Source organism: Nonomuraea sp. NPDC003727 (assembly GCF_053586935.1).
The window spans coordinates 1-55750 of record NZ_JBSFNE010000004.1 but is presented as its reverse complement, the minus strand read 5'-3'; the positions used below and the strand labels follow the sequence as shown (position 1 = coordinate 55750).

The following is a 55750-nucleotide window of genomic DNA, read 5'->3' as shown; positions in this document are numbered from 1 at the left end:
CCCGGCCTGGCGGAGAAGTACGAGCAGCGCGACCCCAAGACGCTCGTCTACACCATCCGCAAGGGCGTGAAGTTCCACAGTGGCGCCGAGCTGACGGCCGACGACGTGGTGGCCAGCCTCAACCGGCACCTCGACGAGAAGATCGGCTCCTACTGGATCTCCAGCTACCGCAACGTCGAGTCGATCACCAAGACCGGCCCGATGGAGGTGACGGTCAAGTTCACCAGGCCCGACGCGCTGTTCAACCTGGAGATGGGCGCCTCCCCCGGTACGGTGGCCAGCGCCGCCTCGCTCAAGGCGAAGGGCAAGTCGTTCGGCACCGCCGACGGGGGCCTGGACTGCACGGGCCCGTTCAAGCTCGGCACCTGGACCAAGGGACAGTCGATCCAGCTGGACCGCTTCGCCGGCTACTGGGGCGACAAGGCCAAGGCCGGCAAGGTCACCTTCACCTTCGTGGCCGACGCGGCCGCCAGGACCAACGCCCTGGTGACCGGCGAGGCCGACGGCAGCTGGATGGTGCCGGCCGCCTCCGTCGCCCGGCTGCGGTCCTCGGGTGCCGGGACCGTCTACGGCGGCCCCAACCTGACCACCGCGAACCTGATCGTCTCCGACCTCAAGAACGGCACGCTCGCCGATCTCCGGGTACGGCGGGCGCTGTCGCTGGCCATCGACAGGCAGGGCCTGGCCAAGGCGGCCTTCGGCGACTACAGCAGCCCCTCGCTCGTGCCGGGGCCGGTCGAGTCCTGGCGCAACGCGGCGGCCAAGCCGTCCGCGCCGGCCGTCACGCGGGACGTGGAAGGGGCCAAGAAGCTCATCGCCGAGGCCGGGGCGCAGGGCAAGAAGATCGTGATCGGCACCTCCAACACGGGTCCCGAGATGTCGGTGATCTCCAACGCCGTGCAGGCGGCGGCCCAGGAGATCGGCTTGTCCGCCGAGGTGCGCACCGTCGCCCCCGACGCCTACACCGCGCTGTTCTCCGACCCCGAGGCGCGCAAGGGGATCGACCTGTTCCCGACGTTCTGGTACCTGTCGGCGACCGACCCGCTGGAGCTGTACGGGCTGTTCGAGACCGGGCAGTTCGAGAACTACGGCGGCTTCTCCGACCCCGCCTACGACAAGCTCGTCGAGGCGGCCCAGGTGGAGTTCGACCGGGTCAAGCGGGCCCAGCTGACGGCCAAGCTCCAGGACACCGTCGCCACGCAGCTGCCGTGGATCCCGCTGGCGGACCTCGACAACGTGATGTTCCTCGGCAAGCGCATCACGGGCGCGCCCACCAGCATCTCCTACCTCTACTACCCGTGGGCCGCGGACATCGGCGCGGCGGGCTGATGGCGCGCTTCCTGCTGCGGCGCCTGGCCGGGATGGCCGCGATCCTGGGGGCGGCCTCCTTCCTGGTGTTCGGCGCTCTCCAGCTCGCGCCGGGAGACCCGGCCAGCTTCCTGCTCAGCGGCCGTTCGGCCACGCCGGAGGCCATCGCCGCCATCCGCGCGCAGTACCGGCTCGACGACCCGGTCCCCGTGCAGTACCTGCACTGGATCGGCGGCGTGCTCACCGGCGACTTCGGCCGCTCGGTGCAGTTCCGCTCCGACGTCGGCGGGCTGATCGCCGCCCGCGTGCCCGTCACGCTCACCCTCATCGGCATGGCCTTCGCGCTCACCATGGTCCTCGGCCTGGCGTTCGGCGTGTGGAGCGCGATCAGGCCCGGCCTGGTCGACAAGTCGGTGCTGGTGGGCAGCTCGGTCGCGGTCGCCACCCCCTCGTTCGTGCTGGGGTTCGTGCTCATCGCGGTGTTCTCGGTGAACCTCGGCTGGTTCCCGTCCATCGGCGCGGGCGAGGGCCTGGCCGACCGGCTGCACCATCTCACGCTGCCCGCCGTCGCGCTCGCCCTCACCTTCGCCGGGGTGCTGGCCCGGGTGTCGCGCACGGCGATGATCGACCAGCTGGGCCAGGAGTACGTCACGGTCGCCCGCGGCCGGGGCGTGCCCGAGCGGGCCATCGTGCGCCGGCACGTGCTGCGCGGCGCCATGACCGTGACCCTCACCTACGGCGGCCTGCTCGTTCCCGGCCTGCTGGTCTCGACCGTGCTGGTGGAGACCACCTTCGGAGTCAACGGCCTGGGCCAGCTGCTGCAGTACTCGGTGACGGTCAAGGACTTCCCCGTCGTGCAGGCGCTGACCCTGCTGACCGTGGCGGTGTTCGTGGTCACCAACCTCGTGGTGGACCTGCTGGCGCCGCTGGCCGATCCCCGCGTCCGCCTGGGAGCGAGGACCTGATGGAACAACTCGTCGTCAGACCCGGCCTGCGTGGCCTCACCGGCCGGCTCAAGGGCGGCGGCCTGCGGACGGCGGCGCTGGCGGTGATCGCGCTGCTGGTCGTGGCCGCCGTGCTGGCGCCGCTGGTGGCCCCCGCCGACCCCGACGCGGTGGACCTGTCGGCGGTGCTGGCCGGACCGAGCGCCGACCACCTGCTCGGCGCCGACGCCTCCGGCCGCGACCTGCTCTCCAGGGTGATCTACGGCGCGCGGACGGGTCTGCTCGGGCCGCTGGGCGTCGTGGCCCTGTCCACGGTGCTCGGAGTCGCGATCGGGCTGGCCGCCGCCTGGCACGGCGGCTGGATGGACACCGCGCTGTCGCGCTCGATGGAGCTGGTCTTCGCCTTCCCCGGCCTGCTGCTGGCCATGCTGGTCGTCGCGATGTACGGCCCCGGCCAGCTCGGACCGGTGATCACCCTCGCCGTGGCGTACACGCCGTTCGTCGGCCGCATGGTGCGCGGCGTGGCGCGAGGGGAGATGGGCCGGCCGTACATCGCCGCCTACCGGGCGCTGGGATTCAGCGGCCTGACCATCTGCCTGCGCCACCTGCTGCCGAACATCGCGCCGGTGATCCTCGCCCAGTCCACGATCAACTTCGGCTACGCCCTGCTCGACCTGGCCGGGCTCGCCTTCCTCGGCCTGGGTGTGCAACCGCCGGCCGCCGACTGGGGAGCCATGATCAACGAGGGCCAGTCCGCCGTCCTGCAGGGGGCGCTCGGCCCGATCCTCGTGCCCGGCATGGCCATCGTGCTCAGCGTGATCGCCTTCAACATCGTCGGTGAGAGCCTCGCCGACCGCGTCTCCAGGAGGTGACCATGCTGGAGATCGACGACCTTTCGGTACGGCTGCCGCGCACCGCCCGCCCGGCGATCGACCGCATCTCGCTCACCGTGGCCGAGAACGAGACCGTCGGCCTGGTGGGCGAGTCGGGGTCCGGCAAGTCCCTGACCGCGCGGGCCGTTCTCGGCCTGCTGCCGAAGGGCGCGCGGACCTCGGGCGAGATCCGCATGGACGGCGCCGACGTGCTGTCGATGTCGCCGGCGGGGCTGCGCCGCCACCGGACCCACGCGGCCGCGATGATCTACCAGGACCCGCGGGCGGCGATCAGCCCCTTCCGGCGGATCGGCGACTTCCTCGCCGAGATCCTCCGTGAGGAGATGGGCGCCAGGGCGGCGCGTGCCCGCGCCGTCGAGCTGCTGGGCATGGTCGGCCTGCCGGAACCCGAGCGGCACGTGCGCCAGCATCCGCACGAGCTGTCCGGCGGCATGCTCCAGCGGGTGGTGATCGCGGCGGCCCTGGCGGGCGAACCTCGGCTGCTGCTGGCCGACGAGCCGACCACCGCGCTGGACGTGACCACCCAGGCCGAGATCATCCGGCTGCTGCGCGAGCTGCGCGCCAGGACGCGGACCGGGATGCTCTTCATCACCCACGACCTCGAGCTGGCCGCCATGATCTGCGACCGCGTCTACGTCATGTACGCGGGCCGGGTCATGGAGACCGGGCCGACGCGGCAGCTGTTCGCCAAGCCGCGCCACCCCTACACCGAGGGCCTGCTGTCGGCCACGCCGCGCGTCAGCGACCTGGGCACGCTGCCGCCCCCGATCCCCGGACGCCCGCCGGACCTGCTGTCGGCGCCGCCCGGCTGCCCGTTCGCCCCGCGCTGCCCGCACGCCATGGACTCCTGTACGGCCGCCGCCCCGCTCCTGGTGGACGGGGTGGCCTGTGTGAAGGCGGAACCGTGAACATCGACCTCGAGGTGCGCGGCCTGAGCAAGCGGTACGGCGCGTTCACCGCGGTGGACGACGTCGGCTTCGACCTGGCGACGGGCGGCTCGCTCGGCCTGGTCGGCGAGTCGGGCTCCGGCAAGACCACGACGGCCAGGCTGCTGCTCGGGCTGGAGCGCCCCGACGCGGGCACGGTGCTGGTGGCGGGCCGGCCGCTGGCCTCGCTCGGCCGCAAGGACCGGGCGAGGCTGATCCAGATCGTCTTCCAGGATCCCCTCGGTTCGCTCGACCCGCGCCTCACCGTCGAGGAGTCGCTGGCCGAGGTGCTGCGGCTGCACTTTCCCGGCGAACCGCACGCGGCGCGGACGGCCGAGCTGCTCGAGCAGGTCGGCCTCGGCCCGCGCGAGGCGCGCGCGATGCCCAGGGAACTGTCGGGCGGGCAGCGGCAGCGCGTCGCCATCGCCAGGGCGCTGGCCGTACGGCCCAAGGTGCTGGTGCTCGACGAGGCCGTGGCCGCGCTCGACGTGTCGGTCCAGGCGCAGATCCTCGGCCTGCTGGCCGAGATCCGCACGGCCGGCGACGTCTCCTACCTGTTCATCACCCACGACCTGGCCGTGGTCGGCTGCGTCACCGACCACGTGGCCGTCATGAGGCGCGGCCGGATCGTCGAGTCGGGGCCGACGGCGCGGGTGCTGACCGCGCCGGAGCACGAGTACACGCGGCTCCTGCTGGACTCCGTCCCGCGGCCCGCCTTCTGAGGAGAGTCATGGAAATGCTGTGTTACCTCTCGGCCACCGAGGCCCACGCCCTGATGTCCAGGCGTGAGCTGTCGCCCGTGGAGCTGCTCAACGCCGTCATCGACCGGGCGGAGGCGGTGGAGCCGCGGATCAACGCCTTCACCGAGCGCCTGTACGAGTCGGCGATGGAGCAGGCCAAGACCGCCGAGACCGCCTACCTGAACGGCACCGCCAGGCCGCTCGAGGGCATCCCGGTGGCCGTCAAGGAGGAGCAGCCCATCGAGGGCCGCACCCACGAGGAGGGCTCGCTCCTGCTCCAGGGCATGATCTCCGAGGAGACCCACCCGGTGGTCAGCCGGATCGCGCAGGCGGGCGGCATCATCCACGCCAGGACCACGACGCCCGAGTTCAGCTGCGCCGCCTTCACCCACAGCAGGCTGTGGGGCGTGACGCGCAACCCGTGGAACCTCGACTACTCGCCGGGAGGCTCGTCGGGCGGCTCCGGCGCCTCGCTGGCCGCGGGCACCTCGCTGCTGGCCACCGGTTCCGACATCGGCGGCTCCATCCGCATCCCCGCCTCCTTCTGCGGGGTGGTCGGGTTCAAGCCGCCCTTCGGGCGGGTGCCCGCGCTGCCGCCGTTCAACCTCGACCAGTACTGCCACGACGGGCCCATGGCGCGCACCGTCGCCGACGTCGCCCTGCTGCAGAACGTGATCGCCGGGCCGCACCCGTGGGACGTGGTCTCCATCCGGCCCAAGCTGGAGCTGCCGCCGCTCACCGGCGACGTGCGCGGGATGCGGATCGCCCTGTCGACGACACTCGGCGACTACCTGGTGGAGCCGGACGTCGTGGCCGGCACGCTGGCCGCCGCCGAGGCGCTGCGGGCGGCCGGGGCGGTCGTGGAGGAGGTCGAGCTGCCCTGGACCAGGGCGCAGATCATGGCCGCCGCCGACGCCCACTTCGCGGGCATCTTCGGCGCCGGGATCGGCGAGCTGGCCGCCGAGCACGCGGACCTGCTGTCGGACTACACGCGGCGCTTCGCCGGCACCAAGCCGGAGCTCAGCTTCTACCAGGGCATGGAGCTGGAGGGCCTGATCTACCGGCCGCTCGGCGAGCTGCTGGAACGGTTCGACGCGCTGCTGTGCCCGACCACGGCCGTGCCCGCCTTCCCTGCCGAGCACGACGGCGGCCCGCTGCCGATCAACGGCGAGCTCGGCCACTACATGCTCGGGGTGATGACGATCCCGTTCAACATCGCCAGCCGCTGCCCGGTCCTGTCGGTCCCGTCGGGGCGGGCCGCCACCGGCGTGCCGACCGGCGTGCAGGTCGTGGGCCGCACCTACGACGACGTCACGGTCTTCCAGGTCGCCGCCTGCCTGGAAGCCGCCCTCCCCGGCATCGGACGGCCCGCCGTAGCCTGACGCTCTGATCGCCGGGGGATGCCGGGGGATGTCGGGGATGGCACGCGGGCCGGGTCAGCCGGTGGTGGGGACGAACTCGGGCTGGTCGAGCACGCGCAGCCAGCTGCCGTCCGGCTGGCGCCTGACGACCTGGGCGCGGGCGCCGGCCCCGTCCCTCGGCGCGGTCGAGGTGAGGGCGACGTCGCCACTGACCAGCGTCGGCAGCGGCGTCTCCGGCTCGAAGCGGGGACGGCCGGCCAGCACCTTCTCCCACAGGGCGCGGATGGCCTGCCGGCCCACGGTCTGGCCGCCCGGCGGGTAGGCCAGCACCGCGTCCTCCTCGTACAGCGCGGCGACCCCTGCCGCGTCACCGGCGTTGGAGCGCTCGACGAACAGGCGGGTGATGTCCTCGGGCCGCATGGCCTTCTCGTATTCCGTCATGGTTCCAGCCTCGCGACGCCGTCTCCAGAAGTCCAACAGCTGGTTCTGATGGGATCTAGAATCAGCAGTTATGGAGTTGCGGCAGCTGGAGTACTTCGTCGCGGTCGCGGAGGAGCGGAGCTTCACCCGGGCGGCCGAGCGCGTGCACATCAGCCAGTCCGGGGTCAGCGCCCAGATCCGCCGGTTGGAGCGCGAGCTCGGCGCCGAGCTGTTCGACCGCTCGGCGCGCGTGGCGAGCCTGACCGTCGCGGGCAAGGCCGCGCTCGACCACGCCCGCGCGGCGCTCGCCGCCGCCGGCGCGGTCGGCCAGGCGGTGGGCGAGGTGACCGGCCTGATCAGGGGCCGGCTCACGGTCGGGATGGTCGTCGGCTGCACCGTCACGCCGCTGTTCGACGCCCTGGCGGCCTTCCACCGGGAGCATCCGGGTGTGGAGATCTCGCTGCTGGAGGACAACTCCGCCCGGCTCGTCGAGGGCGTGCGCGAAGGCGGCCTCGATCTGGCCCTCGTCGGGACCGCGGCCGCCACACCTGACGGGCTGGACGCGCTGACCATCGTCAGCGAGCGGCTCGTCGCGGCCGTCCCGGCCGGGCACCCCCTCACGCGGCTGCGCCGGCTCACCCTGCGTGACCTGGCCGCCCACCCGATCGTGTGCATGCCGCCCGGCACCGGCCTGCGCGCGGTGCTCGACCAGGCCTGCGCCGCGCAAGGCCTCGAGCCGGTGATCACCCTGCAGGCAGGCGCCGCGGACGCCATCGCCGATCTGGCGGCTCGCGGGCTCGCCGTCGCCGTCCTCAGCCAGTCGATGGCCGTGCCGTACCGCGACCGGCTCGCCGCCCTCACCATCGACGACGTCGAGACGCCCGCCCTGCTCGCCCTGACCTGGAAGAGCCCGCCCGCCCCGGCGGTGCGCGCGTTCCTCCCCCACGGCAGGCGAGCCTTCCGCTGACACCCCGGATCAGGGACGTACCATGCCGAATGGTACGGTCACGCAGTAACGATCTTGGGGCTGATCCCCACGGGATCGCCTCCTCCACCACGAGAGGGGTCGGGCCATGCGGCTGATCGCTGCGGCGACCACGACAGGCACAATCCAGGGACACCTCGACGACGGCGTCGCGACGTTCAAGGGCATCCCCTACGCCAAGAGCCCGTTCGGACCGCTGCGCATGGCGGCCCCGCAACCGGCGGATCCATGGGACGGCGTCCGCGACGCGACCAGCTTCGGACCGCGACCGCCCCAGCCGGCGATCCTGCCCGGCATGCCGCGATGGAGCTCCGCGGACGGGCTCGACTGCCTGACGGTCAACGTCTGGACGCCCGACCCCGGCGGCGCGGGCCTGCCGGTGATGGTGTGGATCTACGGCGGCGCCTACCTCACGGGCGCGACCGACTTCCCCGAGTACGACGGTGCCCGCCTGGCCCGCGAAGGCGTCGTGGTGATCAGCGTCAACCACCGGATCGGCATGGAGGGGTACGGGCAGGTCGACGGCGCCCCCGCCAACCGGGGCCTGCTCGACCAGGTCGCCGCGCTGCGCTGGGTCCAGGAGAACGCGGCGGCCTTCGGCGGCGATCCAGGCAACGTGACCGTCTTCGGCGAGTCGGCGGGGGCCGGCGCGATCGCGTGCCTGATGGCGATGCCCGCGGCGGCGGGGCTGTTCAGGCGCGCGATCGCGCAGAGCGTGCCGGGGGCGTTCTTCACACCCGAACTCGCCTCCGGCATCACCGCGGCGATCATGGAAGGGCTCGGCGGCGGCTCGCCGTACGACGCCGCGCCCGAGGACCTCGTCGAGAGCGCCGGCGCGCTCATGATGGCGCCCGGACGTGACGATCCCGGGCGCTGGGGGCCGATGGCGTTCCTGCGGATGCCCTTCGCGCCGGTCGTCGACGGCGAGGTGCTGACCACCACGCCGTGGGAGGCGCTGTCGGCCGGGGCCGGGCGGGACATCGAGCTGGTCGTGGGCTTCACCAGGGACGAGTTCCGGTACTTCCACACGCTCGGCGGCGGAAGGACCGGCGACCTCGGCGCCGCCATGAGGACGCTCGCGCCCGCCGGCGCGGAGGCCGCCTACCGGGCCGCGCGCCCCGAGGCGACGGCCGAGGATTTGTACGTGCTGCTGATGTCGGACTGGCTGTTCAGGATGCCCAGCGCGCTGCTGGCCGACGCGCACCAGGGGCAGGTGCACGCCTACGAGCTGGCCTGGTCGCCGACGGGGATGGGCGCCTGCCACGGGCTCGACGTGCCGTTGACGTTCGGCACCCTCGACGCCCCGCTCGCGCTGATGCTGACGGGCGGCTCCCCCGAGGGCGAGGGCCTGTCACGGCAGTTCCGCACCGCCTGGACCCGGTTCGCGGCCGGCGGCGACCCGGGCTGGGCCGCCTACGACCCGGTGAAGGCCACCACCCACGTGTTCGACGTCGACCCCTCGGACGTCTCCGACCCCGAGGCGCCCTCGCGGGCGCTCTGGTCGCAGCGCGGCATCCAGGTCATCGGCTAGCTCCGGGACCGCCCGGCGCCGGCGCCCCGAGCCCGTCGGTCACGCGCGCTCCCCCGGCATCCCCGCCGTGACCTAGTGACCCATCACGGGACGGGCGCCGGCGGAGGGCACCGGCAGGTGCTCGCGGATGAGCAGCCAGCTCGCGGCCAGGACCCACGCGGCCGTCAGCAGGCCCGGCAGGATCAGCGTCAGCGGGCCGTCCGGCCGCAGCGCCCCGCTCCCGCCGCCCACCAGGATCGCGGCCAGCAGCCTGACCGCGGCGACGGCGACGGCGAACCAGGCCATCCACACGGGGAACGCCCGGGTGCGCATGATCGCGGCGGCCATGGCCGCGAACAGGCCCGCGACGGCGATCCCGGCGATCCCGCCCATCACCGTCAGCGCCGTGTACGGCCCGGAGGCGATGGTCAGCAGCGCCGGGTTCGCGGTCATGGCGTAGGTCATGCCGGCGAAGACCGACACGCCGATGAACCCGATCGCGGTGACGAGCACGAACCCGGCCAGCACCAGGGCGGGGGTGTCGCTGCCCTCGTCGGCCTGGCGGAAGGCGGTGGTCAGCGCGACGCCGAACCACAGGAACAGCATCAGCGCGACGGCGAAGAGCGTGGCCGCCGCGAGGATCTGGGCCCGGTAGCCGGCCAGGTATCCGGCGATCGTCATCGTCGGCTCGGTGATGCTCGGAGCGTTCCCCATCACCAGCCGGCCGACGGCCCCGACGACCAGGGCACCGATACCGGCCAGTCCGCCCCATCGCAGCTCGTGACTCTTGTTCACGGCAACCACCTCCAGTTTCGATGATTCGTCCGGTTTGTCCCTGGGCTCAAGAAGCGTGGGGGCATTTTTCGCCGACCTTTGCGCGCACGCGTGGAGGGGCCTTCCCCGGGTAGTGTCGAAGGACGGCAACGATGGTCCGTCCACCCGAAGCCGCAGGTAGCCTTGCCGATGCGGCTGCGGGCCGAGCCGGCGGCACGTTGTCGGCCAGTGGTGCGTGGATCGTTCCAGGTTTCTCCCCGGCCGCCTCTGCGACTGATGGGAGAGGTGCGTGTCCAAGGCGACTGGCAGACGATCGGCGGTGCTCGCCGCCCTCATGGCCACCGGTCTCGCGCTGGCCACCGCTCCGGTCGCCGCCGCGGCCGCCGGCACGCCGAGCGTGAGCGCGGGCGGGGGCGCGACAGGCGCGGCCGCGAGCGCGGGCGGGAGTCCTGCGGGCGCCGCGAGCGCGGGCGGGAGTGCCGCGGGCGCGGTGAGCGCGGGCACCGCGGGTGCCGGCCGTCCCGCGATCATCGGCGGGCGGCCCGCCACCGAGAGCTACCCGTTCATGGTGTCCTTCCAGCTGAAGGAGCTGCCGAAGCACCACTGCGGCGGCGCCCTCGTCGCCGCCGACTGGGTCGTCACCGCCGCCCACTGCAAGGGCCTCATGAAGCCGGGCAGGACACAGGTACGGATCGGCTCACTCGACCGCGAGGTGGGCGGGGTCGTCACCAGCGTCAAGCGCGTCGTCACCTACGGCGACAGCGGCGGGTACGGGGACGGGATGCCGATGGCCGCCAGATCCGACATCGCGCTCGTCCAGCTCGACCGGCGGGTGAACCTCGCGCCCGTCCGCATCGCCGCCGAGCCCGGCGAGGTCGGCGAGCCCAGCCGTGTCATCGGCTGGGGCATGACCTGCGAGGACAGGAACGACAGCGCCTGCACGAGCACGCGGTGGCTCCAGGAGCTCGACACCGTGCGCGTGGCCGACGGCCGGTGCGCCGACCTCGGGGGAAGCGGCGAGCTGTGCATCGGCGAGCGTGACGGGCGGGCGGCCAGCTCCTGCCACGGCGACTCGGGAGGCCCGCTGATCCGCCGGGTGGCCGGCCGGTGGGAGCTGGTCGGCGCCACCTCGCGCGACGGCGACGACCTGGGCGAGCGCACGGACGGCCATGCCGGCTGCTCCACCAACCCCGAAGGCGGGCCGGGGGTCGGCATCTGGACGGACGTGACCCACTACCGCGACTGGATCGCCGACACCGTCGAGGGGTCCGCCCCGCTCCACGACGCCTCCTGAACCGGCCATCGACCGGGATCTCCGGGTGACCGGCGGCCCGCCGGCCCACCGGGTGACTGGTGGATCGGCGGGTTGGCGGGTGACCGGTGGATCGGCGGGCTCAGGCCGGCGCCGGCTCCTCGACGAGGGCGACGCGCACGGCGGAGGGGTCGCCGCCGGACAGCGGGATGGCGAAGACCGCCGTCCGCGCGCCTGCCGCGTAGCTGACGAACCGCAGGCCGTCCTCCTCCCAGACGTCCTGGACGTCCGAGGTGAGCCGCGCGGACGCCGTGCAGTAGGCGGGACTCCGGTAGAGCAGGCGCAGCGAGACCTCCGGCGGAATCTCCCGCCCGTCGGGGACGGCGAGCGGCTTGCGCAGCCGTACGAACAACTGTCGCAGGGGTGTGAGCCAGTGCCGGTCCAGCTCCGGCGACAGGACGAGAAGCGCGACCGCCTCGGCCAGGCCCAGCAGCAGGAGCGGCGGGTCCGGCCGGAACGGCGGCGCCGGGATCGCGGCGAGGCTCATGGCGAGCAGGAGCCCGGCACGGGCGAAGCCGCGCACGTTCACGGGCTGGGCGTGGGCGCCGAGGCAGCCGCACGAGGAGGCGGGGGCGGCCACGGCGGCGTAGCCGAGGTAGGCCAGGAACCCGAGGGAGAGCGCGGCGGCGGCCGTGCCCTCCCAGGGGGAGGCCGGCGGCAGGAGCAGCGCGGCCGCCACTGCCAGCTCCGCCAGCCCGACGAGCCGGAGCAGGGGGATCGCGCGCGCCGGGCCGACCAGCCGGGCCAGGGCGGTCTGCCCGGCCTGCGATCGCATCCGTCGGGAGAACAGTTTCAGCACGGCCGCCCAGGCGAGGAAGGCGGCGATCACGTACGGCTGCAGCGCGGCGATCCCTTGCATGTGTCGCTCCTAGTGCGGGGAGAAGCTAGTGCGGGGAGAAGACGGTGGCGATGTCGGCCTCGTTGGTGTCAGGGCGCCAGGCGCCGAGGATCTGCACGTGCTGACCGACGCGGAGCAGCGACAGGTCCGCCGAGGCGGGAGCGTCGGAGTGGATGGCGACCGACCTGCCCGGCACGACGTGGCAGAGGATCTCCTTGCCGTGGTGGTCGAGGTGGATCTTCTCGCTGGTGATGTTGGTGATGTGGCCCTTGATGTTGATGATGTTGAGCCACACCGACTCGGCGGCGAGCACGCCGTCGGGCATGCGGACGCCTCTGGCGTAGAGGCCGTCGCCCGGCTTGGCCTGGTCGAAGCCGACCGGGCCGAGCTTCCACAGGCTGGTGCCGTCGACGACCCTGATGGAGTGGAACACCAGGTTCGAGCCGAGGACGAGAAGGGTGTTGTCCTTGATGGAGCGGATCCGGCCCTCGGCGAAGTCGGGGTCGGGGGTTCCCGGCTCGACCTGCGGTGCCGCCGCGCCGAAGGCGGCTTCGGCGCCGAGCGATCCCATCGCGGTGGCGGCGACGACGGTGGCGCCGCCGCCGAGCACGGCGGACTTGAGCAGTTGCCTTCTGCTGGTCATGGCGTGCTCCCTAGGCGGTCGAGATCTCGCACGGCCGCAGGCCGGTGGACAGGCTGGCGATCCGGCTGTAGGCCGCGGGGGTGAGGTCGATCAGCCGGTTGCTGGCGCAGGTCGCGCCGCAGCAGCTGCGCTCACCGCAGAACAGGTCCGTCTGTGGGCCGCAGTCGGCGATGGAGGTGATGACGCTGGCGCCGCCGCACAGCGACGTGGTCTGGTGGCGGAATCCGCAGGTCCGCCGGGACAGGGAGTCTCCGCACACGTCCGGGCGGGTGATCGCCCAGCAGGCGTCGGAGGTGTTGGGCCATGCGTGCTGCAGGCTGCCCGAGTTGCAGGTGCCGCAGGCTCCCCTGCCGGTGGTGCTGCACGGGCCCCAGGCGGTCCCGCAACAGAACCAGGAGACTTCTCCTTGGACGGGGCCGAGTAAGTCGACGGGCGGGTCGGTGGGCTTGCTGCGCGCCATGCGCGTCCTCCTTGGGGTGGGCTCCGACGGTCCCCCGATGAGAAGGTGCAGCGGTACTGAAACTTTCCGACTTGATCTATCAATAGCATGTAAGTAAGTTTCGTCAATCCCCCTGTTGTGGCGGGTTCCACCGGCGTGACGGAGTCCCTTCAGCGACGGGCGCCTGCGTCTATAGCCTGAACCCGTGCGAATTGGGGTGAATGTTCCGAACTTCGGACCCGGCACCGATCCCGGCATGCTGCGCAGCTGGGCGCAGACCGTCGAAGGGCTCGGGTTCGACCTGCTGATGGTCTCCGACCACGTCGTGGTGACGCCCGACGTGGCCGCGCAGTACCCGGCGCCCTTCTACGAGCCGTTCACCACGCTGTCGTGGCTGGCCGGGATCACCACCAGGGTCACGCTCGGCACGACCGTGCTGATCGTGCCGTACCGGCATCCGCTGGTCACCGCCCGGATGGCGATCAACCTGCACGACCTGAGCGGCGGGCGGTTCGTGCTCGGCGTGGGGGTGGGCTGGGCCCGGCAGGAGTTCGAGGCGCTCGGCGTGCCGTTCGACAGGCGAGGCCGGCTGACCGACGAGTACCTCGACGTCATGCGCGCCGCCTGGGAAGGGCGTGACATCCCGCTCTGGGTGGGCGGCTCCAGCGAGGCCGCCCAGCGGCGGGCCGTCAGGCTCGGCGCGGCCTGGCATCCGCTGCGGTACCCGATGGCGCGGCTGGAGGAGTCGGTCGAACGGCTGGCGGCGCTGGCCGCCGAGGAGGACCGCCCGCTCCCCGCGCTGGTTCCCCGGATCGCGCTCGACCTGTCCCCCCGCGCGGGGAACCGGCTGGCGGGCCAGGGAACGATCGAGCAGGTGGCGGCCGATCTTGAGCGGTTGAAGGCGCTCGGTGCCGAGGCCGTCGTCCTCGATCCGTTCAGCGGGGACCCGGAGGAGACCCGGCGGCCCGAGCGGGCATGGCGTGACCTCGCGGCGGTCGCCGCGATCAGGCGGTAGCCGATCCGGGACGAGAACGAAGGAGCGACATGACCGGCGACGAGGAGACGCCGCCCCCGCGCGCCATGGGGCCGCTGTACGCCGCGGGGTTCACCACCGCGTTCGGCGCCCACGCCATCGCCGCCAACCTCGGCGGCTTCAGCGCCGACGCGGTGACCTCACTGCTGATGCTCGGCGGCCTGCTGGCCCTGTACGACGGGGCCGAGGTCGTGCTCAAACCGGTCTTCGGCACGCTCGCCGACCGCGTCGGGGCGCGGCCCGTCCTGCTCGGCGGCCTGATCGCCTTCGCCGCCGCCTCCGCGCTCTACGCGGTGGCCGACAGCCCCGGCTGGCTGTGGGCGGCCCGCCTCGGCCAGGGGGCAGCGGCCTCCGCGTTCTCCCCATCCGCCGCCGCCCTGGTCGCCCGCCTCAACCCGGCCGCCAAGCACGGCCGCGCCTTCGGCGGCTACGGCTTCGCCAAGTCCGTCGGCTACACCCTCGGCCCGCTGATCGGCGGCGTCGTGGTCTGGGCGGGCGGGCTGTCGCTGCTGTTCGCGGTCACGGCCGGGCTCGCGGCCGCCGTCGCGCTCTGGGCGGCGCTGGCCGTCCCCGCCGTGCCGCCGCTGCCGCGCGCCCGCCAGACCGTGCTCGACCTGGCCAGGAGGCTGTCCGCGCCCTCCTTCCTCGGCCCCACCGCGGCGCTCGCGGGCGCGAGCGCCGCACTGTCGGTCGGGGTCGGCTTCCTGCCGGTCTCCGGCGCCGCGGCCGGGCTCGGCACCGTGGCCACCGGCGCCGCCGTCTCCGTGCTGGCCGCCTGCGCCGCCGTCGTCCAGCCGGTCGCCGGGCGCGCCCTCGACGCGGGACGGCTCGGCCTGCGCGCCGGACTGCCGGCCGGCCTGCTGGTCACCGCCGCCGGGCTGGGCTGCGCGATGCTGCCGGGGCTGCCCGGACTGCTGTCCGGCGCGGTCCTGGTCGGTGCGGGAACGGGGCTGATCACCCCGCTCGGGTTCGCCGCCCTGGCCGCCGCCACCCCGCGGGAACGGCTCGGCCAGACGATGGGGGCGGCCGAGCTCGGCCGCGAACTCGGCGACGCGGGCGGGCCGCTGCTGGTGGCCGGCGTCGCGACCGCCTCCACGCCGGCGTACGGCTTCGCCGCCCTGGCCCTGCTCCTGGCCGCCGGACCGGTCGTCCTGCTGGCCGCCCGACACCGCACCTCACGCCCGGCGCGATAGCGCGGCACGGGCGTGAGGTGCGGTCCGAGCGAGCGTGTCCCCGGGCGCCCTCCCGCCCGGGGACACACGATCCGATGGCGACGGCGAGCCGTCCCCCGAAGGGGGACCGGGCTCTGGTCGCCTACCGCGAGACGTACTCGGCCAGCACGGCGGCGGCACCCTGAGGATCGTCGACCGGGTGCCGCTTGTTGGCGTTCTGCCAGGAGTAGCAGGCGCCGCCGTACCCGACGAAGACCCAGACGGGAAGTCCTGGCGGGGGCCGGTGCACCATGAGAGCGGTGTTGTTGTCGCGCAGCTCGGCGTTGACGCCGAGCAGCACGAGGTGGTCGCGGAGCCGGACGAGCTGGTACTCCTCGTGCAGGTGCGCGAGGTCGGCCGCCGCGGTGGCCGCGATCCTGGTCACCTGGCGCTCCTGAGGTCCTGCCGCCTGCGGGGCACTCGAGACACTCCCACTCCCCACGTGAGATCCAATCCGCGTTCCGACGTCAGGAGCGCAGGAACGCCGCCAGGGTCTCGTTGAACCTGTCGGGCTCCTCGCTGAACGGGGCGTGGCCGCTGTTCTCGAAGCGGGCCACCTGGGCCTTGGGCAGCCGCTCGGCCAGCCAGGCGTCGAGCTCACCCGGGAAGATCTTGCTGCGCGCGCCGTACATGAGCAGGGTCGGTACGGTGAGCGACGGCAGGACCGGGCGCAGGTCGGCGTAGGCCATGTCGTACCAGACCGACAGCGCCGCCGACGTGGCCATCTTGGTGGTCTCGGCGTAGACGGCGTCGATCACCTCTTCCGGCGGCGTCTCGGCGAAGCACGCGGCGATGAACGGCTTGATCACGCTCGGCCTGGCATGGCGCACGCCCTGGGTGAAGACGGCGAGGTCGGTCGTGGAGTAGCCGCCGAGCAGCGGGAAGTCCCACCCCTCCCCGTCCAGGAACCGCGGCGACTGGTCGACGAAGGCCGCCGAGCGCAGCAGGTCGCAGCCGTACTGCTGGACGTAGGACAGGATGACCGCGGTGCCCATCGACCAGCCCACCATGCACACATCGCGCACTCCCAGATGGTCGAGCAAGGTTCGTACATCGCGGGCATATTGCGACAAAGTGTGACCTTCATCGGTTTTTCCGGACAGACCATGCCCGCGGAGGTCTACAGTGATGACCCGGTTCGACTCGCTGAGCGGCCCGACGTTCTGACCCCAGAAGGTGCTGTTCATCGTCCACCCATGGATGAGCAGCACGGCGGGCCCGGAACCGCGGTCCTCGTAGTAGAGCGGAACGCCGTCGGGCAACTCCAGATATGACAACGCGTCTCCCTCGGATGTGGAAATGTCCAGGCCGTAACGACTATCCGCTTACGCACCCCGGCCGGCCAAGGCTCGAGCCCACGTTGCATTGGGGTTGCATCCGGCGCTACCTTTCTCGGCAGGAGATCATGGACGACTCGACGCGACGCATGGCCCGTGCTCGCGAGCGGGCACTGAGCGGCCAACGACCTGCGCAGGTGCGCCCCGAGGTACGTGAGTCCTGGGACCGTGCCCGGCAGCAGGGGGTGCATCCCGACCGGTCCCTGCCGCCCATCGAGCTGGCGGAGGACCGCGTGCGCGGGCTGCGGCGCGACCATCCGCTGGCCTCGGTCTGGCCGACCCTGCTGGCGACGCTGAGCGACGCGGCGACGCAGCCGGGTCACCTGGTCTTCGCCAGCGACTCGGCCGGCCACCTGCTGTGGATCATGGGCGACCGGTCGGCGCGGCGGCTGGCCGAGCGGGTGAACCTGGTGCCCGGCGCGTTGTGGAGCGAGGGCAAGGCGGGCACCAGCGGCGTGGGCACGGCGCTGGCGCTCAGCCGGCCGTTCCGCGTGCGCGGTCCCGAGCACTTCCTGTCGGTCGCCGTCGACTTCACCTGTTCCGCCGCGCCCATCCGCAACCCGGTCACGGGCGAGCTGCTCGGCGCGATCGACGTGACCTGCCCCACGCCCGCCGCGAACTCCCTGTCCCTGTCGCTGGTCGCCGCCGCGGCGCGGCTGGCCGAGGCGCAGCTGGGCGAGCAGACCAGGCACCAGGACGAACTGCTGCGCATGCGCTACCTCGACCACGTCATGCGCCACAAGGGCATCCACAGCGCGCTGGTGGGTGCCGACGGCCGGGTGCTGCACGCCTCGCCCGGCGGCTGGCTCCCGCGGCGCTGGCCGTTCCCGCCCAGGGAAGGACCCGCGACGCTCGCCGACGGCCGCCGGGTGGTGGTCGAGCGCCTGTCCCCCTCCGGCCCGTTCGCGGTGCACTGCACCGACGACGCCGACAGCGCCGACGAGGGACTGCTGCTGCACGCGCTCGGCCGTGATCGCGCGTGGATCCGCCTGGACGGCGTCACCCACGAGCTCAGCGCCCGCCACAGCGAGCTCGTCGTGCTGCTGGCGGCCCATCCGGCGGGGCTGACCGCCGACGCGCTGGCCCGCGAGGTCTACGGGCGGGGCGCCAAGACGGTCACCCTGCGCGCCGAGATGACCAGGCTGCGCCGGGTGCTCGGCTACCGCCTCGGCTCCGACCCCTACCGGCTGCTCGGGCGGACGACGGCCGACTTCCTCGCTCTCGACGAGGACCTGACCGGCGTGGACGTCGGCGAGCTGCTCGACCGGTACCCCGGCCCGCTGCTGCCGTCCTCGCGCGCGGAGGGCGTCGGGGCGCTGCGCGAACGGCTGCACCAGCGGTTGCGCGGCAGGCTCCTGTCCCATGGCGACGCCGACGCCCTGACCCGCTGGATCACCGCGCCGCACGGGCGTGACGACACCGCCGTACGGCAGGCGCTGCACGGCCACCTGCCGTCCCAGGACGGCACCCGGCGCTGATCCGGCGGTCGGCGGGGCGACGCGACTTCTTCCAATAGGGGCGATTAGTAACCTTCACCCCTTTTTCGAGGTGCCCGAATACTTACAGCCGGACAGGCGGAACGAAATGGCAATTGTCCGTTTTGTCGATGGGTAGCGACACACGCCATCCCGGCTCCACCAAGCCCGGAACACCCGCTCCTTCCGCCGAGAGTGCGCCATTGTTCAAGCCGGCACGCCGGACCGGAAAGGGGTGGCTAAGCGCGCCTCATGAGCGTCCCGTAGGCGTGGGACAGGGCTTGCGCCCAGGACGAACGTTCCGAGTCACGGCGAATACGGCTACACCTGCCATGCCTCTCCGCCCGTGGGAAATCCGACTTAGTCAAGCAAGCAGCCAGTTGCACAAAGAAGCGGGTAATGTCCGTTTATCCGGTGATCGGCGGGAAATCTACGTTGCGCGCAAGATAATCCTTCAGGGTTACGTAGGGCGTTTTCCAGCTATTTGGCTTATGGCCATGCTGGTGCAAGTCAAGTCATTTCACAGGGGGAATCACGCAATGAAGAAGCTCACGGGCGCTGTCGCGGCAGCCGCTGTTACCACCCTTCTGAGCGCCGGCGCCGTGGGACTCGGCGCCGCCACCGCCAACACCGCTGCCAGCGCCAGCACCAACGCCAGCACCAGCGAGGCCGGCGGCGGCTGCGGAATTGGTGGATGGGGCGGCGGCTGCGGCCGTGGCTGGGGCTGGCGGCGCGACCTGCTGCGCAGCATCAACAAGCAGTTCCAGAAGCAGCGCCAGCTCCAGAAGCAGCTGCAGAGCCAGCTCCAGAGCCAGTCGCAGAACCTGCACCAGAACGTCAACTTCCACCTGAACACCTCGGCCGACTCCGACAGCCTCTCCGACGCCATCGCCAAGCAGCGTGCGGCCAACGAGGCCGAGGCCAAGCAGCGTGCCGAGGCCGAGGCCAGGCAGCGTGCCGACGCGGACGCCACGCAGCGCCAGGACGCGGACGCCGACGCCAGGCAGCGCCAGGACGCCGACGCGGACGCCGACGCCAGGCAGCGCCAGGACGCCGACGCCGATGCCCGCAACGAGGCCCGTAACCGGAACGACGTGGACGCCGACGCCCGCAACAAGAACGACGTGGACGCCGACGCCAGGCAGCGCCAGGACGCCGACGCCCGCAACCGCGCGGACGCCGACGCCCGCCAGCGCGCCGACGCCGACGCCCGCAACAAGACGGACGTGGACGCCGACGCCCTGCAGAGGCAGGACGCCGACGCCCGCAACGAGGCGAAGAACAAGACGAACGTGGACGCCGACGCCGACGCCAGGCAGCGCCAGGACGCCGACGCCCGTAACAAGAACGACGTGGACGCCGACGCCAGGCAGCGTCAGGACGCCGACGCCCGCAACAAGAACGACGTGGACGCCGACGCCAGGCAGCGCCAGGACGCCGACGCCCGCAACCGCGCGGACGCCGACGCCGACGCCGACGCTCGCCAGCGTGCCGACGCCGACGCCCGCAACAAGGCCGACGCGGACGCCGACGCTCGCAACAAGGCGGACGCCGACGCGAGGCAGCGTGCCGACGCCGACGCCCGCCAGCGCGCCGACGCTGACGCCCGCAACAGGAACGACGTGGACGCCGACGCCCGCAACCGCGCTGACGCCGACGCCGACGCCCGCCAGCGTGCCGACGCCGACGCTGACGCCCGCAACAGGAACGACGTGGACGCCGACGCCCGCAACCGCGCGGACCTCGACGCTCGCAACAAGGCGGACGCCGAGCAGAAGCAGCGCCAGGACGCCGACGCCCGCAACAAGAACGACGTGGACGCCGACGCCCGCAACAAGAACGATGTGGACGCCGACGCTGACGCCCGCCAGCGTGCCGACGCCGACGCCCGCAACAGGAACGACGTGGACGCCGACGCCGACGCCCGCAACAGGAACGACGTGGACGCCGACGCTGACGCCCGCCAGCGCCAGGACGCCGACAACCGCAACCGAAACGACGCCGACGCCGACGCCAGGCAGCGTCAGGACTCTGAGAACCGCAACCGGAACGACGCCGACGCCCGCCAGCGCCAGGACGCCGACAACCGCAACCGGAACGACGCTGACGCCGACGCTGACGCCGACGCCCGCAACAAGGCCGACGCGGACGCCGACGCCCGCAACGACGCGCGGAACTGGGCGGACCTGGACTCGCGGAACTGGGCCGACTCGGACGCCGACGCGGACGCGGACGCTCGCAACGACGCCCGGAACGACGCCCGCAACGACGCCCGGAACCAGGCCGACGCCGACGCCCGTAACCGTGCCGACGCCGACGCCAGGAACCGCGCCGACGCTGACGCCAGGAACCGCGCCGACGCCGACGCGCGGAACCGCGCCGAGGCCGAGGCCAGGAACCAGGTGGAGAACGAGATCAGGAACCAGATCGAGGCCGCGCTCAGGAACCGGCTCGAGGCCGAGCTCAGGAACCGGCTGGAGGCCGAGCTCAGGAACCAGCTCGAGGACGAGCTGACGAGCAAGGCCGCCATGGCCAGGAAGGGCGGCAGGGCCTGAGCTGAACCCGCACAGCGCTGATCAGCGCCGCTGATCACCAGCGCTGAACATCCGAGGGGCCGACCGGACACCTGTCCGATCGGCCCCTCCTTCGTTCGGGTCACCCGGCCGTCGCGACAGGTCCTCGATGATCCCGATCTGCGCGTCGGGGTGTCGGGTCACCGGGCACGAGCTGGTCGCCGGGCAACCTCAGGGGGTGGCTTCCCGACCGCCGGTAGACCCAACGGCATTTCCCGCTGAAACCCCCATTACCCGGCATATCACCAGCCCCGTTGAGATCTTTTGCGATTCGAGCCATCCGCGGCCGCCACCGCCCCGAATCACGCGGCGAGGACCCGGCCGGACCCCTCGACCACGACACAGACGCTTGCGAAAGGCTCACAGTCGCATGAAGCTCACGACCAACCGGCGCGCCCTGCTCGCCCTGGCCGCCGCGGGAGCGCTGGCCGCCTCGTCCCTCGCCCTGCTGCAGCCGCCGGCCGGCACCGCGTCCTCGCACCGCGAGGCGCCGCTGATCGCCGGCGACCCGCGCAACGACAACACCGACGTCTACGCGTTCGTCAGCCCCGACCGCCCCGACACCGTCACCCTGCTGGCCGACTTCCTCCCCTTCGAGGAGCCGAACGGCGGGCCCAACTTCTACACCTTCGACACCCGCTCCCGCTACAACATCAAGATCGACAGCAACGGTGACGCCCTGCCCGACGTCACCTACCAGTGGACGTTCCGTGACGAGGACCGGCGCGGCACCTCGACATTCCTCGCCGACAACGGGCCCGTCACCTCCCTCGACGACCCCAACCTGCTGTTCCGTCAGCGCTACACGCTCCAGCGGATCACCCCGCGCGGGGTCACCACGCTGGTCAGGAACGGCGTCGTCGCGCCGAGCAACACCGGTCCCGCCTCCATGCCCTCCTACGCGACGCTGCGCGCCCAGGCCGTCACCTCGGTGCAGGGCGGCGGCAGGACGTTCGCGGGGCAGTCCGACGACCCCTTCTTCCTCGACCTGCGCGTCTTCGACCTGCTCTACGGCGGCGACCTGTCCGAGGTCGGCCAGGACACGCTCAAGGGGTACGGCGTGCAGACGCTGGCCGTCCAGGTGCCCAAGGACGCGGTGGCGCTCAAGGGCGACGCCCGCCGTAACCCCGTCATCGGCGTGTGGTCCAGCGTCGACAAGTGGAGCCCGCAGGGCTACAAGCAGGTCTCCCGCCTGGGACAGCCGCTGGTCAACGAGGTCGTCCTGCCCGCCGGGCTCAAGGACGCCTTCAACTCCGTGAGCCCCGACAAGGACGCGGGCCTGCCCTCCGTCGTCAGGCGGGTCACCCACCCGGAGGTCCCCCGGCTGCTGGAGAAGATCTACGGCCTGAAGGCGCCGGCGACGCCCCGTACCGACCTGGTCGAGATCTTCCTGACCGGCATCGCCAAGGACAACGGCCCGATCAAGGCAGACCTCAACTCGCAGACCCTCAACAAGGACGCCGGCCGGCTGCGCCCCGCCGAGATGCTGCGGCTGAACATGTCGGTGCCGCCCACCGCCGCCCCCAACCGGCTGGGCGTGCTCGCCGGTGACCTCCAGGGCTTCCCGAACGGCCGCCGCCTCACCGACGACGTCGTGGACATCGCGCTGCAGGCGATGGCCGGCGCGGCCAGGACCGGCAAGCTCGTCGACGCCCTGGCGACCGGCGACCGGGTCGACGCCAACGACAAGGCGTTCGGCGCGTCCTTCCCGTACGTCGCGCTTCCCGCGAACACCTCGGTCAACGCCGGCGCGCGCTGACCCCGCGGGGCCGGTCGCCCCGGCCCCGCTCCCTTCCCTTCCTGCCTGGAGGTCATCGTCATGCCATCCCGACGGGGGGTGGTGCTCGCCGCGGGCGGCCTGGTCCTGGCCGCCGCGCTGACCACCGCCGCGACCCTGCTCCCCTCGCCCGTCCCGCCGCCGGCGCCGGCGCCCGTCCCCGCCGCGGCGGCGCAGGCCGACACGGCGCTGTCGGCCACCTCCGCCCGCGCGACGGTCGACGCCCTGAACGCCAGGCTGCGGCGGCTCCCGCGCGACCACCACGCCTGGGCCCGGCTCGGCGCCGCCTACGTGCAGGAGGCCAGGATCACCTCCGACCCCACCCTCTACGCGCGGGCCCAGCAGGCCCTCGACCGGGCCGCCGCGCTGGCCCCCGGTGACCCCGCCACCCTGACCGGCGGTGCGGCACTGGCCGCGGCGCGGCACGACTTCGCGGGGGCCGTACGGCTGGCCGACCGCGCGATCGCCGCCAACCCCTACGGCGCCACCGCCTACGGGGTGCTCGCCGACGCCGCCACCCAGCTCGGCCGCTACGACGCGGCCGCGAAGGCCGCCGACCGGATGATCGCGCTGCGGCCCGGCGTCTCCGCCTACACGCGCGCCGCCTACGCCGCCGAACTGCGCGGCGACCTGGCCCAGGCGCGCAGGCTCCTGAACTACGCGCTGCTCGACGCCTACGCCCCCGAGGACGTCGCCTACTGCCGCTACTCGCTGGGCGAGCTCTCCCTGCACGCCGGGGACGTGGCCGCCGCCGCCGAGCAGTACCAGCTGGCCCTGGACGCCGCGCCCGCCTTCGCCCCCGCCCTGGCCGGGCGGGCCAGGGCCGGCGCGCTGTCCGGGCAGTTCCCTCGGGCGCTGGACGACTACGCGAACCTGGTGGCCCGGCTGCCGATGCCGCAGTACATCATCGAGTACGGCGAGACCCTCGCCGCGGCCGGCCGCGACCCCGCACCGCAGTGGCGGCTGCTGGCGGCCCAGCGCACCCTCATGGACGCCGCGGCCGTCAGGGACGACCTGACCTGGGCGGAGTTCGAAGCCGACCACGGCTCCCCCGCCAAGGCCGTGGCCCACGCCCGCGCCGAGTACGCCCGCCACCCCAACCTGACGGCCGCCGACGCGCTGGCCTGGGCGCTCCACCGGGCCGGCCGCGACCGCGAGGCACTGCCGTACGCGGTCGCGGCCACCTCGACCGGCTGGCGCAACGCCCTCGTGCTCAGGCACCGGGCGGCCATCGAGCGCGCCCTCGGCGACACCGCGGCCGCCACCCGCAGCACGGCCAGCGCCGAGGCGGCCAACCCCAGGTTCGTGGCCGAGCTTCCCGCCCTGGCGAGGTTCTCGTGAACGGCCGGCCGTACCGCAGGGCGGCGGAGTCTCTCGCGACCGCGACCGCGCTGATGGCGGCGGCCCCCCTACCCGCCACCGCCGCGACCACGGGAAACGTCAGGATCACGCAGACCGCGCATCCGCTCGGGAACTTCACGGTCAACCACTACGACGGCCTGAGGGTCCTGCCCGACCGGATCGAGAACCTCGCTATCGTGGACCGCGCCGAGCTGCCGACCCTGCAGGCCCGGCCGTCGGTGGACACCGACGGCGACGGCCGCCTGTCCGCACCGGAACGGGCCGCGCACGCCGCGGCCGAGTGCGCCGCGCTGGCCACGGCCCAGCGGCTCACCGTCAACGGCACGGCCAGGCCGTGGCGCGTCGACACGGCCGACCTCGGCTACACCCCCGGTCAGGGCGGCCTGCCCACCAGCCGCCTCACCTGCCGGCTGCGGGCGGACGGCGAGCCGGGAACCATCGGGTTCGCCAACGGGTTCCTCACCGACCGCATCGGCTGGCGTGAGATCACCGCCGTGGCCGAGGGCGTACGGCTGGCCCGCTCGACGGTGCCCGCCACCAGCGTCAGCCAGGAGCTGCGCCGCTACCCCGACGACCTGCTGTCCAGCCCGCTCGACCAGCGCACGGCCGCACTGACCGTCGTCCGAAGCGCGGGAGCGGGACCGGCGGCCGCACCGGCGCTGCCCGGCGTCCTGCCCGCCGGCGGCCCGATCGGCGACGCGCTGGCCGCGCTCGACCGCACCTTCACCGGACTGGTCGGCGCGACCTCGCTCACGGTGCCGCTCGGCATTCTCGCGGTGCTCCTGGCCGCCGTCCTCGGGGCGGGGCACGCGCTGATCCCCGGCCACGGGAAGACCGTCATGGCCGCCTACCTGGCGGGACGCAGGGGACGGCCGCGTGACGCGTTCGTCGTCGGGGCGACGGTGACCGTGACGCACACCGCGGGGGTGCTGGCGGTGGGGTTGCTGCTGACGGTCTTCTCGGGCCTGGCGGGCGAGTCGGTCCTGTCCTGGCTGGGTACGGCCGGCGGCCTGCTGATCACCGCCATCGGCGCCGGGCTGGCCCGATCCGCCTGGCGATCGTTCCGCACAGGCACGCCTCCGACACCCTTCCACGGCCACGGCCACGAACACGGGCACCGGCACGGGCACGAACACGGGCACCGGCACGGGGACGGACATGGGCACGGGCACCGGCACGGGCACCGGCACGGGCACGGGCACGGGGACGGGCACGGCCACGGCCACGGCCACGGGGACGGCCACGGCCACGGCCACGGCCACGGGGACGGCCACGGCCACGGGCACGGGCACGGGCACGGGGACGGCCACGGGCACGGGGACGGCCACGGGCACGGGCACGGGCACGGGCACGGGGACGGGCACGGGGACGGCCACGGGCATAGCCCGCAACGGACGCTCCTCCCGGGAGACGGGACCAGCCCACGAGGGACCGCCCTTCTCGACCAGACGATCCCCGCGAACGAGGCGATCCGGGAAGAAGGAGCAATCGGCCAGGAAGGGATGACCCGGCTGGAGGATGCGACCCACCCGGCGGTCCGGAAGGCTCCGGTCCCGCCGTCTCCCGGGCGGCGTGGGCTGATCGGGCTGGGTGTCGCGGGCGGCCTGGTCCCGAGTCCGTCCGCCCTGGTCGTGCTGCTGGGCGCGATCGCGCTGGGCCGTACCTGGTTCGGCGTCGCCCTCGTCCTCGCCTACGGGGTCGGCATGGCCGCCACCCTCACCGCCACCGGCCTGCTCCTCGTCACGCTGGCCGCCCGCCTCGACCGCCTCGCGCGGGCGGGCCGTGCCCTGCCGGCGCGGCTGTCGGCCCTCGCCCCCGGGGGTACTGCGCTGCTGGTGGTCGTGCTCGGCCTGGGCCTGACGGTGCGCAGCCTCGGCGGCGTCATCTGACACCCCGGACCGGCGCCCCGAACACGGAAGGACACCCCGGTTGACACGGCATCAAGAGACGCGGCATCAACAGACGCGACGCCAACAGACGCGGCATCGACAGACGCGACGCCAACAGACGCGGCATCGACAGACGCGACGCCAACAGATGCGACGCCGACAGACGCGGCGCACGCGGCGCACGCGGCGCCGACAGACGCGGAATCGACAAACGAGGACCCTGCAGACGCGGCGCCGACAGGCGTGGCATCGGCAGACATGGCATTGACAGCCGCATGCGCTCGCTGGAGCGTGATGGGCGCGGGCCACCAACCAGGCCGCACCCGTCCACGAGCCGAGCGGCTCCGAATGACCGGTATGCGGATGGCGACGGGAGAGCACATGCGATCGGAGCCTGAGTCGCGGCCGGACCGGGACCGCTCGGGTGGCGGCCGAAGTCCCGGCCTCGAGGAGTTGCTGAGCCGGGTGGCCCGCGGCGATCGCGCCGCCTTCGAGCAGGTGTACGAGCTGGTGGCGGCACGGGTCTTCGGCATGGTGGTGCGCGTCCTGCGTGACCGCGCGCAGAGCGAGGAGGTCGCCCAGGAGGTGCTGGTGGAGGTGTGGCGCAACGCCGCCCGGTACGAACCCGCCCGGGGTTCGGCCATGGCCTGGATCATGACGATCGCCCATCGCCGCGCGATCGACAGGGTGCGCTCGGCCACCGCCGTCACCGAGCGGGAGGACCGGGTGGCGCGCATGGACGTCCACCGGCCCTTCGACGAGGTGGCCGAGTCGGTGGAGAACAACCTGGAGCGGGAACGGCTGCGCCGATGTCTGTCGGGGCTGACCGAGCTGCAACGCGAATCGGTGACGATCGCCTATTTCGGCGGATACTCCTATCGTGAGGTCGCCGAACTGCTCAAGGTGCCGCTCGGCACCGTCAAGGCCCGCATGCGCGACGGCCTCATCCGGCTGCGCGATTGCCTGGGAGTGGAGCGATGAACGGCGGGCAGGACGTGCACATGCTGGCCGGCGCCTACGCGCTGGACGCCATCGACGACGAGCTGGAGCGCAGACGCTTCGAGGCACACCTGGACGGCTGCGCCGACTGCGCGCACGAGGTGCGGGGCCTGGCCGAGACGGCCGCCAGGCTCGGTCAGGCCACGGCCGCCACGCCGCCGCCCGAGCTGAAGAGCCGCGTCATGGCCGAGATCGGACAGGTCAGGCAGCTGCCGCCGGTCGTGGAGCGGCCGGGGTCGCGTCACAGGTTCGTCAGGGAACGGACGGGCGCGCGTGTCGCGAAGGTCGTCGCCGCCGCCGGGGTGGCCGCCGCCGTCGCGCTGGGCGCGCTGGCCTACCAGGCCAGAACCGAGCTGGACCAGATGCGGACGACCGCCAGGCAGGTGGAGGCGGTGCTCGCAGCTCCGGACGCCCGCCGGGTCAACGCCGCGGAGGGGCAGGGTGTGGCCGGCACCGTCGTCCTGTCCCGTTCGGCGGGCCGGATGGTGTTCCTGGCCTCGGGGCTGGCGCCGCTGCCCGAGGACAAGACCTACCAGCTCTGGCAGCTGTCGCCCGGACAGGCGCATCCGGCCGGGCTGCTGCGGCCCGACGACAGCGGCTACACGGCGCCGGCGCTGGCCGTACCGGTGAAGGGCGCCACCTCGGTGGGGCTGACCGTCGAACCCGCGGGCGGCTCGGCCGCGCCGACCACGACACCGCTGCTGGTGATGGACATCCCCGCCGCCTGACCCTTCCCGCGCCGCACCCCACGGCCGACGGCCCCGGCCTGGACCGCCGCGGCACACCGTTGAGATCGGCATGCCCCTGAGACCGGCGTGGCCCGAACCGGCGTGACCCACCGCGCGAGACGGCCCCGGCCAGTCGCGGCGCGCGCCTGCGCCCGAGGCCGGTCGGACGGGGCCGGCCAGGCCAAGCGCGGCGCGGGCGCGGGCCCAGGGCCGGGGCCGGTCCGGACAAGCGCGACGCGAGCCTGGGCCCGGGGCCGGTCAGACGGGCGCGACGCGGACCCGGGGCCGGTCGGACGGGGCCGGTCCGGACGGCGGCGCGGGGTGGTCAGGGGTCGTGGCCGGGTCAGCCCAGGGCGACGGGCGGCACCTTGGTGTGGATCTCCGACACCAGGAACAGCCGCTTCCCGCCGAACCTGAACAGCGCCGTGCGGGCCAGCACGATGAGGCCGCGGGATTAGGCGGGCCCCATCGCCCCGCCCGACCCGTCGGCGAGCTTCAGTCGGTACGGCTGGAGCGGGTCCTCATGTGTTCCGACGCGCATGACGATGGCGGTCCAGCGCGGCTCGCCGGTGGCGGCGGCGTGGGCGATCACGCCCGTGGCGTCCGCGCGGACGAACAGGTCGCCCGCGATCCACGAGCCGAACGACCCCGCGCGGCCGGTGCGCTCGGTGATCACGGCGGCCGCCGTCCGTGCGGCCTTGCCGGTCAGCTCGGCGTTCTCGCGGGGGGAGGCGCGGGCCGTACGGCCGGCGCGCGGTTCCCCGGTGGCCGGGGCGCCATCCGCCCGGCCCCAGGGGCGGGTCAGGACGACGACGGCTCCGGCCGCCACGACGGCCACGAGCACGACCCCCGCCAGGACGGGAGTCAGCCAGGCCCGGCGGGCCGGTCGCGACGGGTCCGGGGCAGAAAAGGACGAGCCCCCGTGCGGGGCTTGCCCATACTGCGGCGCCCCCACATGCGGCGGCGCCGGGTGCTGCGGCCTGGGATGCGGCGGCCCCGGCTGCGGGGGCGGGTACGGCGACGCCCCCACCTGCGGAGACGCCGAGTACTGCGGCCCAGGATGCGGCTGCCCCGGCTGCGAGGGCGCCGGGTACGGCGGTTGCCCATACAGCGACGCCCCCACCTGCGGAGACGCCGAGTACTGCGGCCCAGGATGCGGCTGCCCCGGCTGCGAGGGCGCCGGGTACGGCGGTTGCCCATACAGCGACGCCCCCACCTGCGGAGACGCCGGGTACTGCGACCCGGGATGCTGCGGCCCCGGCTGCGGAGGCGCCGCGTGCTGCGGCCCCGGATGCGGCGGGCCGGGGTGTTGCGGGCCCAGGGGCGGCGGCCGGTGCATCCCCTGCCCCGCTGGCGACTGCTGGTAGGGACCGTGCCCCGGTGGCGGGTGATCGGGCCCATGCCCCGGCGGCGGACCATAGGGTCCCGGTCGTAACTGCTCCCCCTCATGCACAGCAGTCACTTTAGTGACCAGATCCGGAAAATCACTCCCTGTTGGACGTGACCCATCCCGGCGCCGCGCGGTCGCGTCCCGGCTCGGCGACCAGGGCCGCGGTCGGCAGGCGGGCCGCCACCAGGGTGCCGCCACCCGGCCGCGCGGTGACGGCGCAGGAGCCGCCGAGCTCCGCCGCGCGCTCGCGCATCGAGGACGTGCCGACGCCCGCGCGGCCGTCCGCCGGCAGGCCCACGCCGTCGTCCTCGACACTGATCCTGAGCTGCGCGGCGTCGCGGACCAGCGCGATCCTGACGTGGGCGGCCCGCGCGTGCCGCCGCACGTTCGTCACCGCCTCCTGGGCGATCCGGTAGGCGGCCACCTCGACGGCGGCGGGCAGGTCGCCGAGCTCACCGTCGACGACCAGCTCGACCGCCGTTCCGCTCTCGGCGGTGCCGGCCAGCGTCGCCTCCGCCAGTTCCTGTACGGCCCGCGCCAGCCCGAGGTCGTCGAGCGCCGGCGGGCGCAGGCCGTACACGAGGGTGCGGATGTCGCCCGTGACGGCCTCCATGCCGCTGTGGAGGTCCTTGAGCAGGTCGTCGGCGGTGCTGGGGGCGCGCTTGATGCTGAGGCGGGCGATGTTGATCGTCATGGCCATCGCGCCGAGCGTCTGCCCGAGACCGTCGTGCAGGTCGCGGCGCAGCCTGCGGCGTTCCTCCTCGCGGGCGGCCAGGATGCGCTCCCTGGAACGTTGCAGGTCGGCGGCCATGCGCGTGGCGTGGGCCACGTCGGCGACGTACGGCAGCAGCGTGGCGATGACCCGCTCGTCGTGCGCGGCGGCGAACCTGCGCGCGCCGGGGCGGCCGATGAGCAGGTTCCCGACGGGTTCGCCGTGCCAGACCAGGGAGATCTCGCGGGGCTCGGGGCCGATGTCGCCGCTCTCGACCGACAGGCCGCCGGTGACGTGGACGGCCGCGCCGTCCACCGCCAGGCCGTCCCGCACGACCTCGACCACCACGCCGAGCGCCTCGGCCGGGTCGGCGCGGCTGACCTCCTGGGTGAGCCGCTCGGCCAGCAGGCGGGGGTCGCCCACCGGGCCGTACATCAGCCGGTCCACCGCCCGCTGGAGGGCGCGGCGCATGGGCTGGAAGAACGCGCCGGCGAACAGGGCTGCGGCGAGCCCGGCGACCTGGTCGTATCCGGCGACGAGCAGGCTCGAGATGGCGCCCACGCCGAAGTAGACGCCGCTGACGGCGGCGATCAGGCCGGCGGCCACGAAGGCGCGGCTGATGACCGTGTCGATGCCGAACAGCCGGTAGCGCAGCACCGACGCCATCATCGCGACGGGGATCAGGCCGGTCCAGAAGACGGCGGGCGCCCAGTAGTCGTCGCCGAGCAGCAGGAACACGACGTAGATCGCGAAGGTGACGAGGGGCCAGGCGATCTGGCGGCGGGTGGCGGGGTCGCCCCTGTGGAAGCGCATGACCAGCGAGAGCATGGCCAGGACGACGCACACCTCCATCGCGACGTAGACCGCCACGTAGAGCTGGGCGTGGACCGGTGCGAGCGCCTCGATCTTCAGCGGGTTCGGGATGACCGCGGGCCGGTCGTACCCGGGCGGGGGCTTGGGGCGGACGGCCAGCAGGAGGGCGAGCGTGGTGAACACGAGCGTGCTCACCACCACGTGCGCCCGCCATCGCGGCGAGGGCAGCCTGCCGTCCGGAGAGAGCAGCGGGACCAGGACGGCGAGAGTGCCGCCGCCGAACGCCCACACGAAGGTGTAGGCGATGCGGAGCAGGCCCGCCGTGTCCATCGCCCCGATGCTCGCCGCGTGGAACATCAGCGTCGCGGCCAGGACGCTCGCGCCGGCCAGGAAGCCGCCCGCGATCATCAGCCAGCCCACGATCAGGCGTGGCCGCCGCGCCACCAGGAAGGCGCCGACGAGGGGGAAGGCGAGGCCGGCCGCGTGGTCGGGGGTGGCGGGAACGGACGGCTGCCATCCGGCGGGCAGCCACAGCCCCATCAGGAACCCCACCACCACCATCGGCACGGACACGGCCGCGACACTCCACGCGATGACGCGCGCCCGCGCCGCTCCCTGTCCGTCCACCTGGGGATTATGTCCGGAATGGGGTGGAGCTGGCCAGCGGGAGCGGGCTACTCCCTTCCCTGCCAGGTCGTCACGCAGGCTTCGTTGCCCTCGGCGTCGGCCAGCACCCAGAAGGCGGGCGCCTTCGCGTCGGACAGCAGCACGCCACCCGCGGCCAGGGCGGCCGCGACGCGCGGGCCCGCCTCCTCGTGCGGCACCGAGATGTCGAGGTGGATCCGGTTGCGCTGCGGTCGCGGCGCGTCCATCTGCTGGAACCAGATGGCGGGTCCCTGCCGGAGCGGGTCGGCGATCGCGTCGTCAGGACCGGACGCGCCGGGCGCGTCGGTGTAGCCCATGACCGCCTTCCAGAACGGGCGGATCGCGGCGATGTCGAGGGCGTCGATCGCGATCTCGATCATCTGCACCGGCCGGGACACCGGGTCGCCGAGTCCGGGATGGGTGCGCAGGCCCAGTTCGCCCACGGCCGCGGAGATGGCGCGGGCGAGATCGAGCTCCCGGGGCGTCGGCCAGCCGATGGCCGGTGACTGCAGCGTGAGGACCACCCGATCGGCGCGTACGTCCATCCAGAGGCTCGCCGCGCCCTCGTCGCCCGCCGCGGCCACGGCGAGGGCGGCGACCTCGGCTCCCTGAGCCAGTGACGTCACGGGGACCGTGGTCCGTACGGCTTCGAGCACGAGACGCCACCCGGAGTCGCCGATTGTGCCCGATATTTCCTGCCTGCTCAGTCTCGAGGTCATGCCCGACATGATCTCCTACCGGGCCGGGCCGGCCCCGCGCGGTCAGCCGGCGATCATGACTGGTCGAGGACGTTCATGACCATGATGACGCCCCTGACGCCGTCGTCGTCCACCCGCAGCCGGGAGAACTCCACCCCGAGCTGCGTGGGCCTGCCCCTCCTGTTGACCGCGCCGAGCACGACGCCGTCGGGCCAGTCGCGGGGGTCCGAGCCGTCGTCGAGCAGCACCCGCAGGTGCGGAAGCAGGTCGTCGAACGGCAGGCCGATGTCGAGGTCGCCGAAGGCCTTGCCGACGGTCTCGTCGGCCCTGGCGCCCCACAGCTCCTCCGCGCCGGGGCTCCACACCAGCACGCGCAGGTTGAGGTCGACCACCGCGACGGCGTCGCCCAGGCTGCGCACCATCGAGGCGACGAACTCGTTGGCCTGGTCGAGCTCGAGGCTGCGGGCGTTGAGCGCGTCGTTGATGTGCTGGAGCTCGTCGTTGGTCGACTGGAGCTCCTCGTTCATCGTCTCCAGTTCCTCGTTGGTCGACTGGAGCTCCTCGTTGGTGGTCTCCAGTTCCTCGTTGGTCGACTGGAGTTCCTCGTTGGTGGTCTCCAGCTCCTCGTTGAGCGACTGGAGCTCCCCGTAGGCGTGTTCGAGCTCCCTGTTGGCCTGCTGGAGCTCGTCACGCAGCCTGTGGTAGCGGGTCACGTCGTAGAAGTTGACGCCCACGCCGACCAGTTCGGCGTCGGCGTGCTGCAGCGGCACCACGGCGATGTCGAACACCCCTGCGTCGGCCTGGCCCGGCCGGTGCCAGATCACCTCCTGCAGCTCCACGGTCCGCAGCTCCATTCGCACCCGCTCGATCACCGACCGCAGCTCGACCGGCCGGTAGGAGACCTCCAGATCCTGGAAGGGCCTGCCGATGTCGCGGGGATTGAGGTTGAACAGCACCTCGGCCTTGGAGTTGACCAGCGCCAGGTGACCGGCGCCGTCGAGGGCGATCTGCGCGACCGGCCCCGAGGCCAGCGCGGCGGTCTTCAGCTCGGTCAGAATGGAGCGCGGCTCGCCGGCCCCCATCGCCGACGCCCACGAGGCGCGGGGGCCGGCGAGGGTGGAGCCGACCTTCTTGAACAGGCGCGTGCGCAGGTCGACGGGCTCGAACCGGTCGCTGTGGTTGAGCAGCATCTCGGCCTTGCCGAGGAACAGGTAGCCGGGGTTGGCCAGCGCGAAGTGGAAGCGCCTGATGATGTTGACCTGCGTCTCGGTGTTGAAGTACATCAGCGTGTTGCGGGCGAGCAGCAGGTCGACCCTGGAGATCGGCGCGTCCCTGGTCAGGTCGTTGCGGCCGAAGATGACCTGGCGCCGCAGGTCGCGCCGGAAGGCGTAGCCGCTGTCGACGCGCTCGAAGTAGCGCTCCCGCAGCGGCGCGGGCACCTCGCTCATCTGCCGCTCGGTGTAGGTCGCCGCCCTCGCCACCTGGAGTGCCTTCTCGTCGAGGTCGGTGGCGTAGATCTTGACGCGCTCCTTGAACTCGTCGATGCCGAGCTCCTCGGCCAGGACCATGGCGAGGCTGAAGGCCTCCTCGCCCGTCGCGCAGCCCGCGCTCCACACCCTGATCGCCTTGCCCGCGGGCTTGCCCGCCAGCAACGCGGGGATCACGACCTCGCGCAGCGTCTGCCAGGCGCCGGGGTCGCGGAAGAAACTGGTCACGTTGATCAGCAGGCTGTCGAAGAGCCTGCTGAACTCCTCCGGCTCCAGCTCCAGGTAGTCGCGGTATTCGCCGTAGTCGGTCAGCTTCAGGGCTTCGAGACGCCTGCTGATCCTGCGCACCAGCGTGGTGCGCTTGTAGCCCGTGAAGTCGAAGCCGCGCGTCTCCTTGAGCATCACCAGGAGATCGTCGAACTCGCGTTCTTCTGCCGGTGTCACAGAGATCCAGCCTACGCCTGTGCGAGGCGGTCAGGCATTCGCGACGCCTTCGCCGCTGCCGAGCCTGTTCTGCAGGGTCCTGATGGTCTCCAGCGCCTGGCGGGTCTCCTCCGCCTCGGCCCCGAGCCGCCGGACCGAGACCCTGTGCCCGCGCTCCCGCGCCGCGCGTCCCATGCGCGAGAGCAGCCTGAGCCGCTCCTCGAGGCGCTGGATCGCCACCCACAGCGCCCGTTCCACGGCGTCGGCCTGGCCCGAGGCCATGGCGTCCATGGACCACGAGTGCCCGACCCTGCAGGTGTAGCGGCTGGCCGGCACGCTGCGCTGCTCGTACAGCGGTCCGTCGCACTCCGGGCAGGTGAAGCCGGCCAGGTCGCCGGCCGGGGTCTCGGGCGGGCGTGTCGCCAGGTGCCGCGCCAGCTCGCGCTCGATCTCCAGGTCCGGCACCGTCTCCTCCACGCCCGCCTCCTCCACGCCTGCCGGCGTGCGGCTCTGCCGGACGACCCAGTCGGCCAGGAGTGACGCGGGAAGCGCCTGGGCCCGCGCCGTCGCCCTGAGGGCCGCCGCGGGCATCCCGCCGAAGGCGCACTCCTGCGGGTCCTGGACGGCCACGGCGCCGCCGTGGTGCTCGACGGTCGCGCTGCCCCTGGCGCCGTCGTCGAGCGTGCCGCTGAGCACGACGCCGGCCACGCGGGAACCGGCGTCCAGCGCGGCGCTCATGAAGAGCAGGTCGGCGGCCGGCCGGTGGCCGTTGTAGCGGGGGCCGTGGGACAGGCGCTGCGCCCCTTCCCTGGCGAAGAGGTGGTGGTCGGGGACGGCGACGCGGACCTCGCCCGCCACGATCGGCGCGCCGTCCTCGGCCGGGGCGGCCTTCAGCGGTCCCGCGCGGTCGAGGATGCCGGCCAGGGCGCTTCCCCCGCTCGCCGACACGTGCAGCACCACGAGGACGGCGGCGGGCAGGTCGGGCGGGAGCCCCGCCACGAGCGTGCGCAGTGGTTCGACGCCACCCGCCGACGCGGCGACGACCACGAGATCCCTTCCCGGATGGGCGGCCATCCAAGCCTTCTGTCCCCGAATGCGGGATTCATGCACGATTAACCGGATTACGGGTAGGGCGTGGTCATGGCACTGTCGGTCACCATCGTGCACAAGGACGGAGCGAACGCGCTGCTCGCGCTGGGCGGGTCACTGGACCGCTCCAGCTCCTCCTGGCTGGAGGGCGCGCTGGCCTCCCTGATCGTCCAGCATGTCACCGTCATCGCGGTGGACGTGCGGGAGCTGGACTTCTGCGACGTCGAGGGCGCGCGGCTGCTGGCGCGGTTCCAGTCGCTCCTGCGCGGCGACGGCGGCGACCTCGAGATCGTGGGGCCCGGTCCCGCGATCCGGCTCCTCGAGCTGCTGTGGCCGGAGCTGTTCGGCGCCGCGCCCGAGGCGCCGCCGTCGCCGGTGCCGCGCCATCACCCCGGCTGGCGCCGGCTGGGCCTGCCACGCGCGAGGGTACGGCCCGCGGTGATGTCGAGGAAGCGGATCCTGCTGCGCGCCGAAGCGCTCAGGGCTGTGGCCGCCGAGCAGCTTGACCTCATGCGCGTCCAGCAGGCGGCCACCTGCTCCGGCGTGGCGGAGATGCACGAGCGGCTGGCCGGCCTGCACGAACGGCTGGGCGGCGCGCTGCCGTGCGACGGCGAGTCCCACCACGGCTGGGCGGAGGAGTTCCGCAGGCGTGGTGCCGAGTTCACCCCGAGATGACCGCTTAATCAGCACAGGAGCGATTTGACCGGTATTTGTCGATCACGTGATTGGCCGAGCTGATGGCGGATCCTAAGGTCACCTATATGACGCCAGTACGAGGGGATGAGCGCGAGCGCATCCTCCAGGCGGCGACCAAGCTGTTCGCGGCGCTCGGCTACGACGCGACCGAGATCGGGCAGATCGCGGAGGCCGCCGGATTGAGCACGAAGGCCGTGAGCACGCAGTTCGGCGCGAAGCGCGACCTGTACCTCGCGGTCATGGAGCGTGCCCACTCCACCCACGCCGCCGTCGTGGAGGCCAAGGTCAGGGAGTTGCAGGCGGCCCCGCCCGAGGAGAAGGTGGCCGCGGTGCACCGCTTCGTCGACGCCTACATCGACTTCGCGGCCGCCCATCCCGAGGTGCCCTCGCTCTGGATGCACCGGTGGCTGTCCGACGCCAGGGACATCGGGAACCTGGAGGCCGAGCTGGTGAAGCCGCTGGCGGAGTTCGCCATCGAGAACATCATCCCGGCGACGGACGCCGAGGACGCCGACGTGCACTACACGATCAACTCGCTGGTCTGGTGCGTGCACGGGTTCGTCCTCAGCGGGGTGTTCGACGCGGCAGGGCGGCGGCGCGGCCCCGACGACCCGCGCGCCCTGCACCGCTTCCGCACCCACATGCACCAGATGATCCACCGCACCCTGCAACTGCCCGGTTCCCCTCCGTCCTGAGCGGCACCACCCACGCGCGGACCGGCCTCGCTCGCACCCCGAGCCGGAGCACCACCCACGCGCGCACCGGCCTCGCTCTGAGCCGGAGCAGCACCCACGTGCGGAACCGGCCCTCCAGCGGGACCGCTCACTTGAGGACCTCGGCGAAGGCCGCCACGAACGGGCGCTGCTCCTTGCCGACGTGGTGCAGGTAGATCTCGTCGAAGCCCTGCTCGGCGTAGGAGCCGAGGATCTCCGCGTGCCGGCCCACGTCTGCGGAGACGTGCACGACCTGGGCGACCCGGTCCGGCGGCACGTCGCGCGAGACGAGGTCGAACAGTTCCACGCTGTCGAGGTCCCAGCAGACCGGCGGCGGGAAGACGTTGGAGCGCCACTGGTCGTGGGCCAGCCGTAGCGCCTCCTCCTCCGTGGGGGCCCAGCTCAGATGGACCTGCACCCGCAGGGGGCCGCGCCCGCCCGCCTCCCGGTAGGCCCTGGCCACCCTGGCCGCCTGGGGCCCGCCCACGGTGATCAGCCCGTCGGCCCACTCCGCGCACCAGCGGGCGGTCTGCTCGCTCACCGCCGCCCCGACCAGCGCCGGCGGCTGGGACGGGAGCGTCCACAGCCTGGCCCTGTCGACGGTGACCAGTCCCTCGTGGGTGACCTCCTCCCCCGCCAGCAGCGCCCTCATCACCTCGACGCACTCGCGCAGGCGCGCGTTGCGCACCTGCTTGCGCGGCCAGGGCGCGCCGGTGATGTGCTCGTTGGACGCCTCGCCGGTGCCGAGCGCGGCCCAGAACCGGCCGGGATACATCGCGGCGAGCGTGGCGACGGCCTGCGCGACGATCGCCGGGTGGTAGCGCTGGCCCGGCGCGTTGACGACGCCGAACGGCAGCGACGTGCGCTCCAGCGCGGCGCCGAGCCACGACCAGGCGAACCCCGACTCGCCCTGCCGCGCGCTCCACGGCGAGAAGTGGTCCGACGACATGGCCGCGCCGAAACCGGCTTCCTCGGCCGCGGCGACCGCCTCCAGCAGCGCCCCGGGTGGCACCTGTTCGTGCGAAGCGTGGAATCCGTACGTTGGCATGGCGCCGCTGCTACCCGATCACGCCCTCGGCGAACCTCGTCGCGCGCTGACCTCGCGATCATCGCCCTCCAAGGGGGATGCTGGGTGTATGACCGCATTGTCATGTTCGTGACAGGGGAGGCGTCATGAACACCAAGGAGTGGACCGTCAAGATTCTCATCAGCGAGGACGACGAGGACAAGCGCACCTCCGCCACCGCCGTGCTGTACGCGGTCGGGAACAGGCGGCACGAAAGCGTCGGCACCGCCCGGCGCAACCCTGACGACCGGCCCGTCCCCGAGATCGGCGACGAACTGGCGGCGGGGCGCGCCCTGATGGACCTGGCCGACAAGCTCCTCGGCGACGGCGCCGAGGACATCGCCTCGATGTCGGGACCCGCCCGAGCCGTCTGAGACCCGCGACTCCGCCCCGGGCGGGCCGCGCCCTTGGCCGCCCGCCCGGGTTCGCGCGTGCGTCGACCCCCGCAGGGCGTTCGGCGCCTTCGGCGGCTCGCTGCCGGTCCTGTGGAACGAGACACCTTAACCGTCGAGTTCACTTCAGGTGATCTCACCCGTCGGACAGTTCGCCCGGAACACCCACGGCCTTGACTCGCCGGTGGTATGTTGCCGACGAAAGTGATCTTCGTGCACGAGGTGAACGGTGGGACGGGAACTCCGCTTCGACGACGCATCCCTGAGCGGTGCGGCCCAGCATCTGCGGGAGACCGTCCGCGCGATGCAGTGGCACACCGACTCCCTGCTGGCGACGGTGCGCGGCACCGGCACCAGCGTCTGGGGCGGCGGCGACCTGGGCCAGGCCATGGACGAGCTCAGCGATCTTCTGGACGAGGCGTGCCGGCACCTGCGCGGCAACATCGACCTCACCTGTACCGGCGTGGACGACATGGTCAGGGAGTTACGGCTGACCGAGGCGGCCACCGCCGCCGGCGCCAGGGCCCTCGGCTCGCCGGAGGACATCCGTGAGGTGTGAGGACCGGGTCCTCCCCGCTCCGCACGAGGAGCCCGGCCCATGGCGGTGACGCTGCCGGCCGAGCTGCGGCCCGGCTTCGACCTGCTGGGCGTGGAGTGGCCGAACATCGACGAGGACGGGCTCCGGACGTGCGGGGCCGCCTTCCGCACCTGCGCCACCGCGCTGGACGCCGACGTGACGCCGGGTGCCAACGGCGCCGTCGCCTACGCCTCGGCCAACAACAAGGGCGAGCACATCGACGCGCTCAACGGCTACTGGGAGGAGTACGACGACGGCGGGCCGAAGCAGACCGGGCACCTGCGCAGCCTGGCGGCCTCCCTCCGCGCCCTGGCCGACGGCCACGACCTGGTCGCCCTGATCGTCGAGATCGTCAAAAGACTGCTGATCCTCCTGGCGCTGTACGTCATGATCGCCCTGGCGTGGGCGCTGACCATGGCCGTCCTGTCCGGCGGCCTCGCCATGCTGAAGGCGCGCAGCCTCGTGGGCATCCTGCGGGTGTTCGCCCGCCGCTTCGTGAAGGTCCTGCGCGACAAGCTGGAGCGGTACTTCCGCGGCAGGCTCGTCCGCGCCGTGGAGGCCCGGGTGCGCCGCATGCTCGGCGCGAAGCCGCCGGCGCTGCCCAAGGTGGCCAGACGCCGCATCCCGCTCCCCTCGACGCCCACCGTGCTGGCCTCGGCCGGATACGTCGGCCTCCACGAGGCGCCCACGCGACATGATCCGGCGCCGCCCTCGCCTGACGGCGTCTCCTGGTCGGGCAAGTACCGCATCGGGCCGCCGCAGCATCCGGACATGGCCTACGACCACGACTTCCCCTACGACCCGCACGCCCGGCCGGGGCTCGACGACTACCAGGACTGGTACAAGTGGCGCGCCAAGCTGCGCGGGGCGCGGATCAAGCGTCCCGACCTGGAGGACGGCCTGGACGCCTACGAGCACTACATGGGTGGTTCGGGCAGTGACTTCGAGGTCGACTACGAGAAGGCCTACCGCGAGGACTCGCAAGTCCGATACTCCGTCGACATGGCGATCTCCAACGCCCAGGACGAGGCCGCGCGCCTGCACAGGGAGAGCGGCAGGACCAGCTTCCAGATGACCGGCCTGCCGACGCACGGCGACACCGTCACCGAGAACTGGGACAAGGCGATCGGCATGCACGCGATCTGGGGAAGCGGGAACGTCACCGTCGAAGGCAACCGGGCCACGATGGAGATCACCATGCACGTCTACGACCGGTACAACTTCAACGCGGGATCGGCCGACAAGGCCACCGGCATCCCTGACAACGAGAACGGCCGGTTCGAGTCGCTCGGCTGGGCCACGTCCTTCAACACCCGCGGATCGCTCACCCGCACGGTGTCCTGGACGCTGCCTTCGCGGTGAAAACCGATCATCAGCGGCCGGTACCCTATTAGGCTTTTCGGACATGGGCGACGAAGTCAACATCATCTATGACCGGGTCGGCGCCATCGCCGAAGGCGCCGACCAGGCGAAGGAGGCCGTGGAGCAGGGCCGGACGATCCTGAGCCGGACGCCCACGCCGGTCACCTACGTGCCGGTGCCCTCGGTGCCGGGCTCGAACGCCTTCGGCAACAGCGAGAAGGCGCTGTCCTGCGGCTCCTCCTACGCCGACCTCCAGGCCGCGGCCGACGAGGCCGCCGAAGCCCTCGCGGGGGTGCTGACCAGGGACGCGGGACGGCTCCGCCAGGTGGTCAAGGTGTTCAAGGAGCTCGACCACGAGACCGCCGACCGGCTGCTCGGCTCGGCGAGCAAGTCGCTGGACGTCTACAGCGCCCATGTGCACAGCCACGGCCTGCACAAGTACGACGACCCCGTACGGGCAGGCCAGATCGACACGCTCCACCGCGCGGTCGACGGCCCCTCGCTGATCGGAGCCGACCTCAACGCCGCGACGAACAACGGCGCGCACAACACCCGCAAGGTCTCGCTCGACGCCATCAACAGCTTCAACCGCGAGGGGTACACCGTCTACACGGGCGCGACGAACGCCGACGGCGACGTCGTCGGGACGTCGCCGTCGGGCACCCGCATCGACTACGTGATCTCCTCGCCGGGCGTGGAGCTCGCCGGCGCCCCCCAGCTCGTCGACGGGGGCACCTCCGACCACGACGGCCAGCAGGTCGACGTCGTCGTTCCCGACTGGTGATCGCCGCTAGCGGGGGTTGAACCGCACCTCCGTCCTGGCGGCCGACCTGCCCTCGCCGTCGTCGACGCGCGTGCCGTCCGGGAGGGTGACCTTGTCGCCGTCGGCGTCCAGCTTGATCTTCTGGCCGTCGCCCGCGCCCGCGACGACGTCGCCCTCCCGCACCAGGACCGCGTTCCCGAACGGCTGGTGGAAGTAGTCGCCCAGGATGGGGATGCTGTCGCTGGCCTGGTACTTCTTGCTCGCCTCCTCGAAGCGGACCTCCCACCTGTCGCCGGTGATCCGTTCGAGTTCCGACTTGAGGTCGACGACGGTGTCGATCTTGCCGTCGGGGGCGATGTCCTTCTTGAAGACCTCCTGCAGGGTCACGATGTCCGGGTTCTGGTCGGCGATCAGCCGCGCCATGGCCGGGATGTCGCCCGGATCGGTGCCGCCCTTGTCGCGCCAGCCGTTCCCCGCGCCCTGGCCCACGTTGAGGTTCAGCATGCGGACGGTGCGCGGCTTCCACTGCTTGGTCAGCGCGGCGAACTGGTCCTTGTAGAAGTCGAGGTCCTCGCGCTGCTCCCTGAGCCGCTCGTCCAGGCGGCTCCTGATCTCCTTGGCGGTGGTGACGGCCGTGGTGACCAGGCCGGACTGCTCGGAGTTCTTCGGGTGGAAGGTCAGGCCGTTCATGGTCTCGGTGACCGGCACGGCCGAGAGCCGCTTGCGCTCGTCGTCGAGGAGGCTCTGGTTGGTCCGCAGGATGGCCGCCATCCTGTCGAGCACCGAGGCCACGTTGCCGGCACAGCTCGCGCACAGCTCGACGTCGCCGATCAGCCTCTTGCGGTAGGAGTTGAAGGCGTCGGCGGTCTCGCCGGTCCATTCCTCCTTGGAGAAGACGCTCTGCACCACGGTGTCGACCTTGTTCTCGGCGAACGACACCTTCTTCTCCACGCTCCGCCACGCGTCGGCGAGCTGTTCCAGCTGGGTCGGCGACGCCTCCAGGTCCCACAGGTCCGGCGTGCTGATCGAGGAAGGAGGCGTTCCTTCGGCTTCGGGCTCTGCCATGAACGGTTCTCCTGCGCGAATCGAGACCATCAAGATCATTCCTAGACTAGCGCCGGCGCCATGACAAAGCCTGTCAAACCAGCAAAGAAGTGGTCAGCCCGGCTCGTGGAGGAAGGCGAGCGCGTCGCGGGCGAAGCGCCGGTCGGTGAACGTGGCGCTGTGGCCGCGGCCCTCGTACACGACGAGCCGGGCACCCGGGATCCCCTCGGCGGTCTGCCTGGCCAGCTCCAGCGGGTAGACCACGTCCTCGGCCCCATGGATCAGCAGCGTCGGCGCGGTGATCTCGCCCAGCCTCGCGCGCAGGTCGAAGCCGTCCTCGGCGTGGAGCACGGCGGCCGCGTCGGCACGGTCCCCGCTCGCACCGTCCGACAGCCACAGCAGGGGCCGGAGCAGCCGCCTGCCGAGCGGCGAGGGGGTGACGATGTCGGCCAGCGCCGGGCTGGGGCGGCGCCCGGCCAGGGCCCGTTCGATGTAGGCGCGTTGCGCCCGGCGGCCCGGCGGCCCGAGCGTGGCCGCCGTACCGCCGAGGACCAGCCGGTCGAGCAGCTTCGGATGGTCGGCGGCCAGCTGCAGCGCGATGGCTCCGCCGGTGGAGATGGCCAGCACGGGGACCCGCCCGGCGAAGGCGGCGGCGAACCGCTCGGCGTAGACGGCCGCCAGCTCGGGCATCGCGATCGTGACCGGCAGGCCCGCCGGCCGGTTGACCAGGCGCACGTCGAAGCGGTCGGCGAACGGCCTGAGCATCCGCATGGCGGACCAGCGGGCGCTGCCGGTGATCTCGCCCGCCCTCGGGGTGAACAGCAGGACGGCCAGCGGAGGGAGGCTCATGAGGTCAGCCCTTCGGTCACCGCGTCGATGAGGCGGCCGATCACCGCCGGGTAGAGTTCGCGGCCCAGGTGGTCGGCGTGCAGCGGCGTCAGCAGCACGGCGCGGAGCACGCCGAGCAGCACCTCGGGGTCGCCCTCGAGACGGTCGCGCAGGAACTCCAGCAGGTCGCCCATCGGGCCGCGGGCCGCCTGGGCCATGCGTTCAGGGGTGAGCCTGGCCGCGACGGCGGCCATCTCCTCGGGGTGCGACAGCAGCCTGCGGTAGAGCGGGTTGGTGTCCAGCTCGGCGACGGTGGCCCGCAGGAAGCGGCGCAACGCCTCGCGGGTGTCGCCGCCCTGGAGCAGCGCCTCGTCGATGACGCGCCGCCGTACCTGCTCGCTCTGGCGGAGCGCGGCCTCGAAGTAGAGGTCCTCCTTGGAGTCGAAGAAGGCGTACAGGGAGGTCTTGGCGATCCCGGCGGGAGCGGTCAGCTCCTCGAGCGAGGTCTTGCGCAGCCCCTGGGTGGCGAACAGGCGTGTGGCGGTGTCGAGCAGCCGTTCGGCGATCCGCCGGCGCTCCTCTTCGGTGAAGGCGGCCGGCACGGCTATCTCCGTATGAACAAATTGGTCATTGGTTCATAGTAGGGGCCGCGAGCGGCGGTCCGGAAGTCCCGGGCGGTACGGCAGGCGCCGCCCGTGCACCTCCAGGTAGGCGGTGGCGGGCGTCGCCGTGCCGAGCAAGAGCCGGTTCCACGACCGCGCCTGGAGCGGAAGCGGGCGCGGGTACAGGTACGCGCGGCGACTGCGGGCAGGTTCGTCAGTGACGCACCTTGTTGGAAAGGGGGGCCGGCCTCATGTTCGAGGCGTTCGAGGAGTTCGACATCTCCGCGCGGGGCACGGCGATTCACGGACGCCTGGGCGGCGGCGGCCCGCCGATCCTGCTACTGCACGGCATCCCCGAGACCCACCTGATGTGGCATCGGGTGGCGCCGCGGCTCGCCGAGCACTTCACCGTCGTCGCCACCGACCTTCGGGGCTTCGGCGACAGCGGCAAACCGCCCAGCACGCCCGACCACGCGCCGTACAGCATGCGCGAGATCGCTCGTGACCAGGTCGAGGTCATGAACGCGCTGGGGTTCGACCGGTTCGTCGCGATCGGGCACGATCGTGGGGCACGCTGCGCGTACCGGATGGCGCTGGATCACCCCGACGTCGTCACGCGTCTCGCGGTTCTGGACATCGTCCCCACGGGTGACGCGTTCGGCCGGGCGAACATGGAGTTCAGCCTGGGTTTCTGGGTCTGGTCCTTCCTCGCCGCGCCGGAGCCGGTGCCCGAGCAGTTGATCGCCCGCGCGCCGGCCGTCCTCGTGAATCACATGCTCGACACGTGGTCCGAGGTCTCGGACGCCTTCCCGGCAGAACTGCGCGCCGCCTACATCGCCCCGTTCGGCGACCTCGACACCGTCCATGCCGTCTGCGAGTCATACCGCGCGGCGGCCACGCTCGACTACCTGCACGACGAGGCCGACCGCGGACTGCGGCGGATCACCTGCCCGACCCTCGTCCTGTGGAGCCATGCCGGTCCCGTCGCCGCCTGGTACCGGCCGCTGGAGGTGTGGCGAGGCTGGTGCGACGAGGTCCGCGGCGGGCCGATCCCGGCCGGGCACTTCCTCGCGGAAGAGGCACCCGACCAGACGGCACGTCATCTCCTCGACTTCCTCGCCTAGACAGGGGTGGCCGAGCCCCGGTCGACATCACCCCAGGCGCGACGTCACGTCGGGCACGCGGACCTCCGCCAGGCGCGGCGGGCGCTCGTACCCGGTCGAGGGCGGCCGCCTGGGCAGCTTCAGCCGCGGCCGGTGCACCTCCGTGTAGGGGATCGTCGACAGCAGGTGCGAGATCATGTTGATCCTGGCCCGCCGCTTGTCCTCGCTCTCCACGTCGTACCACGGCGCCTCCGGGATGCTGGTGTGGATGAGCATCTCGTCCTTGGCCCTGGAATACTCCTCCCACTTCGCGATCGACTCCAGGTCCATCGACGAGAGCTTCCACTGCCGCATCGGATCGTCGAGCCGGTCGCGGAAGCGCCGCTCCTGCTCGGCGTCGCTCACCGAGAACCAGTACTTGCGCAGCAGGATGCCCTCCTCCACCAGCAGCCGCTCGAAGATCGGGCACTGGTGGAGGAACCTGGAGTACTCCTGCGGTGTGCAGAACCCCATGACGCGTTCCACGCCGGCCCGGTTGTACCAGCTGCGGTCGAACAGCACGATCTCCCCGGCGGCCGGCAGGTGCGGCACGTACCGCTGGAAGTACCACTGCGACTGCTCCCGCTCGGTCGGCGCGGGAAGCGCCACGATCCTGGCGACGCGCGGGTTGAGGTACTCGGCCACGCGCTTGATCGTGCCGCCCTTGCCGGCCGCGTCGCGCCCCTCGAAGATCACCACGACCCGCTGCTTCTCCGCGCGAACCCATTCCTGCACCTTGACCAGCTCGGCCTGCAGGCGGATGAGTTCCTTCTCATAGAGCTTGCGCGACAGCTTCTCCTGCCCCATGCCATCTCATCCTATGCCGGAGCGGCCTCGATGAGCCGTCACCGTCAGGTCGGCACGCCACGACCGCCCGCGGCGGCCGGCGCCGATCACGCCCGCGCTTACCTCCCACGTCATCGCGGTGCGGTGCCGGGCGCCGAGAGAATGGCGTCCCGCCCGTCATCCCGGGGCGGGGTTCCAGACCGCCACCGCTCCTCCCGCGCCGACGCGGCCGAGCACTACCGGCAGCTCGGCGAGCACCACCTGCCGGAGCAGGCGGCCACCGCGATCGAACGCATCCTCGTGGACGGCGCGGACGCGGTCGTGCTCGGCGAGATCCGCCAGACCGCCCGGCCGACGGGCCGGGCCTACCGGTCCCGGTTCGCCCTGCACCTGACGGTCGAGGACGGCCTGGTCACCCGGAACCACGTCTACGAGGACAGCCTGTCGGTCGCGCAGGCCTTCGCCGCCGACGGCCGCTGACTCACGGGGCTCAGTGCTCGGGGAGACCCCTGATGATCATGGCGATGGCGGTCTCGTAGGCCTCGTCCGCCTGGGCGCCGCCGATGTGCCCGATCGTCTCGGCCAGCACGAGGCCCGAGACGAAACCGTGCAGCACGTCGGCGGTCGGCTCCCACCTGTCCTCCGGCACGCCGGCCGCGGACAGGATCCTGAACAGCACGTCCCACAGCCCGCCCTCCTTCAGCTCGATGACCTCCGGATGGTTGTGGACGTACGTCCACAGCGACGGGAGGGTGCGCGCCAGCTTGCGGTAGGCGTAGGCGAGGGCACGGAGCTGGTCCTGCCACGGCGCGCCGTCGTCGGGTGGCAGGTCGAGGAGCGGGCCGACGGTGCCGACGCAGATCCCCCTGATCAGCTCCGTCTTGTTGGCCACGTGGTGGTAGAGCGACATCGGGTTCACGTCGAGCTCGGCGGCCAGCTTGCGCATGGACAACGCTTCGACGCCACCGGCCACGATCAACCGCAGCCCCGCTGCTCTGATCTCCTCGATCGTCAGGGGGGTGCCCCTGCGCGCGCTCACTGCCATACACCGTATGGTAGCGTCGTCCATACGGTGTATGGCTACGCATGGAGCACACATGAAGGCGATTCCCGCCCCGCAAGGACTGCCACTGTTCGGCAACACCCTGCAGATGCCGCGCCAAACCCCCATCCTGTTCCTCGAGGAGATGGCGAACAGGTACGGCGAAGGCATCTTCCAGCTCGACCTGGTCGGCCGCAGGGTCCTTTTCATCCACGACCCCGACCTGGTGGCCGAGGTATGCGACGAGACCCGCTTCTACAAAGGCATCAACCCACCGCTGACGATCGTGCGCGACTTTGCCGGTGACGGATTGTTCACCGCCCGGTACGACGAGCCGGTGTGGGGCCACGCGCACCGCATCCTGATGCCCGCCTTCAGCCAGCGCTCGATGAAGGCCTACTACCCGCAGATGCTCGAGGTGGCCGACCAACTCGTCGCCTCGTGGAGCCGGCGGCAGGGCCAGGACCTGGCGGTCCCGGACGACATGACCAGGCTCACCCTCGACGTCATCTCGCTGACCGGCTTCGGCTACCGGTTCAACTCCTTCGACTCTCCCGAGCTGCACCCGTTCCTGCAGGCGATGGGCGGCGCGCTGACCGAGGCCATGCACCGCAACCAGCAGCTCCCCCTCGTCACCAAGCTCAAGCGCAGGAACGAGGCGGCCTACCAGCACGACATCAAGGTCATGCGCGACCTGGTGGACGAGGTGATCAGGCAGCGCCGTGCCGAGGGCGCCGGCGGCGCGAAGGACCTGCTCGGCCTCATGCTGGAGGCCGCCGACCCGAAGACCGGCGAGCGGCTGTCGGACGAGAACATCCGCAACCAGGTGCTCACCTTCCTCATCGCGGGCCACGAGACCACCAGCGGCCTGCTGTCGTTCGCGCTGTACAACCTGCTGCGTGACCCGCACGCGCTGGCCCTGGCCTACGACGAGGTGGACAGGCTGCTGCCGGGCGACGAGCCGCCCGCCTACGAGACGATCATGAAGCTGGACGTGATCCCGCGCATCCTGGAGGAGACGCTGCGGATCTGGTCCCCCATCCCGGCCTTCAGCGTGAGCGCCTTCGCCGACGACAGCATCGGCGGCTACCCCGTGGCCAAGGACCAGCCGGTCGTCGTCCTGCTGCCGCCGCTGCACCGCCACCCCAAGGCGTGGGAGCGGCCGGACGAGTTCGACATCGACCGCTGGCTGCCCGAGCGGAAGACCGATCACCACCCGGGCGGCTACAAGCCGTTCGGCAACGGCGAGCGGGCCTGCATCGGCCGCCAGTTCGCGCTGACGGAGGCGCGGCTCGCGCTGGCGATGATCCTGCGGCGCTTCGCGATCTCCGACCCGTCCGTCTACCGGATGAAGATCAAGCAGACGCTCACCCTCAAGCCGGACGACTTCACGATCAGGGTGCGCGAGCGCCGGGCGCACGAACGCGCCGCCGCCGCCGTCGTCCAGCCCGTCGAGCAGGCCGAGCAGCAGGACGTCGCGGTCACCGGCGTGCCGCTCACCGTGGCGTACGGCTCCAACCTGGGCACCTGCCAGGATCTCGCCGAGCGGCTGAGCGAGCGGGCCGGACGGGCCGGCTTCGCCACCACGCTGACGACGCTGGACGATCTGCGGCCGCCGGGCGAGGGGCTGCTGCTGGTGGTGGCCTCGTCCTACAACGGCAAGGCGCCCGACAACGCCCAGCGCTTCGACGCGCTGGACGAGCTGCCCGACCTGTCCGGCGTACGGCTGGCGGTGCTCGGCTGCGGCAACACCCAGTGGCCCACCTACCAGGACTTCCCGCGCCGCGCCTTCGACAAGCTCACCGCGGCCGGCGCCGTACCGCTGGTCGAGCGGGGTGAGGCGGACGCGGACGGCGACTTCGACGGCGACGTGTCGGCCTGGACGGCGAAGCTGTGGGCGGCCGTGGCGCAGGAGTACAGCGCGTCGGCCGCCGACGTGGGACCGCGCTACGAGCTGGAGGTGCTCACCGAGGCGGAGGTACGGCCCGCGGTCGTGTCGGCCAGGGCCGTGCCGTTGACGGTGGTCGCCAACGAGGAGCTGACCGGCGACCCCGAGGGGCTGTGGGACTTCTCGATCGAGCAGCCGCGCCCCGGGGTCCGCTCGATCGTCGCCGAGCTGCCCGAGGGAGTCGCCTACGAGGCCGGCGACCACCTGGCGGTCTTCGCCAAGAACGACCCGGAGCTGGTGGAGTGGGCGCTGGGCTGCCTGCGGGTCCCCCGCGACCGGGTGGTACGCCTGCACGCCCAGGGCCCCACCCACCTGCCGGTGGACACGCCGGTGACGGCGGGACTGCTGCTCACGGAGTTCGCCGAGCTGCAGGAGGTGGCCACCCGCGCCGACCTTGACGCGCTGGCCGCCCACACCGGCTGCCCGTGGACGACCAGGCAGCTGGCCGAGCTGGCGGCGAACTACGCCGACGAGGTGCTCGCCAAGCGGCTGTCGGTGCTCACGCTGCTGGAGCGCTTCCCCGCGGTGGAGCTGCCGCTGGCGGTCTTCCTGGAGCTCGCGGGGCCGATCAGGCCGCGCTACTACTCGATCTCCTCCTCGCCGCTGGCCGAGCCGGGCCGGGTGCGGATCACCGTCGGCCTGGTGGAGGGGCCCGCCTGGTCCGGCACCGGCGCCTACCGCGGCATGTGCTCGGCCTACCTGGCGGGGCTGGCCGAGGGCGAGGTCTTCTACGGCTACGTCAGGGTGCCGGCGCCGCCGTTCCGGCTGCCGGAGGATCCCGCGACACCGGTCGTCCTGGTCGGCCCCGGCACCGGCTTCGCGCCGCTGCGCGGGTTCCTGGAGCATCGCGCGCTGACCGGGGCCACCGGCAGGGCAGAGGTGTTCACCGGCTGCCGCCACCCCGAGCACGACCTGCTGTACCGGCGGGAGGTCGCGGCATGGGCGGCGGCCGAGGGCGTGCGCGTGCACACCGCCTTCTCGGCGGTGCCCGAGCACCCCTACCGCTACGTCCAGGACGCCGTCGCCGCGCAGGCCGACACGGTGTGGGAGCTGCTCCAGCAGGGCGCGCACGTCTACGTCTGCGGCGACGGGCTGCGCATGGCGCCTGCCGTACGGCGGGTGCTGCTGGACATCCACCGGCGCAGGACCGGCACGGACGGCGAGGCGTGGCTGGCCGGGCTCGAACAGCAGGGCCGCTACCAGCAGGACGTCTTCGCCTGATCAGCCGGAGGGGAGCCGGCCGCCGCCGACGCGCTAGCATGCGCTCCCATGTCGAGCAGGAGCACGTCCGGCGATCTGGTCACCGGCCTGCGGGCGCTGCTGGCGGAGCTGGCGCCCGGCGACCGCCTGCCCACCAGCAGGGAGCTGACCCATCGCTACCGCGTCGGGCCCGGCACCGTGTCGCGGGCGATCGCCGCCCTGGCCGCGGAGGGAGCCGTGGTCAGCCGTCCGGGCAGCGGCACGTACGTGGCGCACCGCCCGGCCAGGGCCACGGACCGGCTGCCCGACACGTCGTGGCAGGCGGTGGCGCTGGCCGGCCGCGCGTTCGACCTGACCGCCGTCTCGGCGGCGGAGTACGGCACGACGCCCGCCGCGGCGGCGGAGTCGGACATGGCCGGAGCGGAGGCCGTCCATCCCCTCCCCGAGGGGGCGATCGCGATGGCGGGCGGCTACCCGCACCCGGCGCTCCAGCCGGTCAAGGCGCTCGGCGCCGCGCTGGCGCGGGCGGCACGCCGTCCCGACGCGTGGCACCGGGCGCCGGCGTCCGGTCTGGCGCCGTTGCGCGCCGTCTTCGCCCGGCTGGCGGGCGGCGAGGTGAGCGCCGACGACGTGCTGATCACCGCCGGCGGTCAGAGCGCCCTGTCGATGCTGTTCCGGGCGATCGCCGCGCCCGGCGGCCCCGTCCTCGTGGAGTCGCCCGCCTATCCCGGCGCGCTGGCCGCGGCCAGGGCGGCGGGGCTGCGGCCGGTGCCCGTCCCCATGGACGGCGAGGGCCTGCGACCCGACCTGCTGGCCGACGCCTTCGCCATGACCGGGGCCCGCCTGCTGTACTGCCAGCCGACCTTCCACAACCCGACCGGCACCGTGCTCGCACCCGGCAGGCGCGCCCAGATCGTCGACGTGGCCAGGGCCGCCGGCGCCTTCCTCGTCGAGGACGACTGCGCCAGGCACCTCGGGCACAGCAGGCAGGTGCCGCCTCCCCTGGTGGCCGAGGACCGCGACGGCACGGTGATCCACCTCACGTCGCTGACCAAGCCGGCCTCGCCGAGCCTGCGGATCGGCGCGGTGGTCGCCAGAGGTCCGGTCATGCGGCGGCTGCGGGGCCTGCGCTTCGTCGACGAGCTCTTCGTCGCCCGCCCCCTGCAGGAAGCGGCCGTCGAGCTGGTCGGCACGTCCGCCTGGGAGCGCCACCTGCGGGAGCTGTCGGCGGCGCTGCGCGAGCGCTGCGCGGTGCTCGCCGACGCCCTCACCCGCGAGGTTCCCGAATGGCGGCTGACCGCCTTCCCCTCGGGCGGGCTGCACCTGTGGGTCGAGCTCCCGCGCGGCGTCCATGACGCGGTGACGGCGGACACCGCCCGCGCCTACGGCGTCGCCGTCAGCGCCGGCGGCCGCTACTTCCCCGCCGAGCCGTCCGGCGCGTACCTGCGGCTCGGCTTCGCGGCCGCCGCCGGCGCCGCCGAACTGGTCGAGGGCGCGCGCCGGCTGGGGGCGGCCGCCCGCGAAGGGTCATGAGCCCGCTCTACTTGGGCGGGCACTTCACCGTGTAGGAGATCTCCTTCACCGGCATGTTGTGGTTGAGCACCTCGAAGCGCACGGTTCCGCTGGTGGCGGTGGGATGCGCCCCGCCCGACAGGCTGGTCGTCCCGGCGCCGAGGGCGTTCTCGTACACGTACGTGCGCCCGGCCACCGTCCAGCGGTACTTCACCTGGCCGGCCCGGTCCAGGGTCAGCGTCACCCCCAGCCCCACGCGCGGCAGTTCGGCGCAGTCGGGGTCGGGATAGGTGACGCTGTGGTCGATCCTGTCGATGGTCACCGTCACGGTCCGCGGCTCGGTGAGGCACTTGAGGACGAACGTCCGCTCAACCGGCTCGGGCGCGCCGCCTTCGGCCATGAGGCCCAGCGTGTGGGTGCCGGTCTGCTGGTCGCTCAGCGAGAACGTGCCCGCGACGTGCTGGGAGCGAGGACCGTTGCCCGCCGGGAGGTCGACCTGCTGCTTCGCCCACGGCTTGCCGTCCAGGATCCACCAGTAGGTGACGGTGGCGGCCGGGCCCGCGGGCAGCCCGATGGTGCCCCAGGCATGGTAAGTGATCGGAGAGGCGCACGTACCCTCGTAGTCGCCGGGGGAAAGGTCGGTGATGGCCACCACGGGCTTCGGCCCGGACGGGTCCGTCGGCCCCGGCGTGGGCGTGGTCCGCGTGGGGCTGGGACTGGGGCTTGAGCTCGGCTCGGGCTGGCTCGCGCAGGTCACCCGGTAGGGGGCGCGGCCCGAGTCGTACCCGCGCGCCACGTGGATCGCCTTCCACCCGCCGGTGGAGTTGCCCACGCTGAGCGGCAGGCCGACCTGCCTGATCCGCGGTCCGCCGGCCGGGAAGTCGAGATACTCCACCGGCCCGTCGCCCTGCTCGCTGTCGATCCACTGGTAGGCCACCCGCGCCGGCACCCTGGACACCTGGATGGTGCCGGTGAAGCGCACCGTCGCGGGACACGTCCCGCTGTACGCCGGCGGCGTGACGTCCACGTCCGCGGCGGCCACGAGCGGCTCGGCGGCGTTGACGGGAAGCAGGTGGTCGACGTCGTAGACCTTGGCCGGGCCCGAGCAGCGAACCTTGAAGTGGGCCTTGCGCGACAACCCCTTGCGGCCGAGGATCTCGACCGCCTGCCAGCCGGTCACCGACCTCTCGAAGGTCTGCCGGTCGCGGACGGTGACCGTACGGGCGCCGCTGACCGTGAAGCTTCTGATCGACCCCTTGGAGCCGTCGCCACGCACCCAGCGGTAGCGCACGGTGCCGCTGCCCTTGGCCGACACGGACGCGGTGAAACCGACCGTCGTGGGGCAGACGCCGGAGCGGTTGGGGGAAGTGGCCTTGACCTTGGCGACCGCCACCTGGACGGCGGGCGCGGCGGCGGCCGGGGGAGCGAGCAGCAGCCCGCTGAGCATGAGGGTGCCCAGCAGCAACGCTGTCCTCTTCATGAAGATGTGCCTTTCTCACGAGAAGCACACACGATAAGAGGCGCCACTTGAGTCCCACTGGTGCCTGACTTGGGTTCCGCCCGTCAGCCGCGCCCGCCGGCCGCGGGTCCGCAGGAAGAAGGGCCGCCCGGCGACTCCGGGAGTGAGCTGAGACCCCAGGCCGTGTACAGCGCGACCGGGACCGGCGGGACACAGCCGCGCGTGTCGAAGTCCCCTCGGTAATGCCAACCGTCGCCGCCCTGCCTGGTCCAGAAGTTCAGGCGCTCCCCCATGCCGATCGCGTAATGGACATCCGTCGCCGCCGCCGTACCGAAGACCGCGCCGTAGTAGACGGTTCCGCGGGTGGCCACGTCCAGCGCGGCGGCGCCTCCCTCATGGCAGGCGGTGGCCACGAGCGCCGCACGGGTGTCCCTGTCAAGGCTGAGCGACAGGCGGTGCCGGGCGCCACCCGCCGGCCCGGCCCCTCTTCGTCCGGCTCGACCGGCGTGGGCGACGGCGGACATCGGCGCGCCTCCTCACCGACGGCGGCGGCCGAGCCGTCCTGGGCGTCGGACAGCGCCCCCAGCACCAGCACCCCGACCGCCACCACGGCTCCGACCAGCGCGAGCACGGTGGCCATCAACGCCAGTGATCTCCGTACAGGGATGTCGTAGCACGGACGCGCCGCGCCGTACAGCCCGCCGGCCGATCAGGACGGCCACACTGAGAGCCGTGCGACACGATGAAGAGCAGCCCCTGTCCGGAGGGAACGAGGGTCGTCCGCGTGGGGGACGCGGTCCGTCGTCCCACGGGGGCGTGAAGGAAGTCCCTCGTACCGTGGTCGCCGCCCGCCGGTAGTCTCTGCAGGATGATCGACGCCCGCTCGGTAATCGAGAAGACGAACTGGGCCAGCCTGCACCATGCGTACGGCGACGCCTCCGACGCGCCGGAGGCCCTGCTGGCCCTGTTGAGCGAGGACGCGGAGCGCTGCGGCGCGGCTCTCGGCTACCTCGATGCGGCCGTGCTGCACCAGGGCACGCTCTACCCTGCCACCGCGCCGGCGGCCCTGTTCGTGGCCGCCATCCTGGACGACCCGCGCACGCTCATCCCCTGCGAGAGCGCCCTGCCCTGGGACGACCGCGAACGGCCGCTGCGGGCCGCGCTGCTGGAATGGCTCGGCTCCGTGGCCGAGTCGGCCTCCTACTGGGACGACGAACTCGACGACGACGAAGACGAGGACGAGGACGAGGATGGGGGCGACGACGCGGGCGAGATCGCAGACGAGGACGAAGACGACGAGGACGACGACGAGGACGCGGGCGCGGACGACGAGGGCGGGGAAGGCGCGGACGGGGAAATCCGGGCCGCCGAAGCGTGCCAGGCGATCCGGCGCGACCTCTACGTCGCGGTGCTGCCCTTCCTCGACGATCCGGACGACGCCGTACGCAGGGCCGCGTTCGGGGCGATGGGACACCTCATGCTCGCTCCCGAACTCACCGAGTTCCGGGGCGAGCAGGCCCGGCGGATGCAGTCCCTGGCGCACCTCGGCACCGCCGAAGAGCGGGCGGCGGCCGCGCTGACCATGGGCAACTGGGGCCTGGCGCCTCAGGCGTTCCTCGCCGACCCCGACCCGTCGGTGCGCGCCGCGGCTGCCCTCGCGCCTGCGCTGGACCCGGACCCGAGGGCGCTGGCCGAGGTCAGGCGGGCGCTGGCCGATCCCGTCGCCGCGGACGGCTGGTTCGCCGAGCCCCTGCCGCAGCTGGACGGGATGCTCAGGTTCGCACTGATCAAGGCGCTGTTGCGGCGCACGCGGGAGTTCGAGGAGATCGTGCCCGAGGCGCTGGCCGTGGCCCGGATGACCAACGCCTACACGGTCGAGTCGGACTGGGGGCCGTTGCTGGAGCGCGCCTTCCCGGCGGGCCACACGTCAGGCCGGCCTCTGAGCACGGCCCAGCGCCGGTTCCTTCTGGCGATCGCGGACAACGACGAGTGCTGGGGCAGCGTCGCCAACCCGATGATCTGGTTCAGCAGGGCCGGCCTGCCCTACGACCGCGAGTCCCTGCGCTCGCTGGCGGCCACCACCTGACCGGTGCGGACCGTGCCGTCACGCCAGGCGGTGGCACCGGCCCGGCCCGACTGACCATCCACGGATGTCAGGGGCCGGTGCCGCGCCAAGCGGTGGTCGCCCTGGCGACGTCTTCGCGCGGACACGTCTGAAGCCGTTTGTGATACGTTCGGCGGCGCCGTGCGCCGCCGCGAACCGAGGAGGTGAGACCGATCAACGCTGTGACAGGTTGGGCCTCCCTCCCCCGCATGGCCTGGGGAGTGCCCGCGAAAGGCATCCCGAAAGGCTGAAACGCCATGCGCTTCACCTCTGAGACGTCGGCTGACGGCGTCCGTGAACAGCTCTTCACCCTCGGTCAGGTTCCCGGCGTGCTGTGGACGCCGGAAGGCGCCACCGGTACTCGTCCCCTCATCCTGATGGGACACGGCGGCGGCCGGCACAAGAAGGCCCCCGGGATCGTGGCCCGTGCGCGCCGCTTGGTCGCCGCGTGTGGTTTCGCGGTGGCGGCGGTCGACGTGCCCGGCCACGGCGACCGGCCGAAGGACGAGGAGTACGACCGGATCGCGACCGAGAACCAGGCTCGTGTGGCGGCCGGAGAGGAACTGGCTCCGCTGATCGCCGGTTTCCAGGCGCTCGTAGCTCGCCAGACCGTCCCGGAATGGCGGGCGGTCCTGACCGCGGTCCAGGAACTCGAGCACGTCGGCGCAGGTCCGGCGGGCTATTGGGGTGTGTCGTTGGGTTGCGGGCTCGGCGTGCCGTTCGTCGCCGCCGAACCCCGGGTCCGCGCGGCGGTGCTGGGCTTGGGCGGGGCGCTTGCCTCGGCCGAGGCCGCCGCGCGGATCACCGTCCCGGTGGAGTTCCTGGTGCAGTGGGACGACGAGCGGGTGCCGCGGGCCCAGAGCTTGGCGTTGTTCGACGCCTTGGGCTCGACGGAGAAGACTCTGCACGCCAACCCCGGCAGGCACGGGGAGATCCCGGCGTTCGAGCTGGACAGCACGCTACGGTTCTTCGCCCGGCACCTCGGCTGAGCCGCCGCCGGTGATCCGCGACGCGCCGGTCGGGATCCGTTCCCGATCGGCGCGTCCGTCCCGACCCGTATCCCGCATGGTTCTGATCGCCTTCTCTAGGCCTGCGGTCCGCACTGGAGTCAGATCTCTACTCGTAGTGGTAACGAGCCTGCAGGATGACGATCTCATCGTCCATGGGCAGGTACACCAGTCGGTGCTCTTCAGTGATGCGCCGCGACCACGCGCCCGCCAGCGCGTACTTCAGCGGCTCGGGCTTGCCGATGCCCTCGAAGGGATCACGCAACGCGTCTTCGATGAGCCGGTTGATCCGTTTGAGGATCTGCCGATCGGCCGTCTGCCAGTGGACGTAGTCCTCCCAGCCCTTCCCGGTGAAGGCGACCTTCACCGGGAAGCCTCGTCGTCCAGCAGTTCGTGCCTCTCGTGGCGGCCCGCGAGCGCCTCCTGGTACGACTCGATCAGTCGGCGAGCGTTGGCCGGAGAGCGTAGCAGGTAGGCCGTCTCCCGGAGGGCTTCGTACTCCTCCGCGGCCACCAGGTAGGCGTTTCCGCTCTTGGACACGATCTCCACGGCAGTGCGGTCGTTGTTGACCTCTTCGATGAGCGGGAACAGGCGTCGGCGGGCCTCGCTCGCGGTGATGGACATGACCCTCCCTTTAAGTGGTACAACTTTATGGTACCACTCGAAGGTGATCAGCACTCGATGACGTTCACGGCGAGACCGCCGCGTGAGGTCTCCTTGTACTTGTCCAACATGTCCCGACCCGTATCCCGCATCGTCTTGATCGCCTTGTC

At 72.5% G+C, this 55750-nt stretch carries 52 protein-coding genes (1 of these 52 cut by a window edge); 30 read left to right on the top strand and 22 right to left on the bottom strand.

Going from position 1 to position 55750, the window contains the following annotated elements; translation table 11 throughout:
* The 6 genes in view from ACWDLG_RS11895 to ACWDLG_RS11870 are tightly spaced (at most 8 nt apart) and all read left to right on the top strand, a layout consistent with a single transcriptional unit that may run on beyond the window.
* On the top strand, positions 1–1329 hold the 3' portion of the coding sequence (locus tag ACWDLG_RS11895; RefSeq protein ID WP_449918777.1) for an ABC transporter substrate-binding protein. It extends 276 nt beyond the left edge of the window; the window shows 1329 of its 1605 coding nt (coding positions 277–1605); its start codon lies off the left edge, out of view; its stop codon occupies positions 1327–1329.
* Positions 1299–2273, top strand: coding sequence for an ABC transporter permease (locus ACWDLG_RS11890; RefSeq protein WP_449918774.1), 975 nt, complete (start codon positions 1299–1301; stop codon positions 2271–2273). The genes ACWDLG_RS11895 and ACWDLG_RS11890 overlap by 31 nt, the downstream gene beginning before the upstream one ends.
* Positions 2273–3124, top strand: coding sequence for an ABC transporter permease (locus ACWDLG_RS11885; RefSeq protein ID WP_449918772.1), 852 nt, complete (start codon positions 2273–2275; stop codon positions 3122–3124). The genes ACWDLG_RS11890 and ACWDLG_RS11885 overlap by 1 nt, the downstream gene beginning before the upstream one ends.
* 2 nt (positions 3125–3126) lie before the next feature.
* Positions 3127–4053 carry an ABC transporter ATP-binding protein gene (locus ACWDLG_RS11880; protein ID WP_354908038.1) on the top strand — a complete coding sequence of 309 codons (927 nt, stop codon included), beginning with the start codon at positions 3127–3129 and terminating at the stop codon, positions 4051–4053.
* A complete protein-coding gene (locus ACWDLG_RS11875) occupies positions 4050–4793 on the top strand; it encodes an ABC transporter ATP-binding protein (RefSeq protein WP_354908036.1) in 744 nt (247 codons plus the stop codon). The genes ACWDLG_RS11880 and ACWDLG_RS11875 overlap by 4 nt, the downstream gene beginning before the upstream one ends.
* An 8-nt stretch (positions 4794–4801) precedes the next feature.
* A complete protein-coding gene (locus ACWDLG_RS11870; protein ID WP_449918770.1) occupies positions 4802–6193 on the top strand; it encodes an amidase in 1392 nt (463 codons plus the stop codon).
* Between the two features lie 54 nt (positions 6194–6247).
* Here the strand turns inward: ACWDLG_RS11870 and ACWDLG_RS11865 are convergent, their stop codons facing one another.
* On the bottom strand, positions 6248–6613 hold the full coding sequence (locus ACWDLG_RS11865) for a YybH family protein (RefSeq protein WP_449918768.1): 366 nt from the start codon (positions 6611–6613) through the stop codon (positions 6248–6250).
* Between the two features lie 70 nt (positions 6614–6683).
* On the opposite strand from ACWDLG_RS11865, the gene ACWDLG_RS11860 reads away from it, so the two are divergent.
* Both ACWDLG_RS11860 and ACWDLG_RS11855 read left to right on the top strand, forming a co-directional pair.
* Positions 6684–7559 (top strand): LysR family transcriptional regulator, encoded by an 876-nt coding sequence (locus ACWDLG_RS11860; protein ID WP_449918765.1) that lies wholly within the window; start codon positions 6684–6686, stop codon positions 7557–7559.
* 106 nt (positions 7560–7665) lie between these two features.
* A complete protein-coding gene (locus ACWDLG_RS11855; RefSeq protein WP_449918762.1) occupies positions 7666–9108 on the top strand; it encodes a carboxylesterase/lipase family protein in 1443 nt (480 codons plus the stop codon).
* Between the two features lie 72 nt (positions 9109–9180).
* On the opposite strand, the gene ACWDLG_RS11850 is transcribed toward ACWDLG_RS11855, so the two are convergent.
* Positions 9181–9882: a hypothetical protein gene (locus tag ACWDLG_RS11850; RefSeq protein WP_449918759.1), complete on the bottom strand. Its 702-nt coding sequence runs from the start codon at positions 9880–9882 to the stop codon at positions 9181–9183.
* Positions 9883–10150: 268 nt separating this feature from the next.
* Here ACWDLG_RS11850 and ACWDLG_RS11845 point away from each other — a divergent pair, with 268 nt between their 5' ends.
* A complete protein-coding gene (locus tag ACWDLG_RS11845) occupies positions 10151–11155 on the top strand; it encodes a S1 family peptidase (RefSeq protein ID WP_449918757.1) in 1005 nt (334 codons plus the stop codon).
* 100 nt (positions 11156–11255) lie between these two features.
* Here the strand turns inward: ACWDLG_RS11845 and ACWDLG_RS11840 are convergent, their stop codons facing one another.
* From ACWDLG_RS11840 to ACWDLG_RS11830, 3 genes are read right to left on the bottom strand one after another with little or no spacing between them, the layout of a single operon-like run.
* The gene (locus tag ACWDLG_RS11840; RefSeq protein ID WP_449918754.1) at positions 11256–12032 is read right to left on the bottom strand and encodes a MauE/DoxX family redox-associated membrane protein; all 777 of its coding nucleotides are present in this window, start codon (positions 12030–12032) and stop codon (positions 11256–11258) included.
* A 25-nt stretch (positions 12033–12057) separates the two neighbouring features.
* Positions 12058–12654 (bottom strand): cell wall protein, encoded by a 597-nt coding sequence (locus ACWDLG_RS11835; RefSeq protein ID WP_449918752.1) that lies wholly within the window; start codon positions 12652–12654, stop codon positions 12058–12060.
* A gap of 10 nt (positions 12655–12664) precedes the next feature.
* The gene (locus ACWDLG_RS11830; RefSeq protein WP_354908023.1) at positions 12665–13114 is read right to left on the bottom strand and encodes an RlpA-like double-psi beta-barrel domain-containing protein; all 450 of its coding nucleotides are present in this window, start codon (positions 13112–13114) and stop codon (positions 12665–12667) included.
* A gap of 184 nt (positions 13115–13298) precedes the next feature.
* On the opposite strand from ACWDLG_RS11830, the gene ACWDLG_RS11825 reads away from it, so the two are divergent.
* Together ACWDLG_RS11825 and ACWDLG_RS11820 are read left to right on the top strand one after the other, a co-directional pair.
* Positions 13299–14108: an LLM class flavin-dependent oxidoreductase gene (locus tag ACWDLG_RS11825; RefSeq protein ID WP_449918749.1), complete on the top strand. Its 810-nt coding sequence runs from the start codon at positions 13299–13301 to the stop codon at positions 14106–14108.
* Between the two features lie 29 nt (positions 14109–14137).
* Positions 14138–15319, top strand: coding sequence for an MFS transporter (locus tag ACWDLG_RS11820; protein WP_449918747.1), 1182 nt, complete (start codon positions 14138–14140; stop codon positions 15317–15319).
* Between the two features lie 121 nt (positions 15320–15440).
* Here ACWDLG_RS11820 and ACWDLG_RS11815 read toward each other — a convergent pair whose 3' ends face one another.
* Both ACWDLG_RS11815 and ACWDLG_RS11810 read right to left on the bottom strand, forming a co-directional pair.
* Positions 15441–15722, bottom strand: coding sequence for a hypothetical protein (locus tag ACWDLG_RS11815; RefSeq protein ID WP_354908018.1), 282 nt, complete (start codon positions 15720–15722; stop codon positions 15441–15443).
* Between the two features lie 82 nt (positions 15723–15804).
* Positions 15805–16548: an alpha/beta fold hydrolase gene (locus ACWDLG_RS11810; protein WP_449919701.1), complete on the bottom strand. Its 744-nt coding sequence runs from the start codon at positions 16546–16548 to the stop codon at positions 15805–15807.
* A 194-nt stretch (positions 16549–16742) separates the two neighbouring features.
* On the opposite strand from ACWDLG_RS11810, the gene ACWDLG_RS11805 reads away from it, so the two are divergent.
* The 7 genes from ACWDLG_RS11805 (at position 16743) to ACWDLG_RS11775 (ending at position 27477) form a co-directional block, all read left to right on the top strand.
* Positions 16743–18152 carry a GAF domain-containing protein gene (locus ACWDLG_RS11805; RefSeq protein ID WP_449918744.1) on the top strand — a complete coding sequence of 470 codons (1410 nt, stop codon included), beginning with the start codon at positions 16743–16745 and terminating at the stop codon, positions 18150–18152.
* A 536-nt stretch (positions 18153–18688) separates the two neighbouring features.
* Positions 18689–20704 (top strand): hypothetical protein, encoded by a 2016-nt coding sequence (locus ACWDLG_RS11800; protein ID WP_449918742.1) that lies wholly within the window; start codon positions 18689–18691, stop codon positions 20702–20704.
* 388 nt (positions 20705–21092) lie between these two features.
* A complete protein-coding gene (locus ACWDLG_RS11795) occupies positions 21093–22481 on the top strand; it encodes a DUF4331 domain-containing protein (RefSeq protein ID WP_449918741.1) in 1389 nt (462 codons plus the stop codon).
* A 60-nt stretch (positions 22482–22541) separates the two neighbouring features.
* The gene (locus ACWDLG_RS11790; protein WP_449918739.1) at positions 22542–23840 is read left to right on the top strand and encodes a tetratricopeptide repeat protein; all 1299 of its coding nucleotides are present in this window, start codon (positions 22542–22544) and stop codon (positions 23838–23840) included.
* Entirely contained in the window at positions 23837–25750 is a 1914-nt protein-coding gene (locus ACWDLG_RS11785; RefSeq protein WP_449918738.1) for a High-affinity nickel-transporter, read from the top strand. The genes ACWDLG_RS11790 and ACWDLG_RS11785 overlap by 4 nt, the downstream gene beginning before the upstream one ends.
* Positions 25751–26131: 381 nt before the next feature.
* A complete protein-coding gene (gene sigK, locus ACWDLG_RS11780) occupies positions 26132–26731 on the top strand; it encodes an ECF RNA polymerase sigma factor SigK (RefSeq protein WP_449918735.1) in 600 nt (199 codons plus the stop codon).
* Positions 26728–27477, top strand: a complete 750-nt coding sequence (locus ACWDLG_RS11775) for an anti-sigma factor (RefSeq protein ID WP_354908005.1) — start codon at positions 26728–26730, stop codon at positions 27475–27477. Before sigK ends, ACWDLG_RS11775 begins: the two co-directional genes overlap by 4 nt.
* A gap of 454 nt (positions 27478–27931) precedes the next feature.
* On the opposite strand, the gene ACWDLG_RS11770 is transcribed toward ACWDLG_RS11775, so the two are convergent.
* From ACWDLG_RS11770 to ACWDLG_RS11750, 5 genes are all read right to left on the bottom strand, one after another.
* Positions 27932–28321 (bottom strand): hypothetical protein, encoded by a 390-nt coding sequence (locus ACWDLG_RS11770; protein WP_449918732.1) that lies wholly within the window; start codon positions 28319–28321, stop codon positions 27932–27934.
* 640 nt (positions 28322–28961) lie between these two features.
* Positions 28962–31019, bottom strand: a complete 2058-nt coding sequence (locus ACWDLG_RS11765) for a sensor histidine kinase (RefSeq protein ID WP_449918731.1) — start codon at positions 31017–31019, stop codon at positions 28962–28964.
* Between the two features lie 47 nt (positions 31020–31066).
* On the bottom strand, positions 31067–31756 hold the full coding sequence (locus ACWDLG_RS11760; RefSeq protein ID WP_449918728.1) for a VOC family protein: 690 nt from the start codon (positions 31754–31756) through the stop codon (positions 31067–31069).
* A 53-nt stretch (positions 31757–31809) separates the two neighbouring features.
* The gene (locus ACWDLG_RS11755) at positions 31810–33666 is read right to left on the bottom strand and encodes a CheR family methyltransferase (protein ID WP_449918725.1); all 1857 of its coding nucleotides are present in this window, start codon (positions 33664–33666) and stop codon (positions 31810–31812) included.
* Between the two features lie 30 nt (positions 33667–33696).
* Positions 33697–34719: a chemotaxis protein CheB gene (locus ACWDLG_RS11750; protein ID WP_449918724.1), complete on the bottom strand. Its 1023-nt coding sequence runs from the start codon at positions 34717–34719 to the stop codon at positions 33697–33699.
* Between the two features lie 66 nt (positions 34720–34785).
* On the opposite strand from ACWDLG_RS11750, the gene ACWDLG_RS11745 reads away from it, so the two are divergent.
* Both ACWDLG_RS11745 and ACWDLG_RS11740 read left to right on the top strand, forming a co-directional pair.
* Entirely contained in the window at positions 34786–35409 is a 624-nt protein-coding gene (locus tag ACWDLG_RS11745) for an STAS domain-containing protein (RefSeq protein ID WP_449918721.1), read from the top strand.
* A gap of 86 nt (positions 35410–35495) precedes the next feature.
* Positions 35496–36125 (top strand): TetR/AcrR family transcriptional regulator, encoded by a 630-nt coding sequence (locus ACWDLG_RS11740; protein ID WP_449918719.1) that lies wholly within the window; start codon positions 35496–35498, stop codon positions 36123–36125.
* Between the two features lie 127 nt (positions 36126–36252).
* Here ACWDLG_RS11740 and ACWDLG_RS11735 read toward each other — a convergent pair whose 3' ends face one another.
* Positions 36253–37191, bottom strand: a complete 939-nt coding sequence (locus ACWDLG_RS11735; RefSeq protein ID WP_449918717.1) for a TIGR03885 family FMN-dependent LLM class oxidoreductase — start codon at positions 37189–37191, stop codon at positions 36253–36255.
* 125 nt (positions 37192–37316) lie between these two features.
* On the opposite strand from ACWDLG_RS11735, the gene ACWDLG_RS11730 reads away from it, so the two are divergent.
* The 4 genes from ACWDLG_RS11730 (at position 37317) to ACWDLG_RS11715 (ending at position 40324) form a co-directional block, all read left to right on the top strand.
* Complete coding sequence (locus ACWDLG_RS11730) at positions 37317–37583, top strand: DUF1876 domain-containing protein (protein ID WP_354907990.1); 267 nt, start codon at positions 37317–37319, stop codon at positions 37581–37583.
* 247 nt (positions 37584–37830) lie between these two features.
* Positions 37831–38160, top strand: a complete 330-nt coding sequence (locus tag ACWDLG_RS11725) for a hypothetical protein (RefSeq protein ID WP_449918714.1) — start codon at positions 37831–37833, stop codon at positions 38158–38160.
* A gap of 39 nt (positions 38161–38199) precedes the next feature.
* Positions 38200–39540, top strand: coding sequence for a WXG100-like domain-containing protein (locus ACWDLG_RS11720; RefSeq protein ID WP_449918713.1), 1341 nt, complete (start codon positions 38200–38202; stop codon positions 39538–39540).
* A 43-nt stretch (positions 39541–39583) separates the two neighbouring features.
* A complete protein-coding gene (locus ACWDLG_RS11715) occupies positions 39584–40324 on the top strand; it encodes a hypothetical protein (protein WP_449918710.1) in 741 nt (246 codons plus the stop codon).
* A gap of 6 nt (positions 40325–40330) precedes the next feature.
* On the opposite strand, the gene ACWDLG_RS11710 is transcribed toward ACWDLG_RS11715, so the two are convergent.
* The 3 genes from ACWDLG_RS11710 to ACWDLG_RS11700 all read right to left on the bottom strand — a co-directional run bounded on the left by ACWDLG_RS11710 (position 40331) and on the right by ACWDLG_RS11700 (position 42777).
* Positions 40331–41368, bottom strand: coding sequence for an endonuclease/exonuclease/phosphatase family protein (locus ACWDLG_RS11710; protein ID WP_354907987.1), 1038 nt, complete (start codon positions 41366–41368; stop codon positions 40331–40333).
* 93 nt (positions 41369–41461) lie between these two features.
* Positions 41462–42196 (bottom strand): alpha/beta fold hydrolase, encoded by a 735-nt coding sequence (locus ACWDLG_RS11705; RefSeq protein WP_449918706.1) that lies wholly within the window; start codon positions 42194–42196, stop codon positions 41462–41464.
* A complete protein-coding gene (locus ACWDLG_RS11700; RefSeq protein ID WP_449918703.1) occupies positions 42193–42777 on the bottom strand; it encodes a TetR/AcrR family transcriptional regulator in 585 nt (194 codons plus the stop codon). Before ACWDLG_RS11700 ends, ACWDLG_RS11705 begins: the two co-directional genes overlap by 4 nt.
* 251 nt (positions 42778–43028) lie before the next feature.
* On the opposite strand from ACWDLG_RS11700, the gene ACWDLG_RS11695 reads away from it, so the two are divergent.
* Entirely contained in the window at positions 43029–43901 is an 873-nt protein-coding gene (locus tag ACWDLG_RS11695; RefSeq protein WP_449918701.1) for an alpha/beta fold hydrolase, read from the top strand.
* A gap of 27 nt (positions 43902–43928) precedes the next feature.
* Here the strand turns inward: ACWDLG_RS11695 and ppk2 are convergent, their stop codons facing one another.
* On the bottom strand, positions 43929–44726 hold the full coding sequence (ppk2, locus tag ACWDLG_RS11690; RefSeq protein WP_354907983.1) for a polyphosphate kinase 2: 798 nt from the start codon (positions 44724–44726) through the stop codon (positions 43929–43931).
* A 141-nt stretch (positions 44727–44867) separates the two neighbouring features.
* On the opposite strand from ppk2, the gene ACWDLG_RS11685 reads away from it, so the two are divergent.
* On the top strand, positions 44868–45185 hold the full coding sequence (locus ACWDLG_RS11685) for a nuclear transport factor 2 family protein (protein WP_449918698.1): 318 nt from the start codon (positions 44868–44870) through the stop codon (positions 45183–45185).
* Between the two features lie 10 nt (positions 45186–45195).
* On the opposite strand, the gene ACWDLG_RS11680 is transcribed toward ACWDLG_RS11685, so the two are convergent.
* Positions 45196–45750: a TetR/AcrR family transcriptional regulator gene (locus ACWDLG_RS11680; RefSeq protein WP_449918695.1), complete on the bottom strand. Its 555-nt coding sequence runs from the start codon at positions 45748–45750 to the stop codon at positions 45196–45198.
* Positions 45751–45802: 52 nt separating this feature from the next.
* On the opposite strand from ACWDLG_RS11680, the gene ACWDLG_RS11675 reads away from it, so the two are divergent.
* Positions 45803–48916 carry a bifunctional cytochrome P450/NADPH--P450 reductase gene (locus tag ACWDLG_RS11675; RefSeq protein ID WP_449918693.1) on the top strand — a complete coding sequence of 1038 codons (3114 nt, stop codon included), beginning with the start codon at positions 45803–45805 and terminating at the stop codon, positions 48914–48916.
* Between the two features lie 48 nt (positions 48917–48964).
* Positions 48965–50428 (top strand): aminotransferase-like domain-containing protein, encoded by a 1464-nt coding sequence (locus tag ACWDLG_RS11670; RefSeq protein WP_449918690.1) that lies wholly within the window; start codon positions 48965–48967, stop codon positions 50426–50428.
* Between the two features lie 7 nt (positions 50429–50435).
* On the opposite strand, the gene ACWDLG_RS11665 is transcribed toward ACWDLG_RS11670, so the two are convergent.
* Together ACWDLG_RS11665 and ACWDLG_RS11660 are read right to left on the bottom strand one after the other, a co-directional pair.
* Positions 50436–51887 carry a hypothetical protein gene (locus tag ACWDLG_RS11665; RefSeq protein ID WP_449918687.1) on the bottom strand — a complete coding sequence of 484 codons (1452 nt, stop codon included), beginning with the start codon at positions 51885–51887 and terminating at the stop codon, positions 50436–50438.
* A gap of 83 nt (positions 51888–51970) precedes the next feature.
* Complete coding sequence (locus tag ACWDLG_RS11660; RefSeq protein WP_449918684.1) at positions 51971–52390, bottom strand: hypothetical protein; 420 nt, start codon at positions 52388–52390, stop codon at positions 51971–51973.
* 344 nt (positions 52391–52734) lie between these two features.
* On the opposite strand from ACWDLG_RS11660, the gene ACWDLG_RS11655 reads away from it, so the two are divergent.
* On the top strand, positions 52735–53952 hold the full coding sequence (locus ACWDLG_RS11655) for a hypothetical protein (RefSeq protein ID WP_449918681.1): 1218 nt from the start codon (positions 52735–52737) through the stop codon (positions 53950–53952).
* Between the two features lie 275 nt (positions 53953–54227).
* Positions 54228–54959, top strand: a complete 732-nt coding sequence (locus ACWDLG_RS11650; RefSeq protein ID WP_449918679.1) for a dienelactone hydrolase family protein — start codon at positions 54228–54230, stop codon at positions 54957–54959.
* 127 nt (positions 54960–55086) lie between these two features.
* Here ACWDLG_RS11650 and ACWDLG_RS11645 read toward each other — a convergent pair whose 3' ends face one another.
* Positions 55087–55344, bottom strand: coding sequence for a Txe/YoeB family addiction module toxin (locus tag ACWDLG_RS11645; RefSeq protein WP_449918677.1), 258 nt, complete (start codon positions 55342–55344; stop codon positions 55087–55089).
* Positions 55341–55601, bottom strand: coding sequence for a type II toxin-antitoxin system Phd/YefM family antitoxin (locus tag ACWDLG_RS11640; protein WP_354907969.1), 261 nt, complete (start codon positions 55599–55601; stop codon positions 55341–55343). Before ACWDLG_RS11640 ends, ACWDLG_RS11645 begins: the two co-directional genes overlap by 4 nt.
* Between the last annotated feature and the right edge of the window lie 149 nt (positions 55602–55750).

What these genes read in the sequence shown, in the direction of transcription:
- ACWDLG_RS11840 (WP_449918754.1), bottom strand. Translation starts at nt 12,032, where the DNA reads ATGCAAGGGATCGCCGCGCTGCAGCCGTACGTGATCGCCGCCTTCCTC.
- ACWDLG_RS11655 (WP_449918681.1), top strand. Translation starts at nt 52,735, where the DNA reads ATGATCGACGCCCGCTCGGTAATCGAGAAGACGAACTGGGCCAGCCTG.
- ACWDLG_RS11820 (WP_449918747.1), top strand. Translation starts at nt 14,138, where the DNA reads ATGACCGGCGACGAGGAGACGCCGCCCCCGCGCGCCATGGGGCCGCTG.
- ACWDLG_RS11705 (WP_449918706.1), bottom strand. Translation starts at nt 42,196, where the DNA reads ATGAGCCTCCCTCCGCTGGCCGTCCTGCTGTTCACCCCGAGGGCGGGC.
- ACWDLG_RS11885 (WP_449918772.1), top strand. Translation starts at nt 2,273, where the DNA reads ATGGAACAACTCGTCGTCAGACCCGGCCTGCGTGGCCTCACCGGCCGG.
- ACWDLG_RS11805 (WP_449918744.1), top strand. Translation starts at nt 16,743, where the DNA reads ATGGACGACTCGACGCGACGCATGGCCCGTGCTCGCGAGCGGGCACTG.
- ACWDLG_RS11855 (WP_449918762.1), top strand. Translation starts at nt 7,666, where the DNA reads ATGCGGCTGATCGCTGCGGCGACCACGACAGGCACAATCCAGGGACAC.
- ACWDLG_RS11720 (WP_449918713.1), top strand. Translation starts at nt 38,200, where the DNA reads ATGGCGGTGACGCTGCCGGCCGAGCTGCGGCCCGGCTTCGACCTGCTG.
- ACWDLG_RS11870 (WP_449918770.1), top strand. Translation starts at nt 4,802, where the DNA reads ATGGAAATGCTGTGTTACCTCTCGGCCACCGAGGCCCACGCCCTGATG.
- ACWDLG_RS11735 (WP_449918717.1), bottom strand. Translation starts at nt 37,191, where the DNA reads ATGCCAACGTACGGATTCCACGCTTCGCACGAACAGGTGCCACCCGGG.
- ACWDLG_RS11680 (WP_449918695.1), bottom strand. Translation starts at nt 45,750, where the DNA reads ATGGCAGTGAGCGCGCGCAGGGGCACCCCCCTGACGATCGAGGAGATC.
- ACWDLG_RS11835 (WP_449918752.1), bottom strand. Translation starts at nt 12,654, where the DNA reads ATGACCAGCAGAAGGCAACTGCTCAAGTCCGCCGTGCTCGGCGGCGGC.
- ACWDLG_RS11670 (WP_449918690.1), top strand. Translation starts at nt 48,965, where the DNA reads ATGTCGAGCAGGAGCACGTCCGGCGATCTGGTCACCGGCCTGCGGGCG.
- ACWDLG_RS11830 (WP_354908023.1), bottom strand. Translation starts at nt 13,114, where the DNA reads ATGGCGCGCAGCAAGCCCACCGACCCGCCCGTCGACTTACTCGGCCCC.
- ACWDLG_RS11685 (WP_449918698.1), top strand. Translation starts at nt 44,868, where the DNA reads ATGGCGTCCCGCCCGTCATCCCGGGGCGGGGTTCCAGACCGCCACCGC.
- ACWDLG_RS11715 (WP_449918710.1), top strand. Translation starts at nt 39,584, where the DNA reads ATGGGCGACGAAGTCAACATCATCTATGACCGGGTCGGCGCCATCGCC.
- ACWDLG_RS11650 (WP_449918679.1), top strand. Translation starts at nt 54,228, where the DNA reads ATGCGCTTCACCTCTGAGACGTCGGCTGACGGCGTCCGTGAACAGCTC.
- ACWDLG_RS11675 (WP_449918693.1), top strand. Translation starts at nt 45,803, where the DNA reads ATGAAGGCGATTCCCGCCCCGCAAGGACTGCCACTGTTCGGCAACACC.
- ACWDLG_RS11695 (WP_449918701.1), top strand. Translation starts at nt 43,029, where the DNA reads ATGTTCGAGGCGTTCGAGGAGTTCGACATCTCCGCGCGGGGCACGGCG.
- ACWDLG_RS11860 (WP_449918765.1), top strand. Translation starts at nt 6,684, where the DNA reads ATGGAGTTGCGGCAGCTGGAGTACTTCGTCGCGGTCGCGGAGGAGCGG.
- ACWDLG_RS11800 (WP_449918742.1), top strand. Translation starts at nt 18,689, where the DNA reads ATGAAGAAGCTCACGGGCGCTGTCGCGGCAGCCGCTGTTACCACCCTT.
- ACWDLG_RS11640 (WP_354907969.1), bottom strand. Translation starts at nt 55,601, where the DNA reads ATGTCCATCACCGCGAGCGAGGCCCGCCGACGCCTGTTCCCGCTCATC.
- ACWDLG_RS11745 (WP_449918721.1), top strand. Translation starts at nt 34,786, where the DNA reads ATGGCACTGTCGGTCACCATCGTGCACAAGGACGGAGCGAACGCGCTG.
- ACWDLG_RS11865 (WP_449918768.1), bottom strand. Translation starts at nt 6,613, where the DNA reads ATGACGGAATACGAGAAGGCCATGCGGCCCGAGGACATCACCCGCCTG.
- ACWDLG_RS11660 (WP_449918684.1), bottom strand. Translation starts at nt 52,390, where the DNA reads ATGTCCGCCGTCGCCCACGCCGGTCGAGCCGGACGAAGAGGGGCCGGG.
- sigK (WP_449918735.1), top strand. Translation starts at nt 26,132, where the DNA reads ATGCGATCGGAGCCTGAGTCGCGGCCGGACCGGGACCGCTCGGGTGGC.
- ACWDLG_RS11750 (WP_449918724.1), bottom strand. Translation starts at nt 34,719, where the DNA reads ATGGCCGCCCATCCGGGAAGGGATCTCGTGGTCGTCGCCGCGTCGGCG.
- ACWDLG_RS11760 (WP_449918728.1), bottom strand. Translation starts at nt 31,756, where the DNA reads ATGACCTCGAGACTGAGCAGGCAGGAAATATCGGGCACAATCGGCGAC.
- ACWDLG_RS11790 (WP_449918739.1), top strand. Translation starts at nt 22,542, where the DNA reads ATGCCATCCCGACGGGGGGTGGTGCTCGCCGCGGGCGGCCTGGTCCTG.
- ACWDLG_RS11740 (WP_449918719.1), top strand. Translation starts at nt 35,496, where the DNA reads ATGACGCCAGTACGAGGGGATGAGCGCGAGCGCATCCTCCAGGCGGCG.
- ACWDLG_RS11795 (WP_449918741.1), top strand. Translation starts at nt 21,093, where the DNA reads ATGAAGCTCACGACCAACCGGCGCGCCCTGCTCGCCCTGGCCGCCGCG.
- ACWDLG_RS11775 (WP_354908005.1), top strand. Translation starts at nt 26,728, where the DNA reads ATGAACGGCGGGCAGGACGTGCACATGCTGGCCGGCGCCTACGCGCTG.
- ACWDLG_RS11710 (WP_354907987.1), bottom strand. Translation starts at nt 41,368, where the DNA reads ATGGCAGAGCCCGAAGCCGAAGGAACGCCTCCTTCCTCGATCAGCACG.
- ACWDLG_RS11665 (WP_449918687.1), bottom strand. Translation starts at nt 51,887, where the DNA reads ATGAAGAGGACAGCGTTGCTGCTGGGCACCCTCATGCTCAGCGGGCTG.
- ACWDLG_RS11730 (WP_354907990.1), top strand. Translation starts at nt 37,317, where the DNA reads ATGAACACCAAGGAGTGGACCGTCAAGATTCTCATCAGCGAGGACGAC.
- ACWDLG_RS11880 (WP_354908038.1), top strand. Translation starts at nt 3,127, where the DNA reads ATGCTGGAGATCGACGACCTTTCGGTACGGCTGCCGCGCACCGCCCGC.
- ppk2 (WP_354907983.1), bottom strand. Translation starts at nt 44,726, where the DNA reads ATGGGGCAGGAGAAGCTGTCGCGCAAGCTCTATGAGAAGGAACTCATC.